We start from the raw sequence: 57671 nt of genomic DNA on the forward strand, positions 1-57671 counted from the left end.
AGAATGCCCGCTTTGGCATGTTGCAGAGCCATTGAATATTTATTGGATGATCAGCAGCAGGCGCGCTACCAACATACTAAACCGCATGTGGCAAAACGTCTTGGTTTAACTCTACACAGGGCGTTAAATGACGCGATCGCGATTCAAAATACTTTGCGTGAGTTGCGTTTTATAGGAGAGGATCAGCCTTTTGTGCACCAAGGGCGCTTTACCATGGCGGGCTGACGTGTGGTGAATCATGCAAAATCTTCGGTTTTATTGAAAATTGGTAACACAAGCGAAACAGATGGAGTGCTGCAAAGGAGGGCGCAATAAAAATTGCAGTTTTATACATTGAGCTAGATTTCTAGCTCCAATCGTCAAGGTTTTACATCTTTTAACACGTCTTTTGCGGAGTCGTCCTGAAGACTCTCTTTTAATTCGGTTATTTTTTTGCTGCAAAGCCGACATTCCGCCAAAATGACATCAAAGATTTGCAGGGCTTTATTGATGTCGCCGTTTTTCATCAAGGTCAATTTGCCGAGCTCGGCATTGATCGAAATTGTATTGAGCGGATTGCGCACATCGTGAATAAGGGCGCTGGTGGAGCGTTTCATGAGGTCTCCGTAAACACTGACGGTTAAATGACATTTAGCTACTCCGGTTTATACCGGAGTAGTATTAACTCCCTTCTCTCGCGTTATTCCGAATAAGAATTGGAGGCGGTGTAGCTGTTCAATCGGTTGTACAGAGTCTTCAAACTAATGCCCAGCATTTCTGCGGCTTTTTTCTTATCGCCATCCAAATGTTCGAGCGTTGTCTGAATTAACTCTCTTTCTACATCCTCTACAGTCTTTCCAAAATGTATGCCATTACTTTGTGTCGTCTCCACTCGTGAAAACGGCGATTGAATACGCTCCGGCAAACGAATTTTTCCGGTTGCCTGGTCTGCCATGATGTAAGCGCGATGCAGGCAGTGTCTCAACTCGCGCACGTTGCCGGGCCAATCGTATTGGCAAAGACGTTCGAGATCTTCCTCGCGAATGCCGATTTTTGCGTTGTATTGCAAATTCAGATCGGTAAGAAAATGTTCTACAAGAAGAGGAATATCGTCTCTGCGGGTGCGCAGCGGAGGAATGTGAATGGGGAACACGGCCAAGCGGAAGTACAAGTCTTCGCGCAACTTTTTATCTCGCGCAATTTCATGTTCTGGCCGGTTGGTTGCGGAGACAACACGGCAATTGACATCTAATTGAGCCGTCCCGCCAAGCCGAATGACCTTTCGGGATTCAAGTACGCGCAGCAGATTGGGTTGCAGATCAATCGGCATCTCGGTGATTTCGTCCAGAAATAATGTACCGTCCTGGGCAAGCTCAAATACGCCGGGTTTGCGGCTAATCGCACCGGTAAAAGCGCCTTTTTCGTGGCCGAACAGCTCACTGTTGATCAGTTCAGTGCTAAAGGCGCCGCAGTTGATGGGAACAAAATTTCCACGCACTTGGCTAGCCACGTGAATCGAAGCGGCCACTTCTTCTTTCCCGGCACCACTCTCGCCGACTAGCATGACATTGGCTTGAGTCTGCGAGACTCGCTCGATCATTTCATAGAGCTTTTGCATGACAGGCGATTCGCCTACCAGATGTCCAAAATGTTTCTTTATGCCGCTTTCTCTGCTTGAACTACCATCGCTACTCGTTGCGAGAAACGCATTGAGTTGTTCGAGATCGATAGGCTTGATCAGATATTTAATATTGGGGCCGTACAGGTTCATTACGAAGGATTTGATCGATGCGTGGCCTGTTACCAAGGCGACCTGTAGGTTGTGATGTTCAGCATTTAGTGCGTCTAGTACATGAAGCCCGCTCCCATCCGGAAGGATAAGATCCAAAATCGCATGAGTGTAGCGGCTCGCCACAGCCATAGATTTAGCTTCGCCAACCGAGCTGGCGCCATGGACCGTATGACCCAGCATTCTCAGCAGTTCTGTCGTCGCGTTCAGAAACTTCGTGTCGTCATCGACTAGCAGAATATTCGCCACCTAGCATTCCTCTTTAATTGCCCGAGCCAAATCTATCCTTTAGCTTACTTGCGCACTTCGATGCCAAACATACGGCAGCACACGTAAGAGCTGTTAAGGTTTCTGTTTCGGTTATGAAGCCCAGGCATATTTCATTTTGCCAACGTCTGGTTATTCATACCCGCGTTATAAATTTTTGTTCCGCTTATTGTGGGCGCTTTCGTCAAATTCAATCACAACCAAAGAATTCAAAATGGTTATAACGACGGAAAAGCGCAATAGGTGACAAGCGGGTTCTGAAAAGATGCTGTGCGGGCCTCAAAACATTGATGCCTTAATCTATCACCATAGTCAGCAGGTCAGCTGAAAATATTAGATACTAAAGAGAGTATTAATGCTGTAGTGGCAGAAAAATCAGCGTCTTAGCAAGACTAATGGCGTTGGTTACTTTAAAGGAAAGGGGTTTTGGTGACAAGGCTGGACAATAAATAGGCTTTTCTGAAGGTGGGGTAACGTGATAGCCATATCACTGCGGCAAAGGCTCCCACAAAAATGATTTTTTTGTGGCGGAATCGGCTAAGAGGATGCCGATTCCAATGGGAAACTAATCGTTCACGATCAATGAGAAGCTGCGCATTCAGTTGCTCAATCTCGGTTGATAGCGTCATAGAGGCGTTCCCCGGTATTTTTAATAAACGAGCGCGTGTGAGGTAATGTTAGGCGCCGTACATACATATCGCTCACAATTTTGCAGGCAAATAATGCAAAGATTTGCAAAATGAAAAACCCTCCAATTCCCCAGCCAATTGAGCCGAAAAAGTAATAAGCGAGCCAGCCGATAAAAACGGAAAGGGATAACCAAGCAAACAATGCCAAAAATATCCCTATTATTGCTACGCCTATAAGTCTGGGTATCGCTTGGGCTGCCAAGCCGACTTCCATAAGGGCTAGGTCCATAAAACTGCGGGCGACAGTGAGCGCATCAGTGGCTATGGTAAACAGTGATGGTTTTGCATTCTCCTCAGGACTATTGTTTTGCATGTTGTGTTCGTCTGGCGCAGCAGTGCTGCTGCCAGACAGAGATTCGTCCGTGTGACTATGCGGTGTTTCCGTTGAGCCATTCACCATTAAATAATCTCGCTTAGATGGTGTGCGGAATTAACGGCTGACGCGTGACAAAAGCCATCCCAGAGCGAATGCGGCACCCACGTATAACAAGGGCTTTTCCGCAACTTTATTTTCCGCTTTGTGCTCCAGATCCCACGCAATACGTTTGCCTTCATTCAGTTTCAGTTTGGCGATATCTCCAGAGGCTACGCCGAAGCTGGCAAGTGCGTCATAAATGCTGGTAGATGCTTTTTTGAGTTGCTCTAGGGCTTCTCCAATTCGAGCAGCTTGCTCTGCAGAATTGCTAGTACCATATTCAGCTGATCGAAAACGCTCTTGATTGCTACCGTTGGTTTTTTCTGCCTCAAATTGAGGGCGTGGAGGAGTGGTCGGTTGTTGTGTGTTCATAAGCAGTACCTTTTTATAGGAACGTTATCGAATTAATCTGCACAGACGACGTGCAGGTATGTGAATATTGTTGTTAACAAATAGCGTGCCATTAAAATATGCCCGGCTTATCCCGACAATTCGCAAACAGGCGCGTAAATCGAGTATCAAGCGCTATTTTGTGGCCAAAACTTTGTAAGTTTTGCAAGCCATCGATTCTTTTTACAGGCTAGGTTGGTTTCGTCTTGGGGGCATCCATTAAACACTTCTACCCAATTTCCGATGAGTCGCAGATGATATAAAGCGAGCTTGATGCACATCAGCAGTGGGATGGCAAGTAACATGCCGCCAACTCCCCACAGCCATCCCCAAATAAACATCCACAGTACCACGAGAAGCGGGTTGATATTAAATCGCTTTCCTAACACCGTCGGGGTGACAAATTGACTCTCTATAACATTTAACACCATAAATACAGATGCGGGTGTAATCATGCTCAAAACCGAGTCGCCTTCGGAAAATCCCACAGCAGTCAAAATTACTAAAAGAATCAAAGGCCCCACATAAGGGGCATAATTTAAAATAGTCGCCAGAGCTCCCCATAGAAGTGCGTCTTTAACGCCAAATAGTGAGAGTGCTAATGCGGTGCAGATACCGAGCCCCACATTGATGAGAGAAACCCACAGGATATACATGGATACATCGTCGCGGATGACTTGGAACATTACTACGGTCAATTTCTTATCCGCAAAAGTTTCCTGGGAGCGGACAATATTGCGCATCAAGTCATCGCCATAAACCAGAAAAAAATAAATCATGATAATGACGGCGATGGATTGAATAAGAAAAATGATAGTCGTCTGCGCGAATAATGAAGCTAGGGTAACCACAGTGGAATCCATGGCTTGTTCGATGGCGGATGTATCTGTAGTTCTGGCCCTATACCCAAACTGCTGGAAAGCGCATAGACCCTGTCGGCGATGCGGCTACCTATCACTGGCGCAGCTTCCAGCCAGCGGAGCGCCGGGTTGAACAGCAGTACAGCAATATAGATAAAAGCTCCTAGTAGCACCGCTTCTAAAAGAAGGCTGGCTGCAGGTTTGGGAATGTGGAAGGTTTCCAGCGAGCGAACCAGTGGAGAAGCAAACAGCGCGATAAATCCAGCTACCAGAATTGGTAACAAAATCATTTTCGCCAGATAAATGATGGTGACAACGATTACTAATGTAAGAATTCTTAACGACAGCGGAGCGATAGGAGGCTTAGTTAACTCCGATTCTTCCTGAATTGCGTTTTCTTCCGCTTCAGGGAGGCGCTCTTGCGCTTTTGGTGTTGTAGCAACATCTGGCTGCGTTGGTGTAGCAGCATTATTTTGTAATGCTGGATTCTTTTTAAGAACAGCTTGGTCCATAAATCTAAATCGCTCGCTGAAGGCAGTTCCGCAAGATTGCGGGTTAAAATCGCCTCTGCGGAATCTGTGCCATGTGATCAATGCATGTCGCGGTGCGATTCGCAGGTGCGCGGCACGAATAGTTTTGCAAAAATGCCTAACCAATCTGAAAAATATTCCGCGCGATTTGCATTGCTTTACAGTTGTAATTGATTTTCTTTGATTTTCTTTTGGCATGGATGCTGCTGTCTATCTAAGCCTCATCACGAATAATAACGTGATTAATTAGCTAGCGGAAAATGGCTGGCAAGTAGATGGGACATGGGTAGGCCATATGAAAACTATAAGATTCATGTTCATTTCTTTAATGCTGTCTGTTTTGATACTGAACTCGCAAGCGGATGCTCAACCTGGGGCTTTGCTTGTTTCAGCTCGATCCAACAGCGATGCTAATACAGAGTTTGAAGCGGAAGCTGAGCGGCCAGCGGAGCATACTAAAGCGATAGAATTGGCCATCAAGGAAACCACCAAAAATGCTTGGTCGGATGTTGAAAGAGGAAATGTTGTAAAAGGAATTGAGTGGATAGCGTTGGTCGATAATCGTTTATTAATGGCGGGAAGTAATGTTTTTTGCACATTTTCGATGACCAACGACGGCTTTGGCGGACAAAGGTATTAGGGGATGAAAGCGGTCGAATTAACAGTGCCGTGGGACCTTAACGGTAATGTAGAAACGGAAGTGCACAACACACTCGCAGAGAATATTGTGCGCAAGCGCAATGTGAGTGAGGATCGTGAGCAATCCGTATTGGCTCTTATTTGGGTTTTCTTTTTTGCACGCCATAGGGCGATAACAGGATTTGGAGGTGTTAAGTGCTGAATACCACCTTTATAGATGATATGTGTTCGAGGCGCGCGCAAGCGCGTAAATATATGGTCAGTTGCTCGGCTTCTCACGGGCAGGAAAATCCGCAGACACTGATTGACTTACTAAATGAAGCTCTGGCAACTGAGCTGATCTGCGTACTGCGTAACAAGGCGCATTATTACGCGAGCCATGGTTTTCCCAGCCCTGACGAAGATGTAAAACTCGCGGATGCGGAGTACATGGAGTACGCCAACCAGGATCAAAAACACGTGGATCAGATTGCGGAGCGAATTACGCAATTGGGCGGGCATGCGGATTTTAATCCGGCAATACTCGGGCAGAGAGGCTACAGCGATTACACCAGCTCCGGCAGTCCTTTGGATACTTTGAATGAAGATCTGATTGCCGGGCGGATTGTGGTTGATATTTTCAACGAAATGATCCGGTTTATCGGACGGCGCGACTTGATTACACGCACCTTGCTTGAGCGGATCGTCGAGCAGAAAGAAGAGCACGCCACCCAGTTAATGGCGCGTATCCAGGCGTTGCGTATAACCCCACCTGCTCGTGTCGCAACCATGCGGGCAGCGAGTTAAAGGCCGCAAACGGGCATCCTTAATAGAACAGAAGTTTTTAACGCACCTGTTTATTGATTATAAGAGGATGCCGTTTGCCTCTCCGCCTTTCCTTTCCCATACCCTAGGTAGGGTTATTTGAGATTAAACATGCGCCTCATGCTTGTAAGATACAAACTTGTCGGTTTGTGTCTTGCCCCACCATGATTAAGGGGTTATATTTTTTCGCACTTCCGCGTGCCGTTTGCGCGCTGCTTTCTTGAACAGGTTGGCGTGTGGCGGAAGTTGCCAGTCGAAAGCCCAGCAATTCGCAGGTCGGAAGACACCCCTCTTGGCACGAATTTGTAGAGGATTACATTTTTTTTCATCTTTGTAAGGGACCAATAACTTACCATTGCCATCTCACTGGCAGGTTCTTGAATCGTCATTTGGTTTTTTTCCATCTGACGTGTCTTTTTTTCTTGTTCTCATTCGACAAGTAATTAACGTTCGCGGTGTTCCGCTGGATTGGATCTTCATCGTTTCGGTAGACGTACCATGGTTAAAAATATCATCTTCACCGTTTTTTCCTTATTTGCATTAATAGGCCTTCTTGGAGGTATTAAAGCAATTCAATTCAAAGATCTTTTTGCTGCGGCAGCCACTATGGTGCCGCCGCCAGCCGCTGTCGCTACGCATAAAGTTGAACAGCAAAGTTGGGAAATTACTCTGAAAGCCATTGGCTCTTTGGAAGCAACACAAGGGGTTGTGATTTCCGCTGACATTCCCGGGCGGATCACGGACATATTTTTTACGCCTGGGGCACAGGTGGAAAAAGGCACTCCGTTGATTCAACAGGATATTTCATCGGAAACCACGCAACTTCGAGCGGCGGAAGCCAATGTGGAATTGGCGCGCTTGAATGTTGAACGCGTGCGCGAGCTGTATAACAAGCGCGCTTCATCCAAAGCGGATCTGGATACGGCGGAAGCGCGCTACAAGGAAGCGCTTGCTCAGGCCGATACATTTCGCGCCGCTATAGAGAAAAAGACGGTAAAAGCGCCTTTCAGCGGCCGCCTGGGTATTCGTCTGGTCAACTTGGGCCAAGATCTGGCGAGCGGTACGCCGATCGTATCGTTGCAAGCGGTTGATACCATGTTCCTGAATTTTTCGCTGCCGCAGCAGAGCTTGGCGTTTTTGGCTCCAGGCTTGCCAGTACGCATGACCACGGACGCGGTGCCCGGCCAGATTTACGAGGGCGTCATCACCACCATTGATCCGGAGGTAGACCCCGCGACGCGTAACGTGCGTGTTCAGGCGACGGTGGAAAATCCCAATCGCAAGCTTCTTCCCGGCATGTTTAGCAATGTGGAAGTGGTTCTTCCCGAAACAGAGCCCGTTGTCGCTGTTCCTATTACAGCTGTGTCTTATGCGACTTACGGTGACTCGGTCTTCGTAGTGGAAGAGCAGACCAATGAGGCCGGCGAAATTCAACTGATAGCGCGTCAGCAGTTTGTGCAATTGGGTCGAACCCAGGGCGATTTTGTCGTCGTGACCAAAGGAATCAATGTCGATGATACCGTGGTCATTTCGGGCGGTTTTAAATTGCAAAATGGCGCGCCTGTGACGGTCAACAACGATGTTAAACCCGCGTTCTCTTTGAACCCTTCTCCCAAGGACACCTGATACCTATGGCGCTGCGGCGCCATGATGCAGGATTGCAGCTTAAATTTCCGGTAGACATTTTATGAAATCCTTTACCGATATCTTCGTACGCCGCCCGGTGTTGGCCATAGTCGTCAACCTGATCATTGTGATTGCCGGGCTGCAGGCGATTTCTTCTCTCACTATTCGCCAGTACCCACGCAGCGATAATGCGATGATCACCGTAACCACCGCCTATATAGGTGCGAGTGCGGAGCTGGTGCGCGGTTTTATTACTACTCCATTGGAACGCGCTATTGCTGGGGCGGATGGTATTGATTACATCCAGTCGCAAAGTTCTCAAGGTCTGTCCAACATTCAAGTGCGCCTGGAACTCAACTACGACCCTATCAAAGCGCTGTCGGAGGTGACCTCCAAAGTCAATCAAGTGCGCGGTGATCTGCCTCCTGAAGCGGAAGTGCCAATTATTAATGTGGAAAGTGCAGACAGCGCTTTTGCATCGGCATACTTAAGTTTCAGCTCTGAGATTTTGGAAGATAACCAGATCACCGATTTTCTCTCGCGTGTGGTGCAACCGCGCCTTTCCGCCGTAGAAGGTGTGCAGCGCGCCGAGGTGTTGGGCGGGCGAACTTTTGCGATGCGAATTTGGTTGAAGCCGGATCGTATGGCGGCTCTCAATGTAACGCCTGTGCAAATTCGCCAAGCGCTGGCGTCCAATAATTATTTGGCGGCGCTGGGTAAAACCAACGGTAATTACATCCAGGTCAATCTTTCTTCCAATACTGATCTGACTTCTGTTGCGGAATTTAAGAATTTGGCACTGCGCTCGGAAAATGGTGCGTTGATTCGCTTGCAGGATGTCGCTGATATTGTGCTCGGCTCGGAGTCCTACGATAGCGAGGTGCGTTATTCGGGAAAAACGGCGGTTTTTATGGGAATCTGGCCGCTGCCGAACGCCAATTCACTTGATGTGATGCGCTTGGTCCGCAAAGAAATGGAAGCCATGCAATCGACTCTGCCGCTCGGATTGGAAGCGCTTGTCGCCTATGACGCGACTGAATATATCGAAAGCTCCATCCACGAAGTTTTAAAAACCATGACCGAAACACTGCTGATTGTGGTCGGTGTGATTTTCCTTTTCCTCGGTTCCATTCGGTCGGTCATTATTCCGGTCATTGCCATTCCGCTGTCATTGATCGGCGCGGTATTTCTGATGCAGTTGTTCGGATTCAGCCTTAACCTGCTGACCTTGCTCGCCATTGTGTTGTGCGTTGGTTTGGTGGTGGATGACGCTATCGTGGTGGTTGAGAACGTGGAGCGTCATATCAGCGAAGGCAAGTCTCCAACCGAGGCGGCCATGTTGGGTGCGCGCGAGCTGGTAGGGCCGGTTATTGCCATGACAGCCACGCTGGTGGCGGTTTACCTGCCGATCGGTTTGCAAGGTGGACTCACAGGATCGCTATTCCGCGAATTTGCCTTTACCTTGGCTGGTGCGGTGACGATTTCTGGAATTGTGGCTTTGACCTTGTCGCCCATGATGTCCGCCAAAATGCTGACCAAAGATATTGAATCCCGTGGTTTTGCTGCCATAGTTGCGCGCGCTTTTGAACGCATCAAACACGGATACACCCGTTGGCTGGATGCCACTCTGCGCAACCGTATTGCGGTTTACGTCGTATGGGCGGTGATTTCGCTGCTGACGATTCCTATGTTTATTTTGTCACCGAAGGAATTGGCGCCCATCGAAGACCAGGGGGTAGTTTTCGGCATAGTGGAGGGATCGTCCAATGCGTCAATGGAGCAGGCGAGTATTTATGCCGCAGAAGCCAACCGCATATTGATGAGCGTTCCGGAAGCCGAATTTACCTTTCAGCTGACCTTCCCCAACAGCGGCTTTGCCGGGTTGGTGCTCGAACCTTGGGATCAACGGGAGCGCACAGCATTTGATGTAATGCCGGAAGTTACAGCGAATTTGGCTTCGATTCCCGGTGTGAACATATTCCCGATTCTGCCGCCTTCTCTGCCTGGTGGTGGTGATTTCCCGGTGGAATTTGTTATAGCGTCAACGGAAGAGCCGCAGGAAATTCTCAAATACGCCGAACAATTACAAATGAAGGCGATGCAAAGCGGCATGTTCGCATTCCCGCCGAATATCGACACCAAGGTGGATTTGCCTGAGGCGCAGGTCATTATCGACCGCGATAAAGTCGCATCTCTCGGGTTGGATATGCAGCAGGTGGGCGCTGATTTGGGGGTGATGCTCGGCGGCGGATACGTTAACCGGTTCAATATTGGCGGGCGCAGTTATCGCGTTATTCCGCAGATCAAAAGGGCGGAGCGGCTTAATCCCGACCAGTTGGAAGATATTTATGTCACAGGGCCGGATGGTAAATTGGTTGCCGTCAGCACATTTGCTGATATTGAGCACCGCACAGTGCCGCGCTCACTCAATCGCTTCCAGCAGTTGAACGCGGTGAAGCTGAGTGGTGTGGCGATTCAGCCTTTGGACGACGCGCTGCGCTTTTTGGAAGAGGAGGCGGCGCAGATTCTGCCGCAGGGTTACATGATTGATTACACCGGCGAGTCGCGCCAGTTGCGTAGAGAAGGCAATAAATTTTTACCGGCATTTTCTTTGGCAATTGTGGCGATCTTTTTGGTGTTGGCTGCGCAGTTCAACAGCTTCCGCGATCCCTTGGTGATTTTGTTGGGGTCTGTGCCACTTGCCATGTTCGGCGCGCTCGTATTCACCTTTTTAAAAATGCCTAATCCGCAAATGCAGTATTGGACGGATGGTTGGACCACTACGCTAAATATCTATTCGCAGGTCGGCTTGGTTACCCTAGTGGGATTGATCGCGAAAAACGGCATTCTGGTGGTGGAGTTTGCGAATAAATTGCAGGAGCAGGGATTAGCGAAATTGGATGCGGTGCGCGAAGCGGCTATAACGCGATTGCGACCGATCTTGATGACCACCATTGCAACTGTAGCTGGTCACTTCCCGTTGGTATTGGTCACTGGTGCGGGTGCGGAAGCGCGTAATTCCATAGGCCTGGTTTTGGTTGGTGGTATGGCGATAGGCGCGTTTTTCACTTTGTTTGTGATTCCTTCGATCTACATGCTGATCGGTACCGATCACCGCAAGGCTGCGGAGCGCCAAAAGCTCGCCTTGGCTCAGGCTACCCGCTAATTCTTTAAGCCCGGCAGAGATGCCGGGCAATTCCTCCCTCGAAACCATCCATCCTCTGGGAAGTCCCGCTGGGCTGTGATTTTTCTTTATCTGTTGATTTTGGACTAGATTTTGTACAGAAGACCCCGGTAAAAATCCGCTGCGCGGGTTGCTTATTCGGACTCCTGAGCCATAGTTAATAGGCTGGAATTGAAACCGGTACCACACGGTAGAGACTATGCCGTGTGCCTGTGACTTTGACGTATGACATTTCTATGGGTGACACTTTTTCGGTAGGTGGATCGACCTCTACGGGTGAAACATTCACGTTTCTGCTGGTAGATGACCACGCGTTGTTCAGAGCTGGGTTGGCGGTTCTATTGCAGAAGATGCCGGGGGAAGCAGTGGTCCTGGAGGTAGGAACAGCGGCGGAAGCTCAGCAAGTCTCTCAGGAAAACCCGGACATCGACCTGGTGTTGCTGGACTACACCCTGCCGGACTCCAACGGTATTCAGGTATTGCGGGCACTCAAAAGCAGCCGGCCCGCATTGCCGGTGATTCTGCTGTCGGCCCATATCGACTCCAATCTGATCCAGCTGGCGCTCAAAGAGCAGGCGAGCGGATTTATCCCGAAAACCTCCACCCCAGACGTTATGCTTTCCGCTATCCAGCTGGTTCTCAACGGCGGTATCTACATCCCCTTGGAAGCCATGGAGAGCTCATCGAATGCGACCTACAGTCCTGTCGCAAGCGGTGCAGGTGGCAAGGCTCAGCTGACCCAGCGGCAGATGGATGTGCTGCAGCAAATGAAAAACGGCTTATCGAACAAAGAAATTGCCCGCCAACTGCATATGTCACCCAGTACTGTGAAGGTTCATGTGGCAGCGATTCTGCGCGAGCTGGCGGCCAGCAGTCGGACCCAGGCGGTGTTCCTCGCCAAAGACCAGGGGTTGCTCGACTAGCTCCGGCTTACTGGGCTAGCTCCTAAGCCGAGGTTTTATTTCCTCTCTTTAATTTTCCTGCGGGGTTGTTAGAGCTTGTAACAGGGCGCGCAATTTTGCGGGTCGCACCGGCTTGCGCAGGGATGGGATGCCGCTGTTATCAATGCGCGTTAGCAACTCTGGGTCTTGCGTGGCAGTGATCACCAAGGCGGGGAGCGGTCGCGCGAGTTGCTGACGCACCTGGGCGATGGCCTGCAATCCGTCCATATCCGTATCCAGCTGGAAGTCAGAAATCATCAGGTCATAAGCCGACTCATTAGCCAGCGCCGTTTGCAAATCGTCCAACCGCGCCCAGTCGCTCACTTGGCAGCCCCAACCTTGCAGCAGCTGCGTCAGCGCCTGTCTGACGTCATCGTCGTCGTCCAACAGCAGAATTTTCAGGGCGAGTTTGTTTTGAATTAGTTGTGGTGTAGAGATAACTGGCGCCGGCGGCAGTGCGGGGGATTCAGTTTGAGTGACGCTAGTTGCATGGCTCGGCGCGACGATTCGGAACATTGTGCCGCGGCGCAATTTGCTGGTGACTATGATCGAATGGTCCAGCAATTGGGCTAAGCGTTTAACAATAAAAAGCCCTAGGCCAACGCCTTTGTTGTTGTCATTTTCTTCGTCTTTGATCTGCACGAATTCATTAAAAATCTCGCCGATTTTTTCCTGCGGAATACCTCGCCCGGTATCCCAAACCTCGATCCAAACCGCATTGTTGCGTTTGCGCGAGCCAATCAAAACACCGCCAGTGCGCGTGTAGCGAATGGCGTTGCTGATCATATTGCGAATAATCCGCTCCAGCATATTGGGATTGGAAAATACGGTTAGATCGCGGTTGTACAGGCGCAATTCGATGCGCTTTTCACCCGCGAGTGCTTCAAACTCGTCGTAGATTTTGGTCAACAGTGGCCGCAGTTCTACATTTTGTTTAGGCACGCGTGTCATGCGCGATTCGAGCTTGGAAATGTCGAGGAGATCGGTAAACAAGTGGTTGAGGTTGTCCACCACTTGTTCCAGTTTTTGAATCAACGGTTCTTGTTTTGCGGTGGCGTGTTCTTTGATAGCACCGACAAAAATCATCATGGCTTGCAAGGGCTGACGCAAATCGTGACTGGCGCCGGCAAACATTTTTTGCAGATTTTGATTGAGATCTTGATGCAGGCGTTTTTGTGAAGCGAGCTGGTCATTTTTTTCCTGAATTTGCACCGCGTATTCCTGCAGCTCATTTTCGTTGGTCTGCAATTCCTCCAGCATCTGATTGATCATGCGCGCGATGATGCCGTAGGGGGATTTGCCGTATTCCTTGGCACGCAAGCGGTAATTCTGCGTTTGATAAAGCGTGTTACAGAGCTCTTTCAATTCGCGCAGCGGCTGTGCCTGGAGAAATTCCTGCTGGCGGCGCAAATAATTGCGGCTGAGCAGTATGGCGCTGGCAATAAAGGAAAGGATCAAAACGATCAGAGTGGTGAGAAGTGGCAGCAAGGGAGGGCGCTGATCATCGGCGCGCAAAATCATCTGGCCAGCCTGACCCTCGCGGGTGGTGAACGGCAGTATCACAGTCAGTTCTGCATGACTTCCCCATTGCTCGTTGGGATGCTGAGGACAAGGGGCTTCGCCTTTTAATCCGCTGGCAATATGCAATGACTGGTCGATGTAAATACAGGTGAGCCGTAGCCCGGGCACATTGAGCAAACGCAGGAATTCCGCCCCCACATCGTTCGCCCCCTGTTGCGTCAGATGTGATGTCACGGCATTGGCGTAGTAAGTCAACTTGAGGCGATTTTCCCGCCCTTGTGCAACATTGTTCTGAATCAACAACGTACACAGCAGAACTATAAGGGCGAGCAACCAGGCACAGACAAAAGCGGTTAGCCACCAGCGGGTAATGCCGCTCTTCAACCAATAAATCACGCCTTGTTGTGCCGCCATAAGTTGTCTCTCGTGCTTTAGTAATAAGGAGTATAGATGGCGGGTAATTGACGGCTTTATTGGGCAGAGATGGGCGAGATGTTCTCAGGCGGCTGCGTGTACTTACCTGGATGGCCTAATCCCTGGATTTTGTGAACTGTGTCACTATATTGTAAGTGTCAAGATACGATGTAGGACGCCCACTATGCTCGGTAGCAATATCAACCAAGATCTCGTTTGGACCCTTGGCGGCAACACTTTCCCGGAAGCGACCTTCGGTTTTTTGAAGCGATTTGAGGCCGCTCTGTGCCTGTTTTCCGGGACTGTCAGCCAGCTCTATTCCAACTATGAAATCGTGCATTTCGGTCATGACGGTCGCAAGCTGGTTGCTCTGCCCAATCAATTTGCCGCGCATGACACCTTCAACAATATCGAGTCCGATGCCGTAGAGCCGACCGGACTTTATATTCTGCCGACCGAGGTGACGGATCGCGGCTGTATGGAAAAAGGCTTGCGCCTGGTGTACCGCTGCAGCAAAACCGGCAAACCGCGTTCGATTCCTCTGCAAGAGGGGTTGGAGAAAGTCCGTAAGAAGTTTCTGCCGAAAGAACCGTTTCTGCCGGTGATGATCAATAAAGATCTGCGGTCATTGAATGGCAAGATCCCCGCGATGCATTTGCACCGACTGCGAGTCGCTAAGCTCGACAATATTTCCGACCTAATGAAGATGGATATTTCGCGAACGGTGGAAGACAAAATGAATGCGTTTTACAAAGTCAGCTGATTGCAGACACTGAAATAAAAAAACCCGCGAATTTCGCGGGTTTTTTTATGGAGCAGAAGGGCGGACTATTTACAGTCTGCTGGCATGCGGACTGTTTTGCCATTCAGGTTGATCTTCACGGCTTTCTCCGCCTGACCACCGGCATCACCCCAGCAGTAGAGCTCGCCAGTTTTAGCTACACCACACGCTGCACCGCGGCCGCCGTTGACGGCGATGATGTTGCTCAACTGAGTACCGGAGGTATCGCGGATCTTGGTCGGAGTACTGGAGCCGCCGCCCGCACCGTTGGAGGTGCCGCCGCCATTACCAGAGCAGGATACGCTGCCATTGGTATGAACCCAGCAGTTGTGGAACTGACCACCCGCTGCGCCTACGACGGGATCTGTCAGCGGCACAGGAACGATCGGGTTGTTTTGCTCCGGTGCACCACCAGTCTGGCCTTCCCACGCTGCGCCCCAGCAGTAAGACTTACCGTCATCATAGACCGCACACTGGTTCGAGTCCGCGCCTGTAACGAATATAGCTTTGGCGCTAGGTCCTTGCGTCGGCGTATTGTTTTCGCCCCAGCACTGAATAGTGCCACTGCTGGTCACGCCGCAGCAGCCGTCATCGCGGAAGCAGCTCATCTGGATAATTGGCAGGCTGGTTCCGGTGGCTTGAGGGCTGAGGCCAGAGCTGCTGCCGCAAGCCACGGTGTTGTCTGCCAAGAGCGCACAAACACCACCACCGATGTTCTTTGTGCTCAAAGAAATGATGGCTTTGGATGAGCTCGCTGGCGTGTAAGACGGAGTAGTGCTCACGCTTTCACCGGAACCACAGTGCATAGCACCATTGGCGCGGGCCAAGCAGAAGTTGTTGGAGTAGCTGCCGTTGGTGATCGCAATTGCGTCCGTCAACGGCGAGCCATCGCTGAAGGTTACGGTTTTGGCAACGCCACCTTTGATGCTCACAGCGGAGCCGTCAGCCAATACGGCGTAGCTCAAACCGTAAGATGCGGAGCCGGAGCCCAATCCGGTGTTGGCTGCGCACAACCCGTTGGCCAGTGGACCTGTGCCGAACAGGCCGCTGCTGGTATTACCAGATGAGCTGCTGGAGCTGGATGAAGAAGAGCTCGAACCTGATGAAGAGGAGCTGCTATCCGGACAGGCGACAAAACGATCGTCGATAGCAATGTCGTCGATATACATGGTGCGAGGACGTGAGCTGCCGTGATATTGCTCAATACCCAGGCGAATGTTTTCGAACGCTTGCGGCCCCCACCAGACGTTGTTCTGGCTGCTGGATACACAACCGTCACCCATGCCCACGACTTGAATCTGGCTGAGTTCGGTTTCATTCAACCAGAACTGCAAGGTGTTTTTGCTGGCGTCGAAATGCCACTGGACGCACGCCCACTGGTCTTTCGGCAATATATAAGCTTGTGGTGCCGGACTGATATTGGAAGGATGCTTCCAGCAGTCGGTCAGCCAGTCAGTGTTGCCGTCATTGTTGTTGTCGAGCCAAGTGTCATAGTTGCCCATGAAATGGTCATTGCGCCCGTCGACGCGGCCGCGATACTTCACCGAAGTGCCGTTGGGTGCGCCAGATTGCGAACGCGCCGGGCCATCAGCTTCGATAAAGGTAAAGTCGCCGCCCAGGCTGTTCTGGCTGCTGAGGTTGATCATCATGCGGCCATACATGGATTCGCGCAGTTCGGAATAACTCTTGAGGCTATGGATCAGGTTGTTGGGTTGGAAGCCGCCGCCTGGAGAAGTGATTTTGACCGAATTGGTACCGCTGAAGGCTTTTTCGTTGGTGACGCGCACGTTGCTGGCATTGGAAGCCGTCCAGCCAGTGGGCAGATTGGTGCTGCCTTCAAAATCTGCGCAGATAACCTGTCCAGCATTGCAGCCGCTGCCCGCCGATGAGCTCGAACTGGAAGAACTCGATGAAGAGCTGCTGGATGAGGTGCTGCTGGAAGAGCTGCTCGAAGAAGAGCTGGAAGAACTTGAGCTGCTGGAGCTGGATGAACTGCTGGATGATCCACCATTGCCTCCACATGCCGCAAGAGCACAGGACGCCAGGATCAGCGGGATTAACTTACGCATGAATTGTCATAGCCTCAGTTATTGTTATTCGGTCAATTTAATGTTCGGTCTGAGCTGGTTGGTGAACGCAAATGCTTTTGAGCAACCTCACTCGCCATGTGATCAGGCTGCCTTAGGACCGACCCGGAAGCCGCAACCATTTTACCGGCTTATCGTTATGCCGAATGTGCTGGGAATGTGATGTATCTCGCGAAATTGCCGTTCGGTTCAAATCGACTTTAAGGCTTCGTGCGATAGCGCTGTGCAAATACGAGAACTGGTGCGCAACTGCAAATTGAAGAGCAAAGAATGGAGAAGAGGTTTTGTTCGTTATTGCTATAAGCCTCCACAGCGGAGTGTGGAGGCTGCAAATGAATTAGAACAACCAGTAAGCGGCGCCTATAGAGAACATGGAAACGTTATCGAAATTGTCGATGTCGTAGTATTCGTACTCGGCGCGCACGCTCAAATTGCCGAGAGTTATGCTGGCACCCACACCAACCGCCGGATCAAAACCGTCATCTTTATAGCGCTGTTGTGCAGTTTCGAAATCCGATTCCCACACAAACCCGCCGAGTTTGCCAAATACATCAATAGGACCGAGTCCCATCGACAGAATGCCAAACGCGTTAAAGCCGCTGATTTCACCGCTAAAACCGCTGTCTTCGACTTTGCCGAAATCGACATAGCCCACTTCGGCAGCCAGCAGGGTGAACTTGATACCGCCGAATAATTTGTAACCAACATCATCGTCTTTTACATCGATATTGCTGCTCGGGTTGTAGCCAACTTTGGCATTGCCAAAAGAACCACCCAAGTAGAGTCCACTTTCGGCGTGGGCATGCAGGGCTCCGAGAGAGAGCGCGAGCGCCATGGCTTTGCCGAAGGTTTTGAGAGAGCTAGACATAGAGTTACTCCTAACGTCGATGATGAATTTTTAATGATCGGCCCGTGACGTTTAACAGCTTGCACAGATTCTGACCGTTCGCGAATCCTCTGCCCGGGTGACGATATTGCAAAGCCTAGCAGCCCGGATTGTTGTTTAACAGGTTGATGCTGATCCAGGGGGCCGCCTTTGGATTTGCGAGTTGTAACAAACAGATTGGTCGCCGAATGTTCGTTGGCCGACCCTTAGAAGCGTAGCCATAAATTGCGCTTCAATATAGTGCATTTATGTAACTTGATTGGTTGAAGTGTGGGCGAATAATTTTCTATACGCGTCCTAATGTGATTTGTTATGAGGCGCTAGTGCACCAAAACGGCGTTATTTGGGCGTGTCGGCCGCTCAACGAGCGCAGACAGAATGGCCGCCAACGTTTTTTTTGGCCTTTTAGAAACAATAAGTTAGAAAGAAAATCGCATTTTGGGTTCGATGGGTGGCACATCGCTTGCTCTTCCCCTCGACTTCCTGAAAAACGCGATTTACCGCTATGTCTGACTCACCGACCAGTGCGCCCGCTTCACAGCCGACTGTGCCTGATTCACTCACGACTGTTGCCAGCGTCTGTCCTTATTGTGGCGTTGGCTGCGGTCTGTTGCTGGAAACCGACGGCAAAAAAATCAGCCGTGTTATAGGGGACAAAAATCACCCGAGTAATTTCGGCCGTCTGTGCACAAAAGGTTCGACCAGTGCTTTGGCACTGACGCATCCCGGCCGCATGGAATCCGCTTTTGTGCGCAGTGAACGCGGCCATGAGCCGGTGAAAACCTCAATGGATCGCGCCATTGCCGCGACTGCTCAGCGCTTGCGCACATTAATTGATACTCACGGTCCGGATTCGGTGGCGTTTTATGTATCCGGGCAAATGTCCATTGAATCGCAATATCTGGTGAATAAACTCGCCAAAGGATTTATCGGCACCAACAATATCGAATCCAATTCCCGCCTGTGTATGGCGAGTGCCGGGGCAGGATATAAATTGTCTCTCGGCTCGGATGCACCGCCCGGCTCATATCAGGATTTTGAGCAAGCGGATTTATTTTTTGTTATTGGCTCCAATATGGCGGACTGCCATCCCATTTTATTTTTGCGCATGATGGATCGCGTAAAAGCCGGGGCTAAATTAATTGTGGTCGACCCGCGCCGCACACTTACTGCCGACAAAGCCGATCTGTTTTTGCAAATCAAACCCGGTACGGATTTGGCTCTGCTCAACGGTCTTCTCTATCTTTTGCATAAAAATGGCAAAACCGATCCGGAGTTTATCGCACGCTACACCCAAGGTTGGGAGGTAATGCCGGAATTTCTCGCCGCATATACACCGGATAAAGTCAGCGAAATTACCGGAATTCCTGCGGCAGATATTATGCGTGCAGCGGAATGGCTGGGCGACGCGCCCAATTTTATGACCTGCTGGACCATGGGGCTTAACCAGAGTTCGCACGGTACCTGGAATACCAACGCGATCTGCAATATGCATTTGGCTACCGGGCAAATTTGTCGCCCCGGCAGCGGTCCTTTTTCTTTGACTGGGCAGCCCAATGCCATGGGCGGGCGGGAAATGGGCTATATGGGCCCTGGATTGCCGGGCCAGCGTTCTTTATTGGTGGAAGACGATCGCCACTTTATCGAAGATTTTTGGGGCGTGCCGCGCGGTCGTATCAGCACGCGTTTGGGCAAAGGCACGGTGGATTTATTTCAGCGTATGGCCGATGGTCAAATCAAAGCCTGCTGGATTATTTGTACTAATCCGGTGGCGACGGTGCCAAACCGCAAAATTGTAATCGACGGCTTGCGCAATGCCGAATTAGTTATAGCGCAAGACGCATTTTTGGATACGGAAACCAATCGCTACGCCGATATTCTTTTGCCCGCTGCACTGTGGGCAGAAGCCGAAGGCGTAATGATCAATTCCGAACGCAATCTCACCTTGACGCAAGCCGCGGTTCCGCCACCGGGTGAGGCTATGGCGGACTGGGAAATTGTCGCGCGCGTTGCGCAAGCCATGGGTTATGAAGAGGGATTTTCCTATGCATCCGCAGAAGACGTGTTCGAAGAAATCCGCCGCACCTACAACCCTAAAACCGGTTATGACCTGCGCGGAATTAGTTACAAACGCTTGCGTGAAACTCCCGTGCAATGGCCGTGCGCGTCGGAACAACAAAGTGATCGCAATTCGATTCGCTACCTCAATAACGGCGTAAATCAGCCGGTAAAAATTGCAGCCGATGGCACTCGTCCGGAATTGGTTTTTGCTACGGAATCCGGCAAAGCTGTGTTTTTTCCGCGGCCCCATGTGGACCCGGAGGAAATGCCGGACGAACAATTTCCGTTTACCTTGAACACCGGACGTTTGCAGCATCAATGGCACACCCTGACCAAAACCGGAAAAATCGCCGCGTTAAATAAGCTCAATCCCGGGCCTTTTATCGAAATTCATCCCCACGACGCTGAACAATTGGGTATTCGTCATCGCGATAAAGTCCTGGTCCGCTCGCGCCGTGGGCAGGCGATTTTGCCCGCAGTGGTAACCGATAGAGTCTTGGTGGGCAGCTGTTTTGCGCCGTTTCACTGGAACGATCTTTACGGCGAACAGCTCGCGATCAACGCTGTCACCAGTGATCGGATTGATCCCATTTCACAACAGCCGGAATTAAAGGTCTGCGCTGTTGCCTTGGAGAAGGTGGAAATTGTCGCAAGCGATCGCGACGATCGTCTGGTGGAACAGGAATCAGCATTTAATGGAACAGTGGTGGCCACGGCTGTTGGAAAAAACACCGCGGTTTTTGCGCCGGTTTCCGCCGAGACCAGCCACCTGTTGATCCAACAGCTCGGTGAAATTCTGGGTATCACAGCAAAAACGGCGCCGTCATTTAGCGCTGCAGAAAATACTTATCTGGAAGGGTTTTTAGCGGGATTAAAAATTACCGCCGACACAATACAAGCCGTTCCGGCTCTGCCGCAGGATGCGCCTGTAACAGAGCAGCATCGCCTTTGGATTAACGGATTATTGGCAGGTATGTTCAGCCGGGTATTACCGAATTCGGTGATTGCCAACACCGGGCTTTCCGAAAAAGGGCCATCCATTCTTTTATTGTGGGCATCACAAACGGGCAATGCGGAAGGTCTCGCAGAAAATTTTGCCAAAACTCTGCATGAGCGCGGCTGGCAAGTGAATGTGCAACCCATGAATGAATTCGATGTGGCGCGTTTAAAGGAAGAAAAACGAGCGCTGTTTGTCACCAGTACTTTTGGTGATGGAGATGCCCCGGACAATGGGGGCGATTTTTGGGCGCAGTTGCAAAGCGATGATTTATCACTGGCGCAACTGGAATTTGCGCTTCTGGCATTAGGTGATTCCAATTACGACCAATTTTGTGGGTACGGCAAAAAACTCTATGCGCGTCTGCAAGCCCTTGGAGCGAAACCGCTGTTGGAACGCGTGGATTGCGACGCAGATTACGCAAAACCTGCGCAGGAATGGTTTGCAAAAGTACTGGAGTTGTTGCCGTCTGCAGTTGAAGAAAAGCCGTCCACAAAAGTGGAAATTACTGCCCCACAAGCCAAAAAAACATCCGCGGAATTTTCCAAAACCAACCCGTTCCCGGCGAAATTGATTATTAACCAACTGCTCAATGCGGAAAGTTCTGCCAAAGAAGTGCGCTGGTTTGGCTTTGATTTACGCGATTCCGGTATTCGCTACGAAGCTGGTGATGCTCTTGGGGTTTGGCCAAAAAACTGTGAAGACTATGTGTTTGAATTTCTGCAAGCGCTAAACGTCAATGCGGAAACGCCGGTCTTGGTGGATAGCATAGAAAAGCCGTTACATCTGGCTCTGCAGAATCACTACGAAATTTGCCGTCCAAGTGCGGAATTAGTGCAATTTATTGCCCAGCGATCCGCCAATCGAGAGCTGAAAGACCTGTTACATCCCGAGCGCAAACAGGAATTGCAGGAATGGTTATACGGTCGGCAAATCGCCGATTTATTACAGGAATTTCCGCCTAATTGTGACTTAACGGAAATTTTGTCTCTGCTTAAACGTTTACAGCCGCGTTTTTATTCCATTGCGTCCAGTCCCAAAGTGACGCCGGATCAGGTTCATTTAGCGGTAGGCGCAGTGCGTTATACGCGCTATGTCAACGGTAAAAAACGCAATCGCAAAGGCGTATGTTCGACCTTTCTGGCCGATCGCTGCGCCGATCAGGCTGTGCCGATTTTTGTGCAGACCAATAAACATTTTCGCCCGCCGGAAAATAGCGATGCGCCTTTGATCATGATTGGTCCGGGAACCGGTATAGCACCGTTTCGCGGATTTTTGCAGGAGCGCCAGGCGCGCGGTGACCGCGGCAAAAACTGGCTGTTTTTCGGCGCGCAACACGCAGCAACGGATTTTTATTTTCAGGACGAAATTCTGCGCTGGCAAAAAGATGGATTTCTCGATCTCAGCCTGGCTTTTTCCCGCGATCAAGGGCGCAAGATTTATGTGCAGGATCGTATGCGGGAACAAGGAGAAAAAATCTGGCAATGGCTGGAAGAGGGAGCTTATATCTGCGTTTGCGGCGATGCCAGTCGTATGGCGAAGGATGTGGATCAGGCCCTGAGGGAAATTATCCGTGAATACGGCAAATTTGATGAAGTCGACACTGTCGACTATATGCGCAAGTTAAATATGACAAAACGCTATTTGCGCGATATTTATTGATCGTTTGTTGATCTTTATTGCCTATTTGCTGCACATTACATTTCTTCACAAGATCTTCATGCTTAGCGTCTTAAGATAAGAACACATCTTAAATTGGCAGCATGGAGGTCAAAAAAATGATAAAAGCTATACGTCTCTTTACTCTGACGCTGGTGTGTGCGGCGTTTCTCGGTTGTGGTTCTGGTGAACAAGGCGAGCAATCGCTGGCGGGTGACGAGGTTTTGAAAGGCCAGGATGAGGATGTAGTGGCCTGTCCTTCCGTCTACAAGCCTGTGTGTTCGGTGGAGTTGCAGGAAATTCGCTGTATAACGACTCCTTGTCCGATCGGCGTGCATAAATCCTTTGGCAATCTTTGTGAGTCCGATGCTGCCGGAGCGAAGTTTCTCTCGGAAGGTGAATGCGGCGATTTGGAAGGGCAGCCGTATTACGACGAAAAACCGGATGATCCGGAAAAGCCGGATGACCCCATTGCATGTACCAAGGAATATAAACCGGTATGCGCGGCCGAAGCCGGAACTGAACCTTGCACCACCATTCCTTGTCCTGCTGTCCAGCACAAAACCTTTGGCAATGCCTGTATGGCAAGAGCGGCTAACGCGCTCATTGTTCAAGAGGGCGAATGCGGCAAACTGGAAGGCACTCCGGTAACCCATATCGAAGGTCCGTGCCCTGCGGTATACGATCCTGTTTGCGCCAAGGATGAAGCTCAAATCGCCTGCATTACCGAACCGTGCCCGACACATGCCTGCAAAACCTTTGGCAATTCTTGCGAGGCCGGCCTTGCTTTTGCAGCTGTTGTCAGCAGTGGTGAGTGCGGCAAATTAGAAGGTGCGGTCGCCTTTGGTGAACCGCCGGTTAATCTGGTCGACAAACTCCCTGCAACAGACAAGGTCGTCACTGTGCAAAAATTCCAGTTTGAAGGCGACCGTTTGTACGTGACTCTGGGTTATTCCGGTTGCGCGCCACAACATTTTCATCTCAACGTCGGCAACCAGTTTATGGAGAGTTATCCGGTTCAAGTGGCGACAGCTTTTGTACCGGTAGTGGAAGATTACTGTAAAGCCTATCTCACAACTGAATTTATCTACGACCTGATACCGCTCAAACACGCCTATCAGCAAACCTATCAAACGGAAGAGGGCGCAATCGAGTTGCGTGGTATAGGTTTGTACAAGTTTTAAGATTTCAGGAGCTTATAGGTTGACGGACCTTTTAGTAGTAGGTTGACTTGGACCTTTCCGGGGCTTAGGCCCCGGCTTTTTTTTAAACACCTCGCTTAGTCGATTTCAATAGACACAGATGTATTCGGGTTTAAAATCCACGGTTTCCGTGTCGTTCTACCTGGAGAACATCATGACCGATCTATTACATATTCCCGTCACCACTATCGACAACCGCAGCGCGACTCTCGCGGATTTTCCAGCCAAAGCCTACCTTATCGTCAATACTGCCAGTAAATGCGGATTTACGCCGCAATATAAGGGTCTCGAAGAGCTCTGGCAGACATATAAGGATCGCGGTTTGCAAGTACTGGGATTTCCCTGTAATCAATTTGGCGGTCAGGAGCCGGGCAGCGAAGCGGAAATTCGCCAGTTTTGCGATCTGAATTTCGGTGTGACTTTTCCACTGTTTGCCAAAATCGATGTCAATGGCGCCAATGCACATCCGTTATACGTCGCATTGAAAAGCGCCGCCCCCGGAATTTTGGGAACGGAAGCAATTAAATGGAATTTCACCAAATTTCTGCTGGATGGCGCGGGCAAAGTGGTTAATCGTTATGGTTCCGCAACCAAGCCGGAAGAGATTGCAGCCGATATTGAAGCTTTATTGGCGTAAATTCGTTTGTGCAGAAAAACTATCTCAAAAATAACGGATTTTTGAGATAGTAATTTTAAGTTTTATTTAAACGCGCGAGCGAGTGCGCGCTGTATGAAGGCGATGGATCGTAATTTTGCGCACTTCGGCTTTGCTGGCTTCAATATGTGCTTTTAATAAAGTACTGGCGCGATCAACGCGTTTTCCTAAAAGCGCGCGCAGAATTTGCGCGTGTTCCTCGTAGGTGATATCGAGTCTGCGCGGTTGGGTGAAATCGATGCGGCGCAAAATGCGCAGGCGCTCGGTTATATCCTGATGAATGCGGGCCATTTCTCGATTGCCTGTCGCGGCCACCATGATTTGGTGAAACTCTTCATCCGCCTGACAAACTCGCTGCTCGTCCTGCGCACGCTCATCCGGTTTCGCCAGCCAAAAGGATTTCAGCGCGGTTAATTCCGGCACGGATTCCATCTCGCACAGTTTTTTTACGGCGGCCAATTCCAGTACCAGACGCACATCGTACAGCTGATCAAACTGTTCAAAATCGAGCGGGTTGACCTGCCAGCCACTGCGAAACAACACGGTGACATAACCTTCCCGCTGCAGTTGTGTCAGTGCTTCCCGCACCGGTGTGCGGCTCACCGCCAGCCGTGCGGCTACTTCGTTTTCGCTAAAACGATCTCCCGGCAATAAACGAAAATCGAAAATATCTTGTTTGATCTGTTGGTAAATCCGATCCGTGAGTTTTTCACGCGAAGCTGCCTGTGTGGGCTTGGTCAAGTGAATCTCCTGTTTTGTTGTGAAGTGACTGGAGGTACGCTTTCCAGCCTCCGAATTCGGTGATATCCACTGAGCCTTCCAATGCGGCGCTCTCGCAGATGAAACCTTTTACCTGGCGATTGTCGTGCAGTGTCAAAGTGCCGATTCCCAGCGGAGGCGGAATCAGTGCGACAAAACTGCCGAAATTTTCCACGGGCATGTCCCAAAGTTCCACCACGATTTCACTGCCGTCTTTGGCGCGTACCAAACCGGGTTTGGGCGGAGTGGTGCCAGCGAGCGCATAAAGTCGGTAATGATCAGCGGTAAACGTACTTTCCACCAGACGCGCATGGCGCTCGGTCAATTGATAATTCAGTGGCATGCCACTCAAATGCGCGCCCACAACCGCCAGGCGCACGTGGCCTGCCGGTGCTTCCGGGCAGGATTGCGTCAGTGGTGTTGCGCGCGCAGTGGCGCCGAGCTTCAACTGGCGCGTATTAAGCCAGCGGCGGCCGAATTCCACCAGCGCGGCGTCTTGCCACGCGGCTGCGATCAAAGTGATACCAAATGGCAAACCGTCAGAGCGAATTTGTGCCGGCAGGGCGAGTGCGCTGCAATCGGCCAGATTGACGAAATTGGTGTAGGTCCCGAGTTGACTGTTGACGCCTATTGGGTCGGCTTCCACCTGATCGATGGTGGGTAGGCGCGGTGCTGTGGGAACCAGCAGGGCGTCAACTGCGGCCATACGCGCATGAATAAGACGCGTCAATTCGGCGCGCCTATATTCCGCATGAAATGTATCGGCGGAGGAAAATTGGGTGGCTTGGCCGATGATTTTTCGCACCACCGGATTCATCTGCTCGCCGGAGCTTTCCAGAAAATCACCCACTGCCGCATAACGCTCTGCAACCCAGGGGCCGCCGTAGAGCAGGCTTGCCAGTTCAAACATGGGAGCGAAGTCCACCGGCACCAGTTCCACGCCCATAGCAGCAAAATCTTTCAGAGTGCTATGCCAAGCTGCTGAGCTTGCAGTATCGCCAAACCATTCGGTGTTGGTAGGAATGCCCAAGCGCGGTTTGTTGGGGAAGTAACGCGCGGAAACTGGTGCCCGGCGGGAGTAGATATCCTCGGGGTCGAAACCGCTCATAAGGTTTGCCACGGCGTCTGCATCGGACAGTGTCAACGCAAAAACCGAAACGCAATCCAGGCTGCGGCAGGCGGGCACCACGCCTCTGGCACTGATACGGCCTTTGGTGGGTTTCAACCCGACGATGTTATTAAACCCGGCGGGAACGCGACCGGAACCTGCTGTATCGGTTCCGAGACTGAAAGGCACCAGCCCGCGCGCGACCACACTGGCAGAACCGGAACTGGAACCGCCGGAGATATACCGCCCGTCAAATGTGTTGGGCACGACACCGTAGGGCGAGCGAGTGCCGACAAGTCCAGTGGCGAATTGGTCGAGATTGGTTTTGCCAAGCACAACAGCACCCGCAGCGCGCAATTTTGCGACGCTCGCGGCATCGGCGTGGGGTACATAGGAAAACGGCGGGCAAGCGGCGGTGGTCGGCATATCCGCCACGTCTATGTTGTCTTTCACGGCAAAAGGGACACCGAACAAGGGCAGGTCAGTGGCGCCGGCAAATTGTTTGAGCTGTTGGTCAATTTCTTCCGCGGTCGCAATGTAGATCCACGCGGGATCTGCGGCTTTTGCAAGCTCAGCGCGCAGTGCCAGAAGGCGCTCGCGCACCCCCTCTGGTTGATTGCGGTTTTCTTCTCGCCATTCAGCAATGGTCCAGCCGATCGTATGGGTTGTCACGGTGCGTCCTCCAAACTTGTATACAAGACAGTATACAGCGGAATTTGGCAGAAGAAAGATGCCAACGGAACTTTTGTCCCCTGACCGGGTTTTGCTATTCCTTGACTAGGTTTTTCCGTGATCCTTAAATCCCACTGCTTCGGCCACCCTCGGATGAGTGTTATGAAAAAAATCTGCCTGTTGCTTTTGTTACAAATTGCGAGCAGTCACCTATTGGCTTACGAAAACAATGCGGAAGAAAAAATAGTCGACTGTCCCGGCGCGCGTTTTTATACCTTCAGCTGGCCCACCATAAAAGAATGCGGTTTTGTTCCACGCGGCGGCACCTCGACAGGCACTGACGTCTCATTAGATCCAATGCCGCATGAAGGGTGGTTGAAACTACAGGATCCGAAACTCTCTGCATTTGAACGCGACCGTCAGGCGATTCTCGCTATGGCAGGCCCCTATAAAACTACCTTCGATTTTTTGGAAACCGTGGGTTATGTGCCGGGCTTCAAGCCGGATAAACCTTATCAATCCTGGGGAACCGAATACGTGTATGTGGTGGAAGACAAAAAAGATTTCATCAGTCTGCAGCACATTATGGTGATGTTTTTTCAGCAGGGAGATGAGGTGGTAGGGCCGATGGTGATGAAACACTGGCGGCAGGACTGGCAATATCAAAAACGCGATCTGCTGGTTTACGCTGGCAATAACACCTGGAAACGTGAAACTTTGCCGCGCAAAGAGGTGGCCGGAACCTGGGCGCAAGCGGTGTATCAGGTGGACGATTCCCCGCGCTATGAATCCTACGGTCGCTGGGAGCACAAGCCGAATTTTTCCACTTGGCAGAGCCAGTTGACTTGGCGACCTCTGCCGCGCCGCGAGCACACAGTGCGCAACGATTATCAGGTATTGGAAGGCTACAACCGTCACACCATACTGCCGGACGGTTGGGTGCAGGAAGAAGAGAATTACAAGCTCAAGCTGACGGAGAAGGGTGTGCCCACAGCGGATAAACCTTATCTCGCAAAAGAACTGGGGGTGAACCGTTATCAAAAAATCAACGGTTTTGATTTTTCCGCTGGCGATGCCTACTGGCAAAAAACCAGTGAATTCTGGCGCGTCGTGAGGGAAGAGTGGGCATCCATCAGTCGCAAGAACAAATCTTTCCAGCTCTTGGATGAGATTGAAGGTGAACAATTATTTATGCCCTTATTCGAATATGCCGAACAGTTGGCTGATCAGTCACCTGAGCAAATGCGGGAATTTGTTCAGAAAACGATTGGCCGCTATCTCGGTAATTAGGCTATGTTTACCTGACTGGATCGCGGACTATGTCTACTATGGAACAATCCGCGATTCGCCCTCCTGTTACAACCACCTATCTCCAACCCAAGCGCATCATTTCTTGACGCGCCTAGTGAATTCCTGTAGTTTCAGTAACTTCTGAAAATACAGGAATTCAGTTTATGACGCCGATGATTCAAGCCTGCGTGATGCACTTTGGTGAAATGGGCAGCCGCTGGGGCATCAATCGTACCGTCGGGCAGATGTATGCATTACTGGTTTTAAGTCCCGAACCTCTCACCGCCGATCAAATTGCCGAATCTCTCGGTTTCTCTCGCTCCAATGTCAGCATGGGATTAAAGGAATTGCAGTCCTGGGAGTTGGTAAAACTTCAGCATGTGCCTGGCGACCGCAAAGAATATTATTCCGCTCCTGCCGAAATTTGGGATATTGCCAAAACACTCATGGAACAAAGACGCAAACGCGAGATCGATCCTACACTGAGCGCGTTGCGGAATTTATTAATGACAAAACCCAGCGGGCCAGAAGAAAAATACGCGCAGCAACGCATGCAGGAGATGCACGACCTTATTGAGATGCTGACGAAATGGACCATGGAAATTCAACGACTTGATGCGGCGCGTTTGCAAAAATTATTAAAACTTGGCAACAATCTTGGAAAGGTTTTGGATATCAAGGACAAACTTTTAGGGAAAAGCTGAGATGGGCCTCGCTGAGGAATAGACGATGGTTGATACTTTCCTGCTGTCCCGAATCCAATTTGCCGCCAATATCAGTTTTCATATTTTATTTCCCACCATCACCATAGCGCTCTGCTGGTTCCTGTTATTTTTCCGCATCAAATACAACCGCACCGGCGATGAGGTCTGGATGCGGTGTTATCGCTTCTGGGTAAAAATATTTGCTTTGAGTTTTGCGCTGGGTGTCGTTAGCGGAATTACCATGTCGTTCCAGTTCGGCACCAATTGGCCGGGTTATATGGAAACCGTGGGAAATATTGCCGGGCCGCTGCTGGGATATGAAGTGCTGACAGCGTTTTTTCTGGAGGCGACATTTCTCGGCATTATGCTATTTGGTATCAACCGCGTTTCGCCTCGCGTACATACTATTGCCACGGTATTAGTCGCCATTGGCACAAGTTTGTCGGCATTTTGGATTCTTGCGCTCAATTCCTGGATGCAAACCCCCACTGGTTATGAAATGCGTGATGGTGTGGCTTATCCGCTGAGTTGGTGGGCCGTGATTTTTAATCCTTCCATGCCGTATCGTGTGGCGCATATGCTGCTCGCATCTGGTATTACCGCCGCATTTTTAATCGCCGGAATTTCCGCCTATCGTCTGTTACGTGGCGATCACAAGCCGGCGCCGCAGCTGGCGTTAAAAGTCGGTTTGTTGGCGGCGGCGGTTCTTCTTCCTATGCAGGTTTTAGTGGGGGATTTGCACGGACTCAACACCTTGAAACATCAACCGGCAAAAATTGCCGCTATGGAAGCAGTTTGGGAGACCACTGCGGGCGCGCCATTTACCGTATTTGCCTTGCCAAATGAAATTGATCGCATCAATCGTTATGCATTGGAAATTCCCGGTGCAGCCAGTTTTATTCTTACGCACGATTGGCGTGGCGAAGTGAAGGGATTAAATGAATTTGCCGGCGAACATCCGCCCGTGGCGCCAGTATTTTTCAGCTTCCGCCTGATGCTCGGCATGGGTATGTTGATGTGGCTGGTGGCCTGGACATTTGGTTGGATGATGTGGAAGAAAAAATCGCTGCCGGTTTGGGCACTGCGAGTGTTGGTGTTGATGACCTTTTCCGGTTGGATAGCCACTTTGTCCGGATGGTACGTAACAGAAATCGGTCGTCAGCCCTATCTGGTTTATGGTGTGCTAAAAACCAGTGAGGCTGTTACATCGCTGGCGCGGGAAAATGTCGGTTTTTCTTTAGCGGTGTATTTGACGCTCTACGTTGCGTTGTTGACTGCTTATATCAGCACTTTATTTGTTATGGCTCGCAAATCCGTATTGGTGGATCGGCCGGAGGATTTGCCGAGTTTGCAGGAACGCCACAACCCATTAACTCAGAATACGCAGGAGTGAACCCGTGATGTTGACTGGAGACGCTTACTGGTTGCCGGTGATTTTTATTGGTTTGATGGGGTTGGCATTTCTGCTTTATGCCATTCTCGATGGTTACGATCTTGGGGTAGGAATTTTGTTGCCGAATAATTCCGAGCCGCAGCGGGATTTGATGATCGCCTCCATCGGGCCTTTTTGGGATGCCAATGAAACCTGGTTGGTGCTCGGTGTCGGATTGTTGTTGATTGCATTTCCGCGCGCGCACGGGCTGATTCTTTATCACCTGTATTTGCCTGTTACCCTGATGCTCGCGGGCTTGATTCTGCGCGGTGTGGCATTTGATTTTCGCGCAAAAGTGCCGCCCCATAATAAACAACTGTGGGATAGGGTATTTAAAGGAGGGTCTCTGCTGGCCACCCTTGCTCAGGGGTATATGCTCGGTTTATTTGTGGTGGGTTTTGAGTCGACTTTTGCCTCTTACGCCTTCGCTATTTTGAGCGCAATTTGCGTAACTGCCGGCTACAGCTTTATAGGCGCGGCCTGGCTGGTGATGAAAGCCGATGGTGAATTGCAGCTGCGCGCGGCGCGCTGGGCACGCATTTGTTTATGGCTGACCGCGTTGGGTATTGTGGCGGTATCGGTCGTCAACCCGCTGACCAGTGCCAATGTATTTGCCAAATGGTTCGGTAGTTTGGCGGCGCTGGGATTATTGGTTATTCCAGTGGTGTGCTTTTTTGCGGTACTAATCGTCGACCGCTATTTGGCGCAATTTCCTTTTGATAATGATTTTGGTTGCTGGATTCCCTTCGTTGGTGCAGTGGTGATTTTTATTCTGTCCTTCCTCGCTCTCGGCTACAGCTTTTATCCCTATGTAGTACCGGGGCAAATGGATATTTGGCAGGCGGCAAGCGCCAGTAAATCACTCTGGTTTATTTTGGTGGGTGCGCTCATCGTTTTGCCGGCGATTATTATCTACACCATTTTTTCCTATCGAGTATTTTGGGGAAAAACAAAAGAGCTTACGTATTACTGAAGCTCAGTAAAAAAGCGCACCTTAGTGCGCTTTTTTGTTTCTTAGCGGATATATCCCACACCATTGGCCATTAATACCGCCAATAACGGGATAATGCATAAAATCAACAGTTCCAACCGGACCAGCATCACAAGAGATTTAGGGATGGTGACATCCACTGTTGTACGACGATTTTTGAAGATAAATATCGATGGGACGATGGATAAGATAGCCACCAAAATAAATAGAGTGACTTTGGTATGGAATGCCCAGTTGTGAGTGTAAAAACCCGCGGGCTTGCCGACCCATAGCCATAAACCCAGACCTGCAAATAATACGAGCAGGGCAGTAACACCATAGGCTGCATCTACCACGGCAATTTTTTTCATGGTGCTTGCGTCCACCTTGTTTTTCAGCAGTGTGTGTTGAACTGTGAGCAGGGCGAAGAGAGCGAAGATCGCCAAAAAGTGGAAGTAGCGTACGATAATCTCTGCAGTCATAGGATTCCCCGTTTCTTTTGATAGTGTTGTTTATCTTTGCGCAAATTTTGAGCTGGTTCTGGTGTTCTCCGATAGGCCGCGCAGATGATAAATGCCCGAAAAAGTGAGGGCTAAGCCTAAACCATGTGCCCGACGAATGGGAAAACATTTGCATTTTGTTGAATTTGGCGCCAGTGCGGGGGCAGAATTAACGGGAATTCCTGGCGGTAACGGGCTAGAATGTGCGCCTTTACCTCAATCGTTTAAAGACCGGATCCATGGAACAACTCGTTTTACAGCCGCGCAAGATCGCGCGCGGTGAAGTGACCTTGCCAGGCTCCAAGAGCCTCTCCAACCGCATACTGCTGCTGGCGGCCCTCGCCAACGGCACTACCACTGTGACCAACCTGCTCGACAGCGACGATGTACGCCATATGCTGACGGCGTTGCGCCTGCTCGGGGTGGATTATTCTTTGAGCGATGATCGCAAAACCTGCGTGGTGCGAGGTTTGGGCGGCGTCTTTCGGGTCGCGCAACCTTTGGAGTTGTTTCTCGGCAACGCCGGCACTGCGGTGCGTCCTTTGACTGCAGCACTTTGTCTGAGCGAAGGCGAATTCACTATTACCGGTGAGCCGCGTATGTACGAGCGCCCCATTGGCGATCTGGTGGACGCCATGCGCGGCCTGGGCGCGGATATCACTTATAGCCTCAACGACGGCTATCCACCGCTGCTGATTCGCGGCAAGTTGCTGCAAGGTGGTGAGGTCAGTATCAAGGGCAATGTGTCCAGTCAGTACCTGACTGCGTTGCTGATGGTGGCTCCACTGTTGTCGTCGGATCTGCTGATCCGCGTCGATGGCGATCTGGTCTCCAAGCCCTATATTGATATCACCCTCGACACTATGCGCCGTTTTGGCGTCGAGGTTGAGAACCGCAGCTATCAAACATTCTTCGTCCGCGGTGGCCAGACCTACCAGGCGCCGGGTGACATTATGGTTGAAGGTGACGCATCGTCGGCTTCCTACTTCCTTGCGGCCGCTGCGATTGGCGGCGGGCCTGTGAAAGTTCACGGTACCGGGTCAGCCAGTGTTCAAGGCGACGCAAAATTCGCGGAAGTTCTGCGTTTGATGGGCGCCGAAGTGGAATACGGTGATTACTGGATTCAAGTGACGGGCAAAGGCAAGCTGCGCGGCGTGGACGTGGACCTCAACCATATCCCGGATGCGGCTATGACCATCGCTACCACAGCGCTGTTTGCCGAAGGTCCCACTTGCATCCGCAATGTCTACAACTGGCGCGTCAAGGAAACGGACCGACTGGCGGCTATGGCGACCGAACTGCGCAAAGTCGGTGCGGAAGTTGAAGAAGGGGAGGATTACATTCGCGTGACGCCCCCAGCGCAAATCCGCTCTGCTGCCATAGATACCTATAACGACCATCGCATGGCCATGTGTTTTTCCCTGGCAGCCTTTGGTGACGCACCCATCACCATCAATGACCCTAAGTGCACCTCAAAAACCTTCCCGACTTATTTCGACGAGTTTGAGAAAATCACTAAGTAATTCTTTTGCGCATACAGCGGATTAATTTTCGCTGTGTGCGCGGTTTGCCTCTCTTCCGCCACTTCTAGAATTTGTCGCAGTAAGCCACAACCTTTCCAATCTATTTGGATAAATCTTTTTGTAAGCGTGTGACAGATTTATCAATTGCAATGGAAGCGGTACGTAAATAATGACTCTGTGAACTTTTCGTGCCGTTCATACGCCGATCGGCTGCTTTGACGGGTTTTTGACCGTATCTATACTGGACGGATAGAGAGCCTGCGCGAGCAGTTTCTGATATGAATCATGTTTTTGGGGTTAATTGATGTACCGTATTTGCGCGCTTGTTATGGCGATAATTTGCGTTAGTGCCTGCTCCAGCAAAAATTCTTCGCGGGAAAAAATCTATCTGACGAATCCGCAGCAGGGTGAATATCTGTCTTCATCTTCCAGTTCCTCTGGAGCAGCTTCGTCGAGCTCTTCTTCGTCCAGCTCGTCTAGCTCGAGTTCGAATTCATCTGCTTCTAGTTCATCGGGTTCATCAGATGGAATTCCGCAAAATTCCAGCTCATCTTCATCTTCCAGCTCGAGCTCATCTTCCAGCTCAAGCTCGTCGAGTAGCAGTTCTTCGGGAATAGCCGCGCCAGAAAATGTGCAGGTAGAAATTCTCGATGAGGGGATTTTTTACAGTTGGAGCCCAGTGGACGATGCAATTGAATACGCGTTTTATTATTCGACGGAACCCGATATGACGCTGAGTGATGTCAGCAGTGTTCAAAGTTTAAGGTCGCAGAATGCGAGTATCTTATTCGATGGTGACGAGGACAAAGTATATTACTCGGTCATCACCGCCATAGCGCGCGATGGGTTGGAAAGTGAGCCCAGCAACCAAGTTCAGGCCTTTAGGCGTGCTAAGCCCGTTTTTTCACTGGACTTTGAGGATGAACCCCTTGGCCAATATAAACTGTTGAGTCATAAGGATACAGAGAGTCTGGAAGTGCGACAGGATGCGGCGACCAACACGCGATATCTCAGCGCTACTTATGTTCCCAGTGAGATTGGCAGTCCGCGGTTGGTTTTTTCTCGCAAGATACCGCCCAGTGATGAGTACACCCTAAGTTATCAACTGTTGTTTGAAGACGGATTCGATTTTGCGAAAGGCGGCAAGCTGCCCGGTCTCGCGCCACACTTTCCATCTGCGGGATGTGAAATGCGCGACCCGGCAAGTTGGAGCGTTCGCCTAATGTGGATGCAAAATGGCAGGGTAAGCTTGTATTACTACGACCAGCAGCCGGTCGATAATTGTGGCACTACTGTGGTAGGGCAGAATTTTTGGTTTACCACAGGGCGTTGGTACGACCTTTCGATTTACGTGAAGCTCAACACAGACGGGCAAGAAAACGGGGAAATTGCGTTGTATGTAGATGGTGCAAAAATTGTGAGCCGAAATAATGTGCAGTTGCGCGGAATCGATAATGATGACTCCAAAATACAGCAGCTGCTGTTCAGCACATTTTTTGGTGGCAGCTCGCCGGAATGGTCGCCGTCTGCAATTGTAAGCTCGCGTTTCGATCAATTCGAAGTCCATCAAGGATTTCGTGTGCGAGCCTTGATGGATCGTTAATATCTGAAGCCAAACGCAAGAATCTATGAGCTGTTTTTGAAATAGTTTTTAGGCTTCTGTCAAAAGCGCCGCTTCTTCTGTTGCATAAGCTGCGGGTTTGGCCAATTCGGTGGCCCGCTTGCGCATCCAGACCAAATCCACAATTTCCCCCTGCGGCGCGTACGCCAAGGGGGCCTCCAACAATAATTTGCGAATATCCGCGTGATTGGTCGCCCGGCAGGCGGCGAGCAATCGATTTAATAACTCCTGCAAGTCTGTCCATGACCAGGAAATTTCCCGTGCGGTCATGATGCGTGGGTGAGAGGTCGGCATTACGTTGTCGCCGATCAGTAGTTCCTCGTAGAGTTTTTCTCCCGGGCGCAGGCCAGTGAAGACAATTTCGATATCGCCGCGGGGGTGGTGATGTCCCTGGTCTTTGGGTTTTCCTGGCACTATAGGCTCCAAGCCGGAGAGGCGAATCATTTGCTCGGCCAATTCAGCGATTTTCACCGGTTCGCCCATATCCAATACAAAAACATCGCCACCTTTTGCCATAGAGCCGGCCTGGATAACGAGCTGCGCCGCTTCCGGAACAGTCATGAAATAGCGGGTGATTTCGGGGTGAGTGACGGTTATAGGTCCGCCGGCCTGAATCTGGCGGCGGAATAACGGCACGACGGAACCGGATGATCCCAGGACATTGCCGAATCGGACCATCGAAAACCGGGTTTTGGATTGAATTGCCGCCAGCGCTTGGCACACCAGCTCAGCAAGGCGCTTGGTCGCACCCATCACGTTAGTGGGGCGAACGGCTTTGTCGGTAGAAACCAAAACGAATGTTTCCACTCCAGCGGCGACTGCGGCCTCGGCTGTTTGGAGTGTGCCGAAAACATTGTTGAGAATTCCCTCAACCATATTGTGTTCGACCAGAGGCACGTGTTTATAAGCCGCAGCGTGATAAACCGTCTGCACACCGAAGGTTTTCATCAGTGCTTCCATTCGCTGACCGTGTTGCACTGAACCTAATAAGGCCTTGATGGGAACCTGTAGGCCTTCTCGCTGAGAGATTTGCTGCAAATCCTGTTCAACGCTGTAAAGCGCAAATTCAGACAATTCGAGTAGCAGTAGTTGACGAGGGCGTTGCCGCAGAATTTGTCGGCTTAACTCGCTGCCAATGGAGCCGCCTGCACCAGTGACCATGACGACCTTGTCCTGGATCTTGGCTCCCATTAATAGAGGGTCTGGCGGCGCGGGATCGCGGCCGAGCAGGTCTTCTTCCGATACATCGCGAATTTCGCCAATTTTTGCTTTACCCGCGACCATATCCGCCAGGCCGGGCATGGTTTGCACCGGAATATCGTAATCCTTCAAAGAGGTGAGAATTTGGCGGCGTCGGCTAAGGCTTGCACTTGGAATTGCCAGCAGAATTTTTTGCGCACCGTAGTTTTTAATTAGATCGGGGATTCGATGTGGCGGATAAACTTCAAGCCCCTGGATTGAAGAGCGATGCAATTGTTTAGCATCATCGACAAATGCAATTGGCTGGTGCTCACTGCCTTCCAGCAGAGATGCGACCAATTGCCGACCTGCGGCGCCTGCGCCGTAAATAATCACTCGCGTTTTGTAATATTTCTGGCTGCTGAGATAAACCAGCCGCAAGACAAAGCGCACACCGCCAATGGTCATCAGAGCGATCATGGCGTAAATAAAAGGAACTGAGCGCGGGATCGGGGAGTTGAATAAAAAACCTATGGCCACCAGTGACATTGCCGAAGCGGCAACACCGATCAGCAGCGTTTTTAAAGCTCTGTGAGTGATATAGCGAATGACCGCGCGATAAAAACCGAGTTTTGCAAAAATCAGCAAGCTCACGGGAACGCAGATCGTGAGAATGAGCAGATCAGACCAATTAGCCAGAAACGCCCAACTGTCCAGGCGCAGCAACATTGCCATCAAAAAACTCAACACAATCAGAGCCGCGTCGGCAATAAGCTGGACGACCCGTTTATTTTTGCGCGATAGAAAAAATAAACGGCTAATACATCGAACGAGATAAGGCTCCTTCTGTGTATTCAGCATATGATTGATCCCATGTGACTCGGATACCCCAGGAGATCTCTGCTCCTGTAATGACAGGTTGAAACGCCTCAACCCGCATAAGGCGGGTAAGACGGTGAATTAATGCCCAGAGCCGTGGACGATCACCACACTCAAGTTTGTGTAAGACGGTGAATTATTACTCTGTCGTCCAGCTTGCAAAGTTTCCGGTATGTGCAAAATCCGTATTAATCAGGCTGAAAATACAATCAAGACATTATGCCAACGAACTATAAGGCATTGTCGAGCTATGGCGATTGGAAAGTATACGCGTCATGAGTCAGCCACTGATGTTTGCTTATTCTTGTTAAATTCTGGCAATTGCTTGCTAGGCAGGGGCTTGCAACTTCTTGAACATGATAAGGGTAACATGCCCCATAAACAAGAAGTGTTATGGCATATCTTCACATTTTCAATAGAACAAATTTCCCTTGGATTAAAATTTGATCAGGCGGATTGCCTGGAAAACTTTATGTGATTTTGCTTTTTTTTTGAACAAATAGTATCCGGAATCAACCTCGGGCTAAAAATTAAACGGTTTTTTGTTTGTGAACACGATTGATCAAAATCACTTTTGTTTTGTGAGACGATTAACGTCGAAAGTGGACTAAATTCGATAAGGCCCTTGTAACCCACGGCACAAAGTAGCAAAATCGCGCCCCCGTCAGGTGGAATTTGGCGGCAAATCTGACAAGATGCGCAGCGGCAAATCTGACAAGATGCGCAGCGGCGAATCAACACAATAAATAAGCCGTGAACGTCGACTGATTCCAGAGATCAGATCTTCCTGTCTGCTTTTTCGATAAATTGAGATTGCGTCGAGCATCAGGTTTGCGCCTGGGTCTTGTTTGCGCCTCTAGACATCGCGATTAAATCGGCCAGGAAGAATGGTGTGTGCGTACACTTACATATTGGTCCCGAGTTCATTTTCTTTAATCCGGGATTCCATCGGTAGGGATATAAAGCAGAGTTAACCAGCATGAAAATCCATTGTTTTGCAGCTCCCACGCATAAGTCTGTGCGAATTATGCGGCTATTGACCGCAGTACTGATGGCGGCTTGCCTGACTGCTTGCGTCAGCGCGCCCGGTGGGCACATTCGTTATAAAGCGAAATCCAAAAGCGAAAATTTGAACGCTGTTGTCGATATTGTGCCCATTGATCTTGGCCTGGTGGAGCGCTTGCGTGCGGAAAAACTTACCGCTTCATCAGTAAGACACAATATTGTTGAACCGTCGAACTCCAGGTACGACTATTTAATCGGTCCCGGCGATATTCTCAGCGTTATAGTTTACGACCATCCCGAATTAACCATTCCAGCTGGAAATGAGCGCAGTGCGGCGGAATCCGGCAATGTTGTACATTCCGACGGTACGATTTTTTACCCCTATATCGGCATAGTGGATGTCGCTGGCCGCACAACGCGTGATGTGCGCAGCGAAATTCAACAGCGCTTGAGTCGATTTATTGCCGATCCACAAGTTGAAGTAAAAGTGGCGGAATTCAACGCGCGCAAAGCTTATGTTACAGGTCAGGTCGTCCGACCAGGAGCTCTGCGCATCACTAATGTTCCCATTCGTATATTGGACGCGTTGAGTGCGGCGGGTGGACTCACGCCCAATGCCAACTGGCATGAGCTGATTTTGACGCGCAATGGCAAAGAAGAGCGTTTGTCGGCTTATCAAATGCTGACACTTGGCGATCGCAGCCGAAATTATTTATTGCAGGACGGCGATGTGTTGCACGTTCCGGATGCGGTATCACAACAGATTCACGTAATGGGTGAAGTCAATCGCCCGCTTGCTATTCCCATGGGGAACAGCCGAATTTCCCTGACCAATGCTATAGCCCAGGCAGGTGGTATAAGAGAGGGAACTGCGAATGCGTCGGGAATATTTGTGGTGCGTCGCAATTCTACGGGTAGCGATAAATTCGCCACCGTTTATCAACTGAATGCACGCAATGCGGCGGCATTTGTATTGGGTTCGGAATTTATATTGCAGCCGACGGATGTGGTGTATGTCACAGCGGCGCCTGTGTCACGTTGGAATCGTGTGTTAAGTCAGCTGTTGCCGTCGTTGAGTTCGGTCTACCAGTTCTCCCAGATAGGCCGAAACGTGGATACCTTAACCAACGGCGATTAATCCTCTGGCATGCGTAATTTGATCGTCAAAGCGGGTTGGAAATGTCACAAAAAAAAAGTGGGCTTTACGCCGAAAATAGCAGTGGCGGTATCGATTTAGATCGAATATTCGGTGTGCTTCTCGATCACAAGTGGCTGATCGCCGCAGCGACTGTGTTCACTATATTTCTTGGGGTTGCCTACGCCGTGCTCGCCCCGCCGATCTATCGCGCTGATGCGTTGGTGCAGATCGAATCGTCGCGCGCAGCCAATCCATTGGATGAAGTGACGACTCTGCTTGGTAAAGAACCGCCATCGCAATCGGAAATCGAAATTATTCGCTCGCGCGCCGTTCTCGGCCGCGCAGTGGATATTCTCGGGCTTACTCTGGTGGTCGAGCCTAAGACTCTGCCTATAGTGGGCGATTTTTTAATTCGCAAAGGCGTTGAACGACCGCCTCTTTTTACCGGCAGCGCATTTGTATTTGCGAATGAAAACATCCGGGTCGGATCTTTCAGCGTAGATGATCATCACGCTGGCAAAACGTTTGAACTGGTGGTTCAGGACTCGCATAGCTATGGTTTATATCTCGATAAGGAATTCCTCGGCGAAGGACGCGTTGGCGAAGCCGTAGAATTCAATTCCGGTGAAATTAATCTCCACATTGAAGAAACCACCGCCCCCTCCGGTGCAGTCTTCAGATTGAAATCACTGCATCGATCAGTCGCTATAGCGGATCTGAAACGCAATCTTTCCATCGTTGAACAAGGACGCGATACGCGGATTCTCTACTGGAGTCTGTTGCACCCGGTGCCGGAATTTGCCGAATCCGCGCTGCAAACTATTGCCGATATCTATGTTTCGCAAAATGTTCAGAGACAATCGGAAGAGGCGCGCAAAACACTCAAATTCCTCAATGAACAAATTCCTTTAGTTCAGTCGGAACTGATTAAGGCGGAAGAGCGCTTGAATGCCTATAGGGCGGGGCGGGAAAGTGTCAACCTGTCACTCGAAACCCAATCGGTCCTGCAGCGCCTGGTCAATATAGAATCACAGTTGAATGAGTTGGAATTTTCCGAAACGGAAATTTCCCGCCGCTTTATGCCTAATCACCCGACCTATGAAGCGTTGTTGGAAAAGAAAGAACAGCTGCGTAAGCAAAAAGCCGGCATAGAAAACAAAATCGAAGCCTTGCCTGAGACCCAGCAGGAAGTATTGCGCTTGGAGCGCGATATTTCCGTGACACAACAAATCTACGTTCAACTGCGCAATAAAGTGCAGGAAATGCAAATTGCGGAAGCAAGTACGGCGGGCAATGTGCGGATTCTCGACAACTCATCCGTATATCCCAAGCCGGTTTCACCTGATAAAAAACTCATTTTGGTGCTGTCGGCCATTGCAGGATTGGTTTTGTCTTCGGCATTTATTTTATTAAGAGATCAGCTCCGCAGTGGGATAGAAAATCAGGAAGAGCTGGAAAAATTAGGCCTGGATGTTCTTGCCAACGTCCCTCATTCATCGATCCAAGCAAAGTTGCAGCGGAAATTTCGTTCCGCAATGACTGTGCTGGCATTTAATGTCGCTCAGGATCCTGCGGCAGAAGCGTTGCGCGGACTGCGCGCAGCCCTGGCAAAACGTCTTCCTGATGCCAGTAATAATTGTATTGCAATAACCAGCCCGGAGCAGGGGGAAGGTAAAACATTTGTAGCGGTGAATCTCGCAGTTCTATTTGCTCAGCTGGGCAAGCGCGTATTGGTCATGGACTCCGATATGTATCGCGGGAAATTACACGAAATTTTCCGAGAGACCGCTGCGCCTGGATTAAGTGAATTTCTCACTGAGGGGGGAGAGCTGGAGGACGTTGCTCGCCCCGTGGAAGGTTTGCCGAGCCTGTTTTTTATTTCGCGTGGTGCAACTCCTGCCAATCCAGGTGAGTTATTGGCAGGGCAGCATTTTGCGGATTTGTTAGCAGATGCTTCCCGGGTTTTTGATGTCGTTATTATCGATACAGCTTGTGTATTAGAGCGTGCGGACGCCAGTGTTATCGGGGCGCAAGTTGGCACCACCGTGTTGGTGAGTCGATTTCGCGTCACTTCTCCGCAGAAAATCGGCCTTGCCATGCACCGTATGAACACGGCGGGCGCAGCTGTAACTTGCAGTGTTTTGAATGCGCAAAAATAAACCTGTATAGCTCCTGGTGCCGCAATTCGACAAGTGAATTTTGCTGCGTGCATAAGACACGTAATAGACGCGCCCCGGGCATTTGCAGTTTCGCAGCTTTGCTTACAGAGTTGGTTTTCAAGACCAATCAAAATGAGACGAGGAGATTGGATTGGCCATATTTGCCGAGGCGAGATTATTGTCAATTCCTTCGCGGTTGCTAAAAAGTAAGTCGGTACGCAATATCACTTTAGTAGCCGCGGGAACCGCTGGTGCGCAACTGATTAATGTTGCGTTCGCACCTGTGATCACTCGCTTGTATGGTCCGGAGGCATTCGGGATTCTGGGAACCTTCGTGGCGATCCTGGCGATTTTGACACCGCTCGCCTCTCTTAGTTATCCCATAGCCATTGTCCTTCCGAGAGACCACCAGGCTGCCGCGCAGCTTGCGCGCGCGTCTGTATGGATCGCGGTATTAATGACATTGCTTACCGCTCTGGTTTTTGTGTTTTTTAAAGCGCCGATTGTGCAGTTATTTGATCTGCAAACCGTGGAGCCGTATCTATTTCTGGTGCCGCTCTCTATGTTTTTCTCGGCTTTGGTCGCAATAGCCAGCAACTGGATTCTGCGGTACAAGCTATTCAAAGTTTCAGCAAGAGTGACTGTTTTACAGGCTCTGTTCGCGAATATAGCCAAAACTGGTGTAGGTTTAATTTTCCCGGTCGCCGCCGCTTTGATTGTAGTTGCATCGGCAGCAACGCTCTTGCATTGCTTCATGTTGTGGTTTGGGATCCGCCGAGAGTCGACTATCAAGGAGCCCTCTGCCGAAGCAGTCACCAATACTAAAGAACTGCTGTTGCGCCACAAAGACTTCCCGCTCTACCGGACACCTCAAATTGTCATCAACAGCATAGGCCAAAGTTTACCCATCTTGATGATCGCCAGTTTGTTTGGCCCGGCTGCGGCTGGTCTATATGCTTTACCAAAAACCATATTGGGAATGCCGACAATATTGATTGGCAAATCTGTCTCATCAGTCTTTTACCCTCAATTTGTTGAAAATGTTCGCGACGGTAAAAATGGTCATCTCATTTTGTTGCGAGCAACTACATCGCTGCTGGCTGTTGGCGGGTTGGTGTACGCACCGGTAATTCTGCTGGGCCCTTGGTTATTTGCTTTGGTTTTCGGCGACGAATGGTATGCAGCTGGTGAATATGCGCGCTGGATGTCGTTTTGGTTCATCGCCATTTTAGCGACGCGGCCGGTCATTGCGGCGATACCTGTGCTGAATCTTCAAGGCGTATTTTTAATTTTTGAAATTGCCGCATTGGCATTGCGCGCATTCGCCATTTACGCCGGTTACACCATTACGTCTTCCGCGCTTGGCGCGGTGGCGGCATTCAGCTTGAGTTGCGTCCTGTTGTTTTTGATTCTGACGCTTTTGGTGCTTCGTCGTGCTGCAACACATAAGCAGCTGGATGATGGGAGCGGGAATGTAAGCGGATGAGCGATTTCTTCTATTCACCTCAAAGGCGCTCGCAGGAGGATTTGCAAAACGCATTCCGCGTGATATCGAAATCCGCTGCAGATGATTTGCATCTATTTGAAGGTGAATGGGGATCTTTAGCTGTCGGCCGTTCGCCCTACCTAGGTTATGAGCCCTACGAAGATGATCGCCACATTTGCGTAGTGATTGGTGGGCCGGTGCTGTATTTTCGCGATAATCATTTTTTTAATAGCTCCGAAAAAAATGAAGGTACACGCTCGCTGCTGATGCGTTGGCGTGATTCGTCCATTCAGTGGGACGAAGATCTCAGTGGTCCTTTTGTAGTGCTGATCGTTGATAAACACTGCGGAGAAGTTGTTTGTATTACCGATTTAATGCTGTTTATTCCGGTGCTGATTTATGGCTCGGGAAAGGATCTTGCGATTGCATCGCACATCGATATGTTGGCGGTTTTGTGTAAGCAGAGGCGTGCTTACGATCCGGTATCACTTGTGGATTTTGTATTGCATGGATGGGTTACCTATCCTCATACAGCCTACAAGGCAATCTATCAAGCTCAGCCAGCGTCAATATATCGGTGGAATGTTAATAACCGATTGACAACATCAGTATATTGGGAGCCTCAGCAGACGGAAAAATTTTCCAATTTGGACGAGGCAGCACATTATTTGCGCGAAGGCTTAACCGGTTATGTTGAGCGCGTGACGGCGTCGATGGATCATGTTGCCCACTTTATTACGGGTGGAGAGGACTCCCGGGTTTTGGCCGGAGTCTTGCCCGCTAGGTTGAAGCGCGACGCCTATATTTTTCTCGATCATATGAATCGCGAAGGTCGGATTGCGAAGGGTGTTGCGCAGGTTTACGGCGCAAACTTTTGTGTTGGTTTTCGTAGCAGGTCGCACTATGTGGATATATTGCCTGAGGCGGCCGAATTGTGCGGCAGTGGTTTTCAGTATCGCCATGCGCATTCGTTCGGATTTCACGACAGGTATAAGCTCCGTGATTATCCCGCTGTATTTGGCGGTTATTTTTCGGACAATTTGTTGAAAGGATTTTGCGTTCGTACCTTGTCGATCAACCAGCGGTTTGATTTTCTGCCGCAATGGCCGGTTCCATCAGCAGCAGAAATGCCGGCAGTATCCCATCCTCTGTTTTCGTCAAATGTCTTAAATGAGATAACGAACCGCCGCCGTGCTCATTGGGCGAGAGCGGATAAAGTCGAGTCGGATAACCGGGATCAATGGTTTGCAATCTGGCCGTCCACTATGCGGTCCTCGATTACCAATATCCATGTCAATCGACGTTTGTTCGCGAGCTTCGAGCCTTTTCTATGCAAAGAGGCGGTGAAAGTCTGCGCAGCGGTGCCGGTTCAATGGAAATTAAATCGCCGTCTTTTTTGGCGAGCATTCCGCTCTGTTTTGTGTCCCTCACGCTGGCATCGTCATGCAGACGGGCGTTTTCCTTTTTTTCCATGGTGGGTGAACTTCCCCATCCATTTTGGAACTTCTTTATTTCGCGCAGTCGCGCGTCGTTTAAAGATCAGTACAAGTTATCAGGGGCCATGGTGTGATTGGAATGCTTTAGGCAGAAGCCCAGAATACAAGACAGCTTTTGCCAGATTAGGTGCGACCTTGCATCAGAGGGATGAAATTACGGATGTTCTTCTTCCTTGTTTCGCGCAAGCGCAACACCTGTCCATCATTCAAAAAGTTAATCTGATGCAAGCTTTGCATTTGTTCCAAGTGGCGGAAGAGTTTGCGGAAGCACCTACCGAAAAACATCATTTAGACACAGAAGAAATTCAACGTGTGAGGAATATTGACCGATGAATATCAGCGTAGTGGTTCCGGTCTATCAGCATTGGAATTTGACGGAAAAACTATTTAAGGGTTTGGCAGGTCAGACGCTGCCGCAAGATCAGTGGGAAGTGTTGATGGTGGATAACGGCTCCGACCATGTGCCGGCTGCGGAAGAATTGCCTTCATTCGTTAAACTTTTGCACTGTGCCAAACCGGGATCTTACGCTGCTCGCAATGTCGCACTTGATCATGCGCGGGGAGAACTGTTGGTATTCACTGACGCGGATTGTTGCCCGTGCCCTAATTGGCTGAGCCATTTATGGCAAACCTATCTGGAGAGCGATAAGCGCAGTTTAATCGCTGGCGGTATTGAAGTCGCACGATTGGAGGCGGGCAGACATACCCTTGTGGAACTCTACGATATGGCGCTTGGCTTATCGCAAGCGCGCTATGTAAAAAATGGTTATGCCGTCACTGCCAACTTGGCAATTCCGCGCCAGATTTTTGCTGAGATAGGCAAGTTTGACGAGAGCCGCTTTTCAGGCGGTGATCGGGAAATCTGTTTGCGGGCGAAATCCGAAGGCTTTCCTATGTTGTATCAACCCGCTGCATTGGTGCAGCACCCGGCTCGCCAGCGCTGGAGCGAACTGGTGGCAAAGGTGAAGCGCATCAAAGGAGGGAAAATTCGCTCCGGCACTTTAAAAGAACGCACTATCAGTGCCCTACGTACCTATATGCCTCCTGTGTGGGCATGTCTTTCCATTATCAAAAATCGGCGCTTTTCTGTGCTGCAAAAATTGGGAATTTTGTGGGTGCAAATCAGCTTATGGGGGGTAGAAATGGTGGAAGTGACTTGTCTTTTGCTCGGTAAACAGCCAGAGCGGAAATGATCCAAGCTAGCGCGAGAAGCATAAGCCGACAATGTATTACTACATAGGTTACTTGATCATTTCTTTCATAGGGGGCTTGCGGCTGGTGCGCAGGGATACCTGTACGCATCCTTTTTTGCTGTTGTTTTTTGCTGCCACCATCTTTTTGTTTGGATTTCGCTACGGCATAGGTACGGATTACTACAGCTATATTGGAATCTTTGAGGATATAGAAGCGGGCAGAGGGTTTCACAAGAATCGTCTTGAATTCGGCTATTATTGGGCAAATTATGGTCTGGCTCAACTGGGAATGCCGGCCCAGAGTATTATCTTTTTTTCTTATTTGGTGACTCTGTCGCTTATCATTTTTACCGCCCGCCGTTATTCCGATAATTTGTTTATCTCAATATTGGTTCTGGTTTGTTTCGGATTGCTGTTCAAATCAACAAATGTGGTGCGGCAGTGCTTGGCGTTCTCCCTGTGCCTACTAGCCATTCCATACATCCTCAGGCGTGACTTTCTGCGTTTTTTGCTCACGGTATCGCTCGCCGCTTTTCTGTTTCATCGGACGGCACTGTTTTTTGTTGGTGCTTATTTTGTGTACTCCATCCCAAGAAGTCAGCTGCTTTGGTTTTTGTTGTTCCTGTTGGCTGTCTTCATAAAGGTGGCTCATAAGCAGCTGATTGGCACACTGGCGAGTGTGCTGTCGGGACTTGATTTTGTTTACGCGGGATACTTTATTGACATGCAGCAAATACAACGGTCGGCGACCGGGCTTGGTATCAATTTGCTGCTGGAGCTCGGACTCTTTTTCTTTATAGTGGCTAATTTGCCCAATATTAAGGACGACGGAAAATCGCGTCTTTTTTTGTCGGTTTATATGATCGGCATATTGCTGAATTTTGCTTTCTCCGGATCTGCCATGTTCACTCGCGCCACTTACTATTACTACGATTTTGCTTTTCTGGCTTTGCCGGTAGTAGTGCAGTCCATAAAGCCCGGTCCGGGAAGAGCTGTTTTCTACTGTTTGTTCTTGGCATATTGCGTAATGCTTTATGTAAATTCGGCATTTTCCGACGACAGTCAATACCAAAACTACGGCAACGTACTGCTGGGCGCAGGTGAACCCAGTTTAGATTAATGAGATTAAGTGGCCATGAATAATCAAATTAGAATAAGCGTAATTGTGCCTCACTATAACGACAATGAGCGATGTGTGAAGCTGGTTGACGAGATGCTTAGGCAGCATGAGAACTGGCCGTATTTTGAGCTGATCGTTGTCGATAACGGATCTGACGTGCCTCTCAGCCTGCCAGAGCATCCCGCATTGCAATTGCTTCTCTGCTCGACTCCCGGGTCTTATGCAGCGCGCAATCTCGGCGTGCAACACGCCAAAGGTGAAATTCTGGCTTTTACGGATTCCGACTGTATGCCGGATAAGTCTTGGCTTCCGACTATCAAGAACTTTTTTGCGAAAGAGCAAAACACCAACAAGCTCCTGGCTGGCAGAGTGCAGATGTTTCCCGCCCAAAAAGGAAGGGAAAATCTGTATGAGGCTTACGACTGTTTGCTGGGGCTTGATCAGGAGAATTTCGTTAAGCGCGGTTATGCCATTACGGCAAATCTGGTTTTTTTGCGTAAAGTGTATGACACAGTCGGGGGATTTGACTCCGCAAGGCTTTCTGGAGGAGATGCAGCGTTTGTTCGTGCGGCGGTTCGTTTAGGTAGTGAACTTGTTTATGTAAAAGAGGCTGTTGTTCACCATCCGGCGAGGAACAGCTTTAAAGCCTACGATAAGAAAAATCGTCGCACCATCGGTGGGCAAATACGTTGTGGCTCATTAAAATCGCGAATGCTTTTTACAATTCGGAATCTTTTCCCTCCTGTGGTTGAGGTAGTTAAGGTGTTACGCAAAGAGTCAGAGTTCAAACTCAAAGCGAAAGTGTTTGGTTTCCTGGTTTTGTTGTGGTACATGCGGGCAAAAAATACACTGCACGCTTGGTTGTTTCCGTCCTATATGGCGCGCTGATTTTTGATTTCTAAATCTGGTCATCTGTTATGAAAATTATTTACTTGCATCAATATTTCAATACGCCGGAAATGTCTGGCAGTACTCGAACCTATGAAATGGTCCGCCGTCTGGTGGCTGCAGGGCACGAGGTGCATATTGTCACCTCCTGGCGCGAGCAGGATGGCAAGAAAAAGGAATGGTTTACCACTAATGAAGACGGCATAGTGGTGCACTGGTATCCGGTGCCTTATTCGAACCATATGGGTTACAGCCGACGCATCCGCGCGTTTATTCAATTTGTTTTGGCAGCGAGCAAAAAAGCCGCATCCCTTAAAGGCGATGTGGTGTTTGCCTGCAGCGCGCCACTGACTATTGCCATTCCCGGTGTCATCGCTGCGAGAAAAAATCGCATTCCAATGATTTTTGAAGTGCGCGATCTTTGGCCGGAGCTGCCCATAGCAATGGGAGCCTTGCGCAATCCTGTCAGCATTTTCCTGGCGCGAGCTCTGGAACGATGGGCGTATAAAAGTTCGGCCGCAGTTGTAGCTCTGTCGCCGGGAATGAAAGATGGTGTAGTCAAAGCGGGTTATCCGGCGGAAAGGGTCGCAGTGATTCCGAACAGCAGCGACAACCGTCAATTTGCTCCCAACCCCGAGGCAGGGCAGGCATTTCGCGCTGCGAGACCTTGGCTCGGTTCAAAACCCTTGCTGATTTACGCCGGCACCTTTGGTCCGATAAATGGCGTCGGTTATATGGTTGATTTGGCAGAGGCGTTACTCGAGCGAAATCCGGATATCCGCATATTGCTGGTCGGCGACGGCATGGAACGTCCCAAAGTGATTGAAAAAGCGAAAGCGCGCGGGGTTTACGAGAAGAATTTATTTTTCGAAAACCAGATGCCCAAAAAAGACGTCACGGCACTGTTTGCAGCAGCGGATATATCATCGAGCCTGTTTATCGATATACCGGAAATGCGCCCCAATTCCGCCAACAAATTTTTCGATGCTCTGGCATCCGGCACCCCGGTGCTGATCAATTACGGCGGCTGGCAGCACGATTTGGTGACTTCTAGAGAATGTGGTTTGGCCATGTGGAAAAAGCCTATTAATGAGGTGGCGGATATAGTGGCTGAGAAGATTACGGACGCCGAATGGTGTCGTAAGACCGGTGAAGCTGCTCGTCAGCTGGCTGAAACCATGTTTAACCGAGACCTGCAGGCAAGACAATTGGAGAAGGTGATTCGAACTGCGGTAGAAACGCCGGATTTGCCGGTCGCACCCCTCGCGGAATTGAACTATTAATCCGGAGGTGAACCGTGCTCAAGCGTATTTTTGACATATGTGTATCCGCGGCTGCGCTGATTGCGCTTTCCCCGGCCATCCTGATTGTGGCGATTTTGGTTCGCGTCAAATTGGGCGCGCCTATATTTTTTCGCCAGGTCCGGCCGGGAGTGCATGGCAAGCCATTTGAGATGATTAAATTTCGCAGCATGTTGAATGCGTGGGATGAGCACGGCCAGCCTCTGCCAAATGACAAACGTCTGACAAAATTTGGCCGGCTTCTGCGTTCGACGAGTCTTGATGAGTTGCCGGAACTTTGGAACGTGTTAAAAGGTGATATGAGCCTGGTAGGACCCAGGCCGCTCCTAATGGAATATTTGCCTCTGTATAACGAACATCAAGCTCGCCGGCACGAAGTGCGCCCTGGAATTACCGGCTGGGCACAGGTGAACGGCCGCAACGCGATTTCCTGGGAGCAGAAGTTCGAATACGACGTTTGGTATGTCGATAATCAGAGCTTTTGGTTGGATTTGAAAATTCTGTTTTTGACAGTGAAAAAAGTCTTGGTACGCGAAGGCATCAGCAGTAGCGAAACAGTTACTATGCCGAAATTTACGGGCAGCAAGGGATGAACATAGAAGCAGATAAATTGATTATCGTCGGCGCCAGTGGATTGGGCAAAGAGGCGGCCTGGGTGGCTCGGCGATGCGGTATGAAACTTCAAGGATTTGTGGATGATCGGCCGGAGCTGCAGGGCACACAATTTTTCGGCTATCCCGTCATAGGAACCTTGGATGACTGTGTCAATTACACGGATGCGGCTTTTTTTGTCGCTGTGGGTTCGCCGAGAATCCGGCGGAACATAGTACAGAGGTTGACGAAAGACACAGAATTACATTTCGCCAATTTGGTCGACCCGGGCGCTTATATTGAGAGCGATGTCGTTCGCATGGGCTCCGGTATTTTGATTTGTGCTGGCACAGTCATTACTGCAGATGTTGTTATTGGGGATCACTGCGTCATCAATAAATTGTGCAGCGTCGGCCACGATGTAGTGATGGAAAATTTTGTCACATTGGCACCGAAGGTTATGCTGGGTGGACATGTGCATTTGGAGGAAGGTGTTGAAGTCGGCGCTGCAGCGTCTATTCGCCAAGGAACGCCTGTTCAGCGTGGGGCCATGGTAGGAATGGGCAGTGTCGTTGTAAAAGGAGTCTCTGCCAACACGGTTGTATTCGGAAACCCCGCCTCTCCCAAGAAACAACTGGAATCATTCTGAAAAGGCGATGCAACGACGCTATGCAATATAGAAAAGAAATAGACGGACTACGGGCGCTTGCAGTACTTCCAGTCATACTATTCCACGCCGGCTTTGAGCTGTTTGGCGGTGGTTTTGTTGGCGTGGATATTTTCTTTGTAATCAGCGGGTACCTGATTACTACCATCATTATTGACGACATCGAAAAAAAGCGTTTTAGCATCGCTAAATTTTACGAGCGGAGGGTGCGCCGAATTCTTCCTGCGCTGTTTCTGATGCTCGGAGTCGTTTATATCGCCTCCTGGTTTTTATATTTGCCCGCAGCGCACAAAGTTGCAGGGCAGTACGTTATCAGTTCGATATTCTCTTTCAGCAATATCCTTCTTTACCTCAAAGGCAAAGATTATTTTGGTCTAGAGCATTCAAATAACCCTCTGTTTCACACCTGGAGCCTGGGGGTTGAAGAGCAGTTCTATTTTGTCATCCCCGTCGTGCTCTACTTTTTCTGGCGGTCAAATCGCATATGGCAACTTTCTCTGGTGGTTGCGGTAATTGCGTTAAGTCTCTTGGTCAATTACATCAAGAGGGAAGATGCTTCATTCAATTTTTATATGGTTTTTTCCCGTGCGTGGGAATTGGGTGCAGGAATGCTTGCCGCTGTGCTGAAGCGCCAGGGAGTGCGGCCAAATCAACCGCTTTCTGTTGTTGGGTTGCTTCTGGTTTTGATATCGGTGGTTGCAATATCCAGTACCCATCCGTATTTAAATTTCATTCTGGTGTTCCCGGTTTTGGGGGCATTTTTGCTTATTGTATTTACCACAGAGCACGACCATGTCGGCCGAATATTGTCCCTGAAACCGGTTTTGCTGATCGGTCTTATCAGCTACAGCCTGTACTTGTGGCATGTGCCTCTGCTGATTTTTGGTACCTATCTTTTTGACAAAGGGGTTGTCCAGCTAGCGGTGTATTTTCTGGCTCTTTTTTGCATATCTTATTGGTCATACAAATATGTCGAGACGCCATTTAGAAAAACACTTCCATTGAAACCTGTATTGGCTACGGTCGGAGTATTGACACTATGCTTGTCAACCATGGGGGTTATTGGCCATGTGAATGGCGGTTATCCCAGCCGGTCAGAGCTTCTATCTCATCTTGAAAACAATAACGGCTGGGGATTGCGCTGCAACGGCAATGTCCAGATCGATAAAAAATGTTCTGTCAGTGAAACACCTGCTGTGGCAGTGCTCGGCAACAGTTATTCCATGGTGTTCGTCAATGCTTTGCGGCATGACTATTCCGCTGACCTGGTACAGCTGACGCAGGATTCCTGTGCAGTCGGTTATATCGACAATGTCGCTGATGTCAATTCACTATCATGCGAAGATTTTTATCGGCGAGCAGTGTCAACCATTAAAAGCAGTGAATCTATTCAGACTGTCATTATTTCATCGCCATTCAATAGGGAGTTGAGTAATGATGAATACAAAGCGTCATTTCTTCGTCTGCTCAATGATCTGAAGCAGAAGAATGTCTATGTTATAGGCCCAACTCCAAGTGCACCGTTTAAGGTCGGAGAATGCCTGTTCAAGGCGCAGATTTTGGGCCATGCCCAAGGATGTGACTTCGAAGTCGATAACAAACATTATGAAAAGGTGCAGCGCATCGCAGATTTTGTTAATGGCATAGCACATGTGCGCTTTATTGATATCACCGAAATTATTTGTCCCGCTGGAAAATGTGCAATGAAAATTGGTGATAGCGACTCCATGTACATTGACACTGGGCACCTGAGTAAAATGGGTGCCAAAGTCGTTACAGCAAAAATCGCATCCTTGATGGGCTTCCGCTCAGACAATTCGGCGGAAATTTCCTTGTCTACTGATTCAGTTATCTCGGAGTCTCTTTAATGCTCAATGGACCTTTTTCACCATGGCCTTCCTTTACGCAGGCGGAAGCCGACGCGGTGTCGCGAGTTTTGCTTTCCAATAAAGTGAATTATTGGACCGGGGATGAAGGAAGAAAATTCGAGCGGGAGTTTGCCAATTATTTTGGTTGCGAATATGCAATTGCCGTCGCAAATGGCACCAATGCCCTGGAGCTGGCTCTCAAAGGGCTGGGCATTGGGCCTGGTGATGAAGTTATTGTAACGTCGCGCACTTTTTTGGCCTCCGCATCCTGCATAGTCACTGTGGGGGCGATACCGGTATTTGCCGATGTCGATCGCGATTCGCAGAACATTACGGCACAAACCGTTGCAGAAAAAATTACGCCTCGCACACGCGCAATTATTGCCGTGCACTTGGCAGGATGGCCGTGTGAGATGGATGAATTAATGGATTTGGCTCGCCGTCATAATTTGGTTGTGATTGAGGATTGCGCGCAAGCGCACGGCGCCAAATATAAAGGGCAAAGTGTTGGCACTATAGGGGATGTCGGCTGTTGGTCATTTTGTCAGGACAAAATCATGACCACTGGCGGCGAAGGTGGCATGGTCACCACCAACAATAAAGAGCTGTGGGATCGTATGTGGTCCTACAAAGATCATGGCAAGAGCTGGAGCGCAGTTTATGAACGCGCTCATCCGCCAGGATTCCGTTGGCTGCACGAGAGCTTTGGGACCAACTGGCGCTTGACCGAAATGCAAGCTGCAATAGGGCGAGTGCAGCTGCAGTTAATGCCGCAATGGAGTCAAACGCGCCAGCAGTACGCACAGCGAATCTGGGATGCAGCGCGGGCCTGTCCGGCTTTGCGTGTGCCGGAAGTTCCTTCCTATATCGAGCATGCAGCCTATAAGTGTTATGTGTTTGTAAGACCCGAGCGATTAAATCCCGGTTGGGATCGTGATCGAATCATGGCCGCTCTTAATGAAGAGCAGGTTCCGTGTTTTGTCGGCTCCTGCTCCGAAGTTTATTTGGAAAAAGCCTTCGACAATACCAATTGGCGCCCGGCTGAGCCTCTGCCGGTTGCGCGAGAGTTGGGTGAAACGAGTTTAATGTTTCTGTGCCATCCGACGCTGACAGAAGAAGAAGTCGATAAGACCTGTCGAGTGCTATCTCAAGTGATGGAAGCGGCAAGTCGGTAAATGCCAAACACGCCGCGCCGGATGTGTATCCTGCGCGGTCATATCGATCACTGGGCACTTTGTCCTCAGGCGACTTGGAACAAGCCAGCTTCTGGACCGACTCCATACCATCCGAGTAATCCCCCGCAGGCCGAACACCTGCCGCCCCCTCATCCTGTCGCCCGCAAGGGCTGCTTTGCTTACCGACGGGCATTATGCCCGGCTAAGCCCTTATGTGCGCCGCGCACTGACGCGCTATTTAAAGGAGGAATTTAGGCAATTAGGAGAAGCCGCGACTAATTGGAAGTGGTATGTCTATACATCAAGATTTGTTCCGCTTTATATGGAAAGGAAGGAACATCAACTTTAATGACACCGATATCGCAAGGAGGAGGTAAGTCATATGTGTAGTGGTCAAGTGAATTTGGCCACGATTTAAGAGTTACTTACATACCGCTGTTCGGCCAACACTGGCGGCAATCCACCATTATGTTGATGCGGCCTTGTCTGGCTGTAGTAACCCAAAACATAATCCGTAATTGAACATTCAGCTTCATTAAAATTTCGATAGCCTAATGTCGGCACCCATTCCGTTTTCAAACTCCTAAAAAATCTCTCCATTGGTGCATTGTCCCAGCAATTGCCTCGACGACTCATGCTTTGATCAAGGCGATAACGCCACAGCAATTGGCGATAACTCCGGCTGGTGTAGTGGCATCCTTGATCAGAATGAAACATCACCCCAATTGGCTTTCCTCTCGCCTCAAATGCCATGGTTAATGCGCGCCTCGTGAGCTCACTATCAGGAGATAGGGATAGCGCCCAACCAATCGGTCTGCGCGCAAATAAATCTAGCACCACCGCAAGATACGCCCACCGTGTGCCGACCCAAATATAAGTCACGTCACCACACCAAACTTGATTGGGTTTTGTCGCAGTAAATTGCCGATCCAGTTTGTTGGGGATGACAACATGTTCCTGATCCACCTTCTTGTAATTGTGCCTGGGCAATTGACAGCTCACCAATTCCAGCTGTTTCATCAGTTTCCTGGCTCGATAACGGCTCAGCGATGTACCTCTGGCTGTTACCATGTTTGCAATGGTTCGCGACCCTGCCGAACCGTTGCTTTCCGCGTGAACAGCACGAACTTCACTCCGTAAGTGAATATCTTTGGCGTCGATGGTGTTAGGTCTTCCGACCCAATATTTATAGCTGCTGCGATGAATGCCAAAGGAGTCGCACAGGATTTTGATGGAATAGCTCTCGTTGAGTTTTTGGACTAACGCAAATTGTTCAGCGAGTCCGACATCAAGAGAGCGGTAGCCTTTTTTAGGATTTCATTCTCCGTTTCAATGCGCTTAATTCTCTTTTCCAGTTCCCGAATACGCTGCTGTTAGGTGTTACCGCTACCCCTTTAGCCGGCAGGCCATCCGGCGTTGATCGAAGTTGTTTGACCCACTTGCTCATAGTGGATAGGCCAACCCCCATTGATTCTGCTGCTTCTCGAATTGTGTAGCCTTTCGCTACAACCAGCTGCGCCGCATCATGGCGAAATTCGGGGCTAAAGGTTGCTCTAGTACGCTTGCTCATTGGACACCTATTGGTTGAATGAAGTGATAATATCACTTCCAATTAGGTGGCCAAATTCACTATGCCACTACAATAGTGAATATGAGCATAGGCAAACAAGCAGAGATACCCTAGTGGCTGTCTTGATGATTGGGCGTATGTTCGGCAACATCAGATCATTCCGTCCCGCTCAAATTTTGTTCCGTCGTTTCATTGGATGAGTGACATGCGCTGCAGCGGATTTCGTTCGAGCGAAATGGTTGGGAAAGAAGCTGAATGTTAGCCCGGTGATAGCCCAGCGTTAGTCGAAGGCAACATGAAAAAATGGATTTGATGTAAGTCATTGATTTTATTGGTGCCGCAAAGAGGAATCGAACCTCCGACCTACTGATTACGAATCAGTTGCTCTACCGACTGAGCTATTGCGGCGCGGGCGTTACTATAAACGGATGGCCTGATTTCTAAAATCCCCTTTTTGCTTTTGCTGACACAAGGAAACTTGTGTGGACCTTCACAATTAGATGCTTTCACATGCTAGTCTTGCAGGTCGAAATTTCCGTCGGGTGAGGGAGTAGCGCTTCGCTGTCTGGCACCCAGTCTTCTGTCGTTAACGCTGACGAAATTATGTTGCTGAGCCTGATATTAATGCCTTTTGTTGGCAGCTTTATCGCTGCCTTTATGCCGGAGGACGCGCGCAATCGTGAGGCGTGGCTGGCGAGTTTCATTGCGGTCTGTGGGTTGGTGGTAACCCTCTGGCTTTATCCGTTGGTCGCGAGTGGAGAGGTGATCCGCTACCGACTGGAGTGGATGCCGGAAATGGGGCTGTATTTTTCGTTGCGCATGGATGGCCTTGCCTGGCTGTTTATGGCGTTGCTCGAAGTCATCACTTTGTTGGTGGTGCTTTACGCTCGCTATTACATGTCTCCCAAAGATCCGGTGCCGCGTTTCTTTTCTTTCCTATTGGCGTTCAAAGGCAGCATGGTGGGCGTGTTGCTATCCGGCAATCTGATTCAGATGGTGTTGTTCTGGGAGCTCACCAGTCTGGCTTCATTCTTATTGATCAGCTACTGGCATCACCGCGCGGATGCCCGCCGGGGCGCACGTATGTCCTTGACCGTGACAGCGACGGGCGGATTATGTCTGTTGACCGGTGTGCTGATGCTCGGTCACATCGTCGGCAGTTATGAGTTGGATGATGTGCTGGCCGTGGGAGATCTGGTGCGTGCGCATCCCTGGTATGTGCCGACTTTTATATTGATCGCACTCGGTGCCATGACCAAAAGCGCGCAATTTCCCTTTCATTTCTGGTTGCCCCACGCCATGGCGGCGCCGACTCCGGTTTCGTCTTACCTGCATTCGGCCACTATGGTAAAAGCGGGCATTTTTTTGCTGATTCGTCTGTGGCCGATTCTTTCGGGAACCAGCGAGTGGACCTGGGTAGTGGCCGGGGCGGGCATTTGCACTATGCTGCTTGCGTCGTTTTTTGCGATTTTCCAGCATGACCTGAAGGGCCTGTTGGCCTATTCCACCATCAGTCACCTCGGGTTGATCACTGTATTGTTGGGAATCGGCTCGCCGCTCGCGATGGTGGCGGCCATTTTTCATACGCTTAACCACGCGACTTTTAAAGCATCGCTGTTTATGGCGGTGGGCATCATCGACCACGAAAGTGGTACGCGCGATATGCGCCAGTTGCGCGGTTTATTGCACATGATGCCCTACACCTCGACCCTGGCGATTATCGCCAGCGCGGCAATGGCTGGCGTACCTCTGTTGAATGGATTCCTTTCCAAAGAAATGTTTTTTTCGGAAACCCTGCATTGGGGCTACGGCAAATGGATGTCGGTCGCGGCCATTGTTTATGGCATCTTCAGCGTCGCGTATTCGTTGCGGTTTATTTACGTGTTTTTTGGCAAACCCGCGCAGGATTTGCCGTCCCAACCCCATGAGCCGCCGCGCTGGATGCGTTTCCCGGTGGAATTTTTGGTGTTGTGCTGCCTGATCGTGGGAATTATTCCGGGGTTGAGTATCGGACCTATGCTGCATCTAGCCGTGGAATCCGTGCTTGGAACCCAGACTCCGCATTACAGCCTGGCGGTTTGGCATGGCTTTAATACGCCACTGATGATGAGTATCGGCGCGCTTGCGCTCGGGGTGGTGTTTTATACCGTGCTGCGACTTTTCGCCAATCTCACCCACATAGACAAAGTCCCGGTGTTCCATAGATTCAGTGGGGCGCAAGCCTATGAAAGTTTCTTTCTATGGCTGACGGTCGGGGCGGGCAGGGTGGAAACCTGGCTGAGTACTCGCCGGATTCAACCGCAGATCCTGGTGATTTTGTCGGTGGCAATTATTTCGGCAGCGGTCGCTTGGCCGAAAGAAGTGAAGTTTGATTTTGCGCTGGCGACCAAAGATCTGGATCCGTGGTTTGCACTCCTCTGGCTAATCGGATGTACCTGTGCGGTGGGTGCTGCGTGGCAGGCTAAATATCACCGTTTGCGCGCACTTATATTGTTGGGCGGCACAGGGGTTATTACCTGTATAACCTTCCTCATGTTGTCCGCGCCGGATCTTGCGCTTACGCAGTTGATGGTCGAAACCGTCACCGCCATTTTGATTTTGTTGGGTCTGCGCTGGTTGCCGGCGCGCCTATCACCTAAAGAGCTGAATATTGAGGTGCCTTTGACCGTTTGGGGGCGCCGGTCGCGCGACTTCAGTCTGGCCTTTATCGCGGGACTCGGCATGGCCGGGTTGAGCTACTGGGTCATGATTACGCCTAAACATGAAACCATCAGCGACTTCTTTATGCTTCGTGCATTGACGGAAGGCGGCGGCAGCAATGTGGTGAACGTTTTGCTGGTCGACTTCCGCGGTTTTGATACCATGGGAGAAATTTGCGTTTTAACCATTGTGTCTTTGACGGTTTACGCACTGTTACGCCGTTTCCGTCCGGCGCCGGAAAGTATGCCGCTGCCGGCGCAGCAGAATAATTTGGCTGATCCTGCGATCCGTCAGACCCCGC

The 57671-nt window shown here is 50.1% G+C and carries 43 protein-coding genes, 1 tRNA gene and 1 pseudogene (2 of these 45 cut by a window edge); 30 read left to right on the forward strand and 15 right to left on the reverse strand.

The features are described 5' to 3' along the window. Positions 1-225, forward strand: the 3' portion of a protein-coding gene (locus DWB84_RS02385) for a 3'-5' exoribonuclease (RefSeq protein ID WP_187408154.1). 453 nt of this gene lie to the left of the window's left edge; only the last 225 of its 678 coding nucleotides appear in the window; its start codon lies off the left edge, out of view; it ends in the stop codon at positions 223-225. Positions 226-359: 134 nt separating this feature from the next. On the opposite strand, the gene DWB84_RS02390 is transcribed toward DWB84_RS02385, so the two are convergent. The 6 genes from DWB84_RS02390 to DWB84_RS02415 all read right to left on the reverse strand — a co-directional run bounded on the left by DWB84_RS02390 (position 360) and on the right by DWB84_RS02415 (position 5117). Further along, a complete protein-coding gene (locus DWB84_RS02390; RefSeq protein ID WP_187408155.1) occupies positions 360-596 on the reverse strand; it encodes a histidine kinase in 237 nt (78 codons plus the stop codon). 83 nt (positions 597-679) lie between these two features. Then, positions 680-2017 carry a sigma-54 dependent transcriptional regulator gene (locus DWB84_RS02395; protein WP_187408156.1) on the reverse strand — a complete coding sequence of 446 codons (1338 nt, stop codon included), beginning with the start codon at positions 2015-2017 and terminating at the stop codon, positions 680-682. Between the two features lie 624 nt (positions 2018-2641). Further along, positions 2642-3037, reverse strand: coding sequence for a hypothetical protein (locus tag DWB84_RS02400; RefSeq protein WP_187408157.1), 396 nt, complete (start codon positions 3035-3037; stop codon positions 2642-2644). Between the two features lie 117 nt (positions 3038-3154). Next, on the reverse strand, positions 3155-3511 hold the full coding sequence (locus DWB84_RS18795; RefSeq protein WP_222867987.1) for a hypothetical protein: 357 nt from the start codon (positions 3509-3511) through the stop codon (positions 3155-3157). A gap of 146 nt (positions 3512-3657) precedes the next feature. Next, positions 3658-4380 carry an AI-2E family transporter gene (locus DWB84_RS02410; RefSeq protein ID WP_187408158.1) on the reverse strand — a complete coding sequence of 241 codons (723 nt, stop codon included), beginning with the start codon at positions 4378-4380 and terminating at the stop codon, positions 3658-3660. Then, on the reverse strand, positions 4368-5117 hold the full coding sequence (locus tag DWB84_RS02415; protein WP_187408159.1) for an AI-2E family transporter: 750 nt from the start codon (positions 5115-5117) through the stop codon (positions 4368-4370). Before DWB84_RS02415 ends, DWB84_RS02410 begins: the two co-directional genes overlap by 13 nt. A gap of 97 nt (positions 5118-5214) precedes the next feature. Between DWB84_RS02415 and DWB84_RS02420 the strand changes: the two genes are divergently transcribed. The 6 genes from DWB84_RS02420 (at position 5215) to DWB84_RS02445 (ending at position 12095) form a co-directional block, all read left to right on the forward strand. Then, on the forward strand, positions 5215-5559 hold the full coding sequence (locus tag DWB84_RS02420) for a hypothetical protein (protein WP_187408160.1): 345 nt from the start codon (positions 5215-5217) through the stop codon (positions 5557-5559). 3 nt (positions 5560-5562) lie between these two features. Then, a complete protein-coding gene (locus tag DWB84_RS02425; protein WP_187408161.1) occupies positions 5563-5760 on the forward strand; it encodes a hypothetical protein in 198 nt (65 codons plus the stop codon). Beyond that, complete coding sequence (locus DWB84_RS02430; protein WP_187408162.1) at positions 5754-6344, forward strand: ferritin-like domain-containing protein; 591 nt, start codon at positions 5754-5756, stop codon at positions 6342-6344. Before DWB84_RS02425 ends, DWB84_RS02430 begins: the two co-directional genes overlap by 7 nt. A gap of 516 nt (positions 6345-6860) precedes the next feature. After that, positions 6861-7988, forward strand: a complete 1128-nt coding sequence (locus tag DWB84_RS02435) for an efflux RND transporter periplasmic adaptor subunit (protein ID WP_187408163.1) — start codon at positions 6861-6863, stop codon at positions 7986-7988. A gap of 61 nt (positions 7989-8049) precedes the next feature. Then, a complete protein-coding gene (locus DWB84_RS02440) occupies positions 8050-11154 on the forward strand; it encodes an efflux RND transporter permease subunit (RefSeq protein WP_187408164.1) in 3105 nt (1034 codons plus the stop codon). 254 nt (positions 11155-11408) lie between these two features. After that, positions 11409-12095 (forward strand): response regulator transcription factor, encoded by a 687-nt coding sequence (locus DWB84_RS02445; RefSeq protein ID WP_187408165.1) that lies wholly within the window; start codon positions 11409-11411, stop codon positions 12093-12095. A gap of 48 nt (positions 12096-12143) precedes the next feature. On the opposite strand, the gene DWB84_RS02450 is transcribed toward DWB84_RS02445, so the two are convergent. Beyond that, complete coding sequence (locus tag DWB84_RS02450) at positions 12144-14048, reverse strand: hybrid sensor histidine kinase/response regulator (RefSeq protein ID WP_187408166.1); 1905 nt, start codon at positions 14046-14048, stop codon at positions 12144-12146. Positions 14049-14232: 184 nt separating this feature from the next. Here DWB84_RS02450 and DWB84_RS02455 point away from each other — a divergent pair, with 184 nt between their 5' ends. After that, complete coding sequence (locus DWB84_RS02455; RefSeq protein WP_187408167.1) at positions 14233-14811, forward strand: hypothetical protein; 579 nt, start codon at positions 14233-14235, stop codon at positions 14809-14811. A 65-nt stretch (positions 14812-14876) separates the two neighbouring features. Here DWB84_RS02455 and DWB84_RS02460 read toward each other — a convergent pair whose 3' ends face one another. Together DWB84_RS02460 and DWB84_RS02465 are read right to left on the reverse strand one after the other, a co-directional pair. After that, entirely contained in the window at positions 14877-16898 is a 2022-nt protein-coding gene (locus DWB84_RS02460; protein ID WP_187408168.1) for a hypothetical protein, read from the reverse strand. Between the two features lie 355 nt (positions 16899-17253). Continuing rightward, positions 17254-17784, reverse strand: a complete 531-nt coding sequence (locus tag DWB84_RS02465) for an outer membrane beta-barrel protein (protein ID WP_187408169.1) — start codon at positions 17782-17784, stop codon at positions 17254-17256. 523 nt (positions 17785-18307) lie between these two features. On the opposite strand from DWB84_RS02465, the gene DWB84_RS02470 reads away from it, so the two are divergent. From DWB84_RS02470 to DWB84_RS02480, 3 genes are all read left to right on the forward strand, one after another. Further along, the gene (locus DWB84_RS02470) at positions 18308-22522 is read left to right on the forward strand and encodes a bifunctional nitrate reductase/sulfite reductase flavoprotein subunit alpha (RefSeq protein WP_187408170.1); all 4215 of its coding nucleotides are present in this window, start codon (positions 18308-18310) and stop codon (positions 22520-22522) included. A gap of 116 nt (positions 22523-22638) precedes the next feature. After that, positions 22639-23703, forward strand: coding sequence for a hypothetical protein (locus DWB84_RS02475; RefSeq protein ID WP_187408171.1), 1065 nt, complete (start codon positions 22639-22641; stop codon positions 23701-23703). A 172-nt stretch (positions 23704-23875) separates the two neighbouring features. After that, positions 23876-24358 (forward strand): glutathione peroxidase, encoded by a 483-nt coding sequence (locus DWB84_RS02480; protein WP_187408172.1) that lies wholly within the window; start codon positions 23876-23878, stop codon positions 24356-24358. Positions 24359-24424: 66 nt separating this feature from the next. Here the strand turns inward: DWB84_RS02480 and DWB84_RS02485 are convergent, their stop codons facing one another. Next, on the reverse strand, positions 24425-25117 hold the full coding sequence (locus DWB84_RS02485; protein ID WP_222867988.1) for a GntR family transcriptional regulator: 693 nt from the start codon (positions 25115-25117) through the stop codon (positions 24425-24427). Continuing rightward, positions 25086-26915, reverse strand: a complete 1830-nt coding sequence (gene atzF / locus DWB84_RS02490; RefSeq protein WP_187408173.1) for an allophanate hydrolase — start codon at positions 26913-26915, stop codon at positions 25086-25088. Before atzF ends, DWB84_RS02485 begins: the two co-directional genes overlap by 32 nt. A 162-nt stretch (positions 26916-27077) precedes the next feature. Here atzF and DWB84_RS02495 point away from each other — a divergent pair, with 162 nt between their 5' ends. The 4 genes from DWB84_RS02495 (at position 27078) to DWB84_RS02510 (ending at position 31314) form a co-directional block, all read left to right on the forward strand. After that, entirely contained in the window at positions 27078-28205 is a 1128-nt protein-coding gene (locus DWB84_RS02495; protein ID WP_187408174.1) for a DUF6607 family protein, read from the forward strand. Between the two features lie 164 nt (positions 28206-28369). Next, positions 28370-28909 carry a GbsR/MarR family transcriptional regulator gene (locus DWB84_RS02500; RefSeq protein ID WP_187408175.1) on the forward strand — a complete coding sequence of 180 codons (540 nt, stop codon included), beginning with the start codon at positions 28370-28372 and terminating at the stop codon, positions 28907-28909. A 25-nt stretch (positions 28910-28934) separates the two neighbouring features. After that, entirely contained in the window at positions 28935-30302 is a 1368-nt protein-coding gene (locus DWB84_RS02505) for a cytochrome ubiquinol oxidase subunit I (RefSeq protein WP_187408176.1), read from the forward strand. 7 nt (positions 30303-30309) lie between these two features. After that, a complete protein-coding gene (locus DWB84_RS02510; protein WP_187408920.1) occupies positions 30310-31314 on the forward strand; it encodes a cytochrome d ubiquinol oxidase subunit II in 1005 nt (334 codons plus the stop codon). A gap of 41 nt (positions 31315-31355) precedes the next feature. Here the strand turns inward: DWB84_RS02510 and DWB84_RS02515 are convergent, their stop codons facing one another. Continuing rightward, positions 31356-31793, reverse strand: a complete 438-nt coding sequence (locus DWB84_RS02515; protein WP_187408177.1) for a DUF2214 family protein — start codon at positions 31791-31793, stop codon at positions 31356-31358. 257 nt (positions 31794-32050) lie between these two features. Between DWB84_RS02515 and aroA the strand changes: the two genes are divergently transcribed. Together aroA and DWB84_RS02525 are read left to right on the forward strand one after the other, a co-directional pair. After that, positions 32051-33334: a 3-phosphoshikimate 1-carboxyvinyltransferase gene (aroA, locus tag DWB84_RS02520; protein WP_187408178.1), complete on the forward strand. Its 1284-nt coding sequence runs from the start codon at positions 32051-32053 to the stop codon at positions 33332-33334. Positions 33335-33662: 328 nt separating this feature from the next. Then, positions 33663-34937 carry a polysaccharide lyase gene (locus tag DWB84_RS02525; RefSeq protein WP_187408179.1) on the forward strand — a complete coding sequence of 425 codons (1275 nt, stop codon included), beginning with the start codon at positions 33663-33665 and terminating at the stop codon, positions 34935-34937. Between the two features lie 48 nt (positions 34938-34985). Here the strand turns inward: DWB84_RS02525 and DWB84_RS02530 are convergent, their stop codons facing one another. Next, positions 34986-36995 (reverse strand): nucleoside-diphosphate sugar epimerase/dehydratase, encoded by a 2010-nt coding sequence (locus DWB84_RS02530; protein WP_187408180.1) that lies wholly within the window; start codon positions 36993-36995, stop codon positions 34986-34988. 1045 nt (positions 36996-38040) lie between these two features. Between DWB84_RS02530 and DWB84_RS02535 the strand changes: the two genes are divergently transcribed. The 12 genes from DWB84_RS02535 to DWB84_RS02590 all read left to right on the forward strand — a co-directional run bounded on the left by DWB84_RS02535 (position 38041) and on the right by DWB84_RS02590 (position 53100). After that, on the forward strand, positions 38041-39156 hold the full coding sequence (locus DWB84_RS02535) for a polysaccharide export protein (protein WP_187408181.1): 1116 nt from the start codon (positions 38041-38043) through the stop codon (positions 39154-39156). A gap of 41 nt (positions 39157-39197) precedes the next feature. After that, positions 39198-41315 (forward strand): polysaccharide biosynthesis tyrosine autokinase, encoded by a 2118-nt coding sequence (locus DWB84_RS02540; protein WP_187408182.1) that lies wholly within the window; start codon positions 39198-39200, stop codon positions 41313-41315. A gap of 196 nt (positions 41316-41511) precedes the next feature. Continuing rightward, positions 41512-42801, forward strand: a complete 1290-nt coding sequence (locus DWB84_RS02545; protein ID WP_255428859.1) for a lipopolysaccharide biosynthesis protein — start codon at positions 41512-41514, stop codon at positions 42799-42801. Beyond that, entirely contained in the window at positions 42798-44630 is a 1833-nt protein-coding gene (locus DWB84_RS02550; RefSeq protein WP_187408183.1) for a hypothetical protein, read from the forward strand. The genes DWB84_RS02545 and DWB84_RS02550 overlap by 4 nt, the downstream gene beginning before the upstream one ends. Continuing rightward, positions 44627-45490 carry a glycosyltransferase family 2 protein gene (locus DWB84_RS02555; protein ID WP_187408184.1) on the forward strand — a complete coding sequence of 288 codons (864 nt, stop codon included), beginning with the start codon at positions 44627-44629 and terminating at the stop codon, positions 45488-45490. Before DWB84_RS02550 ends, DWB84_RS02555 begins: the two co-directional genes overlap by 4 nt. Before the next feature lie 31 nt (positions 45491-45521). Beyond that, complete coding sequence (locus tag DWB84_RS02560) at positions 45522-46610, forward strand: EpsG family protein (RefSeq protein WP_187408185.1); 1089 nt, start codon at positions 45522-45524, stop codon at positions 46608-46610. 15 nt (positions 46611-46625) lie between these two features. After that, the gene (locus DWB84_RS02565; protein ID WP_255428860.1) at positions 46626-47498 is read left to right on the forward strand and encodes a glycosyltransferase family 2 protein; all 873 of its coding nucleotides are present in this window, start codon (positions 46626-46628) and stop codon (positions 47496-47498) included. Positions 47499-47527: 29 nt separating this feature from the next. After that, positions 47528-48781, forward strand: a complete 1254-nt coding sequence (locus tag DWB84_RS02570) for a glycosyltransferase family 4 protein (protein ID WP_187408187.1) — start codon at positions 47528-47530, stop codon at positions 48779-48781. Positions 48782-48795: 14 nt separating this feature from the next. Continuing rightward, positions 48796-49392, forward strand: coding sequence for a sugar transferase (locus DWB84_RS02575; RefSeq protein ID WP_187408188.1), 597 nt, complete (start codon positions 48796-48798; stop codon positions 49390-49392). Next, complete coding sequence (locus tag DWB84_RS02580) at positions 49389-50039, forward strand: acetyltransferase (protein WP_187408189.1); 651 nt, start codon at positions 49389-49391, stop codon at positions 50037-50039. The genes DWB84_RS02575 and DWB84_RS02580 overlap by 4 nt, the downstream gene beginning before the upstream one ends. A gap of 20 nt (positions 50040-50059) precedes the next feature. Continuing rightward, a complete protein-coding gene (locus tag DWB84_RS02585) occupies positions 50060-51925 on the forward strand; it encodes an acyltransferase family protein (RefSeq protein ID WP_187408190.1) in 1866 nt (621 codons plus the stop codon). Next, complete coding sequence (locus DWB84_RS02590; RefSeq protein ID WP_187408191.1) at positions 51925-53100, forward strand: DegT/DnrJ/EryC1/StrS aminotransferase family protein; 1176 nt, start codon at positions 51925-51927, stop codon at positions 53098-53100. Before DWB84_RS02585 ends, DWB84_RS02590 begins: the two co-directional genes overlap by 1 nt. Positions 53101-53514: 414 nt before the next feature. Here DWB84_RS02590 and DWB84_RS02595 read toward each other — a convergent pair. Both DWB84_RS02595 and DWB84_RS02600 read right to left on the reverse strand, forming a co-directional pair. Further along, positions 53515-54670: pseudogene (locus DWB84_RS02595) on the reverse strand (IS3 family transposase). A gap of 332 nt (positions 54671-55002) precedes the next feature. After that, positions 55003-55078: transfer RNA gene (locus tag DWB84_RS02600), tRNA-Thr, on the reverse strand. Positions 55079-55273: 195 nt separating this feature from the next. Here DWB84_RS02600 and DWB84_RS02605 point away from each other — a divergent pair. After that, positions 55274-57671, forward strand: the 5' portion of a protein-coding gene (locus tag DWB84_RS02605; protein ID WP_222867990.1) for a monovalent cation/H+ antiporter subunit A. It continues 497 nt past the right edge of the window; only the first 2398 of its 2895 coding nucleotides appear in the window; it begins with the start codon at positions 55274-55276; its stop codon lies beyond the right edge, outside the window.

It is taken from the genome of Saccharophagus sp. K07, assembly GCF_014336955.1.
Classification (GTDB): domain Bacteria; phylum Pseudomonadota; class Gammaproteobacteria; order Pseudomonadales; family Cellvibrionaceae; genus UBA5868.

Bases quoted from the DNA above. Each gene is read 5' to 3' on its own strand.
- DWB84_RS02390 (WP_187408155.1), bottom strand. From the start codon at position 596: ATGAAACGCTCCACCAGCGCCCTTATTCACGATGTGCGCAATCCGCTC.
- DWB84_RS02400 (WP_187408157.1), bottom strand. From the start codon at position 3,037: ATGCAAAACAATAGTCCTGAGGAGAATGCAAAACCATCACTGTTTACC.
- DWB84_RS18795 (WP_222867987.1), bottom strand. From the start codon at position 3,511: ATGAACACACAACAACCGACCACTCCTCCACGCCCTCAATTTGAGGCA.
- DWB84_RS02415 (WP_187408159.1), bottom strand. From the start codon at position 5,117: ATGCCAAAAGAAAATCAAAGAAAATCAATTACAACTGTAAAGCAATGC.
- DWB84_RS02420 (WP_187408160.1), top strand. From the start codon at position 5,215: ATGAAAACTATAAGATTCATGTTCATTTCTTTAATGCTGTCTGTTTTG.
- DWB84_RS02425 (WP_187408161.1), top strand. From the start codon at position 5,563: ATGAAAGCGGTCGAATTAACAGTGCCGTGGGACCTTAACGGTAATGTA.
- DWB84_RS02435 (WP_187408163.1), top strand. From the start codon at position 6,861: ATGGTTAAAAATATCATCTTCACCGTTTTTTCCTTATTTGCATTAATA.
- DWB84_RS02440 (WP_187408164.1), top strand. From the start codon at position 8,050: ATGAAATCCTTTACCGATATCTTCGTACGCCGCCCGGTGTTGGCCATA.
- DWB84_RS02445 (WP_187408165.1), top strand. From the start codon at position 11,409: ATGGGTGACACTTTTTCGGTAGGTGGATCGACCTCTACGGGTGAAACA.
- DWB84_RS02450 (WP_187408166.1), bottom strand. From the start codon at position 14,048: ATGGCGGCACAACAAGGCGTGATTTATTGGTTGAAGAGCGGCATTACC.
- DWB84_RS02455 (WP_187408167.1), top strand. From the start codon at position 14,233: ATGCTCGGTAGCAATATCAACCAAGATCTCGTTTGGACCCTTGGCGGC.
- DWB84_RS02460 (WP_187408168.1), bottom strand. From the start codon at position 16,898: ATGCGTAAGTTAATCCCGCTGATCCTGGCGTCCTGTGCTCTTGCGGCA.
- DWB84_RS02465 (WP_187408169.1), bottom strand. From the start codon at position 17,784: ATGTCTAGCTCTCTCAAAACCTTCGGCAAAGCCATGGCGCTCGCGCTC.
- DWB84_RS02470 (WP_187408170.1), top strand. From the start codon at position 18,308: ATGTCTGACTCACCGACCAGTGCGCCCGCTTCACAGCCGACTGTGCCT.
- DWB84_RS02475 (WP_187408171.1), top strand. From the start codon at position 22,639: ATGATAAAAGCTATACGTCTCTTTACTCTGACGCTGGTGTGTGCGGCG.
- DWB84_RS02480 (WP_187408172.1), top strand. From the start codon at position 23,876: ATGACCGATCTATTACATATTCCCGTCACCACTATCGACAACCGCAGC.
- DWB84_RS02495 (WP_187408174.1), top strand. From the start codon at position 27,078: ATGAAAAAAATCTGCCTGTTGCTTTTGTTACAAATTGCGAGCAGTCAC.
- DWB84_RS02500 (WP_187408175.1), top strand. From the start codon at position 28,370: ATGACGCCGATGATTCAAGCCTGCGTGATGCACTTTGGTGAAATGGGC.
- DWB84_RS02505 (WP_187408176.1), top strand. From the start codon at position 28,935: ATGGTTGATACTTTCCTGCTGTCCCGAATCCAATTTGCCGCCAATATC.
- DWB84_RS02510 (WP_187408920.1), top strand. From the start codon at position 30,310: ATGTTGACTGGAGACGCTTACTGGTTGCCGGTGATTTTTATTGGTTTG.
- DWB84_RS02515 (WP_187408177.1), bottom strand. From the start codon at position 31,793: ATGACTGCAGAGATTATCGTACGCTACTTCCACTTTTTGGCGATCTTC.
- aroA (WP_187408178.1), top strand. From the start codon at position 32,051: ATGGAACAACTCGTTTTACAGCCGCGCAAGATCGCGCGCGGTGAAGTG.
- DWB84_RS02525 (WP_187408179.1), top strand. From the start codon at position 33,663: ATGGCGATAATTTGCGTTAGTGCCTGCTCCAGCAAAAATTCTTCGCGG.
- DWB84_RS02530 (WP_187408180.1), bottom strand. From the start codon at position 36,995: ATGCTGAATACACAGAAGGAGCCTTATCTCGTTCGATGTATTAGCCGT.
- DWB84_RS02535 (WP_187408181.1), top strand. From the start codon at position 38,041: ATGCGGCTATTGACCGCAGTACTGATGGCGGCTTGCCTGACTGCTTGC.
- DWB84_RS02540 (WP_187408182.1), top strand. From the start codon at position 39,198: ATGTCACAAAAAAAAAGTGGGCTTTACGCCGAAAATAGCAGTGGCGGT.
- DWB84_RS02550 (WP_187408183.1), top strand. From the start codon at position 42,798: ATGAGCGATTTCTTCTATTCACCTCAAAGGCGCTCGCAGGAGGATTTG.
- DWB84_RS02555 (WP_187408184.1), top strand. From the start codon at position 44,627: ATGAATATCAGCGTAGTGGTTCCGGTCTATCAGCATTGGAATTTGACG.
- DWB84_RS02560 (WP_187408185.1), top strand. From the start codon at position 45,522: ATGTATTACTACATAGGTTACTTGATCATTTCTTTCATAGGGGGCTTG.
- DWB84_RS02565 (WP_255428860.1), top strand. From the start codon at position 46,626: ATGAATAATCAAATTAGAATAAGCGTAATTGTGCCTCACTATAACGAC.
- DWB84_RS02570 (WP_187408187.1), top strand. From the start codon at position 47,528: ATGAAAATTATTTACTTGCATCAATATTTCAATACGCCGGAAATGTCT.
- DWB84_RS02580 (WP_187408189.1), top strand. From the start codon at position 49,389: ATGAACATAGAAGCAGATAAATTGATTATCGTCGGCGCCAGTGGATTG.
- DWB84_RS02585 (WP_187408190.1), top strand. From the start codon at position 50,060: ATGCAATATAGAAAAGAAATAGACGGACTACGGGCGCTTGCAGTACTT.
- DWB84_RS02590 (WP_187408191.1), top strand. From the start codon at position 51,925: ATGCTCAATGGACCTTTTTCACCATGGCCTTCCTTTACGCAGGCGGAA.